The organism is Spirillospora sp. NPDC048819 (assembly GCF_040650055.1).
In the GTDB taxonomy this organism is placed as follows: domain Bacteria; phylum Actinomycetota; class Actinomycetes; order Streptosporangiales; family Streptosporangiaceae; genus Spirillospora.
In genome coordinates, this window is sequence record NZ_JBEZGN010000006.1 from 223822 (window position 1) to 280299 (window position 56478).

A 56478-nucleotide genomic window follows, 5' to 3' on the forward strand; every position below is an offset into this window, starting at 1 on the left:
GCCCGGATGAACGCGTAGATCAGGGCAGCGGACGAAGCGGTGACCAGCAGCGCACCCAGCACATCGAGCCCCGGACGCGGCGCCGCCGCCTCCTGGTGCGGGAGCATCCGGGCGAGCGCGACGACGATCACCAGCCCGATGGGCACGTTGACGTAGAACACCCACGGCCAGCCGGGGCCGGCGGTGAGCAGTCCGCCCAGGAGCACGCCCAGCGCCGCGCCGCCACCGCCGAGCGCCGACCAGACGCCGAGCGCCTTGTTCCGTTCCTCCCCGTCGAACAACTGCACCACGAGTGACAGGGCGGACGGAGACATCAGCGCCGCACCGATTCCCTGCGCGACGCGTCCGCCCAGCAGCAGGGCGGCGGTTCCGGCGAATCCGGTCACCAGCGAGGCCGCCGTGAAGATCAGCAGGCCGGCGAGGACGACGCGCTTGGCGCCGATCAGGTCCGCGGCCCGTCCGCCGAGGAGCATCAGGCCGCCGAACGTCAGGGTGTACGCGCTGACCGTCCAGGTGACGGCCTGGCGGCTCAGTTCCAGATCCGCCTCGATGTTCGGCAGCGCGATGGCCACGACGGTGACGTCGAGGATCAGCATGAGCTGCGCCACGCCGAGGAACCCCAGGATGCGCCACCGCAGCGGATGGGGCGAACCGTCCCGCGCGGCCTGGTCGTGGGTCTTGTACGTCATGGGAACCTCCTTAACTCGTACTACGGAATACGAGTTCTAGGGGGAGAGTAACACGTACATCGGCATACGAGTTAGGGTGCTGGCATGTCCACTTCCACTCCCGGCCGCCGTCGGCGCGCGGACGCCGAGCGCAGCATCGCCCGCATCGTCTCCGCGGCGCGCGAGAGCCTCAGCAAAGACCCGACCGCGAGCATCGACGACATCGCCAAGGCCGCCGGAGTGGGCCGGATGACGCTCTACGGCCACTTCCGCACCCGGGCGGACCTGGTCGAGGCCGCCCTGGCCGACGCGCTGCGCGCGGGTGAAGAGGTGCTCGGGGCCGTCGACCTCACCGGTGACGCACGAGGCGCCCTGACCCGGCTGCTCGACTCCAGCTGGTCCCTGGTGGCGGAGTCCACGGCGCTGTTGGCGGCGGCCCAGGGAACCCTCCCGGCCGGACGCATCCGCCAGCTGCACACCGCCCCCGCCGAGCGCGTCGAAGAACTCATCCGCCGGGGTCAGGAACAGGGCGCCTTCCGCACGGACCTGCCGATGACCTGGCTGGTCGGCGTCATCCAGCACGTCCTCCACGGTGCCGCCGAAGAGATTCGCACCGAACGCCTGAAACCAGACGAAACCGCCCGCGTCGTCATCGCGACGGTGCAGTCGATCCTGGCCGTCCCCCCACCCCCGGCCCCCAACTAGAAGCCACGGCGCACCCCCGGACGCCCTGCTCCGAACACGACCCCAAGTCCGCACGCAAGGTTGCGGGCCTAGGCGAGGCGCGCGCGCCCTATCCGCGGGCCTGGGCGAGGCGCGCGGGTCCTACCCGTGGGCCTGGGCGAGGCGCGCGCCCTACCCGTGGACCTGGGCAAGGCGCGCGCGGGGAGGACAGGCAGCCGGATGCGACCCGCCGCGCACGTACCCCAGCCGCTGCTTGTCACCCACGCCGGAGATCCGCAGCAGCCGCCCGCCGAGCGCCATGTCACGTCGTCCAGCGCCCGCTCCAGCCACCCGGTCAGGCGGGTGGGACGTGTTGAGCGGGCGGCGCAGCGTCAATGCCTGCCGGGGCACGCCGCGCAGGATGGAAGGCACCAGCCGAAGCTGCGCCAAGCACGGGCCCGGCGCCGGCAGGGCACGGCGTCGAGGCCGTGCGCGACGCGTTCGCCGTCACGCTGACCACATGGGGCTAAGCGAGGCGCGCGGGAGGACGGACAGCCGGATGCGGTCCGCCATCGAGCGCTACGTGTCGTCGTCCGGCGTCCGCTCCCGGGGCCCGGTCAGGCGGGTGGGACGTGTTTGAGCGGGCGGCGCAGTGTCCAGGCCTGGCGCGGCGCGCCGTGCAGGATGGACAGCAGGTGCCGGGCTCGGGCCCGGCGGGTGGGCAGCTCGGTGAGCAGGCTCAGCCATTCTTCGGCGTAGCGGCCCCGGTCACCGGCTGGCAGCAGCGTGCACCCGGCCGCCAGCAGCCGCCGCGTCAACCGTCCCGGCGGCCGCGCCGCACCGGAAATCGCGCGAGGGCGGGGTTGATCGCCGGCCGCCATCGTGAAAACCCGCTCGGCTTCCTGCAGCGCCCACGCCGCCGTATCCGCGGCCGCCCGCACCGCGTCCGCCGCGACCACCGCGGCCACCGCCGCGTCCGCCGCCACGCGAGCCGCCGCGCCCGCCGCGCTCATCGCCTCCGCTGTCGCGCCGGACACCGAGGACGCCGCCGACGCCACCACGCCCGCGGCGCCCGCTGCCGCGCGCGCCGCGGCCACCGCGTCCGCCTCCGCCGCGCATGCTGCGGCCACCGCGTCCGCCGCGTCCATCTCGGCCGCCGGGCCCGTCGTGCCCTCCGCCACGCGCCTCGCGGCCGCGTCCACCGCCGCGGACAACGTGCGTGCCGTAGCCGCCGCGTCCGCCGCCGCGCGCACCGCGGCCACCGCGTCCGTAGCTGCGGCCACCGCGCGTGCCGCATCCTCCGCGGACGCCGCCTGTGTCGCGTCCGCCGGGGCCGCTGTGCGCGCTGAGTCCGCCGCGTTCGCCGCCGCGTTGGCGGCGGGGATCACGAGCGCGGCGAGGTAGGCGCACGCGGCCTGCAGCGCGCCGCCATCTCGGCGCACCCCGTTGAGCTGCCCTCCGCAGGACTCGCAGAAGTAGCGATCGGCGCGGACCCGATGCCCGCAGTCGGGGCAGACCAGGTCGTCGCGGGGTGCAAGTCGGTTCATGGGGTCGCTCCGGGGGCGTGCGGGCGCAGGGTGTCCCAGGGCGTGGGGGCGGTGGCGCGGTTGGCGTGAGCCTTGGCCAGGGCGAGCCGGGCGTTCTCGGCGCCCTCCTGGGTGAGCTGGTAATAGCGGCGGCGCGGGCGGCCGAGGGCGCCGGCGTCACGCTGCTCACCGGGCTCTTCCCAGCGGGACGTGATCCATCCGGCCTGTTCCAGCCGGGCGATGATCGGGTACACAGTGCCGGTGGGCAACTCGGTGGCCTGCACCATCTCCAGCCCGTACCACTCCCGGCCCGGCTCCAGCAGCGCCTGGCGCAGCACCATCTGAGTCTGCATCGTCATCCGCGGGCCCCGGCTCAACGCGGTCCCCTTCCCCGCGTCCCGCTTCGCACGGCCAGCAGCAATCCGGCCACCGCCGCCCCCACCCCGACCGGCCTCGCCACCGCCGGCATCAGCACCGCGAGCACGGCTGCCGCGGTCGCGGCGAGCCCGATTCCCAGCCACGCCAGCAACTCCCAGGCGACGAACACCCCGGATCGCCCCGAACCACTCCCGCGTTGCTCGAACTCTACATAGCCCATGCTCGTACTCTACATACGCCTCCGGGTGATCGCTGCCGAATCACCGCGATGAGCCGCAGGCACATGCAGGCACAGGGATGCCCGTTCGCCGGGTTGGTGTCTCTCAGGTCGGTGTCTCTCAGGCTGGTGGGGTGGGATGTAGGGGGTGGTGGGGGTGTGCTGTCAGGGGGTGAGGGTTACGGGTAGGGCGGTGAGGCGCCAGGTGCCGGGGTCGGGGGCTCGTAGTTCCTCCGGCTCGGACGCCAGCGTCAGACGGGGGTAGCGGCGCAGAAGCGTGGTGAGCGCTACCTGGGTTTGGACGCGGGCGATCGAGGCTCCCAGGCAGAAGTGCGGCCCGTGGGCGAAACCCAGATGTGCGGCCTCGCCCTTGGGACGTGTGATGTCGAGCGACTCCGGGTCGCTGAAGGCGCGCGGGTCACGGTTGGCTGCGGCGATCGAGGCGACGACGGCCTCGCCCGCGCGTATCCGCGTGCCGCAGAGCTCGGTGTCCTCACGCGCGTAACGCGGAATCGACAAGAGCGTCGGGCCGCACCAGCGCATCAGTTCCTCGACGGCGCCGGGCATGAGGTCGGGGTCCTCCCGCAGCGTTTCCAGTTGGTCGGGGTGGGTGAGCACGGCGAGGACGGCGTTGGCGATGAGGTTGGCGGGTGTCTGGCCGGCCATGACGAGGTGCCAGACGAGGGTGACCATCTCCGCGTCGGTGAGGCGGTCGCCGTCCTCGGCTTGCGCGGCGATGAGGTCGGCGAGCAGGTCATCGCCGGGCTCTGTGCGGCGACGCGCGATCGCGGCCTTGGCGCCGTCCATGATGCCGGGGATGGCCTTGGCGAAATCGGGTCCGGCGCTCGCCGCGACGGTGGCGCCGTATGCACGCCATCGCGGGCGGTCCTCCTCGGGGACGCCGACCCATTCGCAGATGACGTCCATGGGCAGTGGACGGGTGAAGTTTGGAAGCAGGTCCACCGTCCCGTCGTCCGCGTGCGCTTCCACGGTGTCGAGGAGTCCCTCGACGATCGACTCGATTCGCGGTCGGAAGTCTGCGGCCCGGCGTGGTGTGAAGGCGGGCGCGACCAGCTTGCGCATGCGGGCGTGCTCAGGCCCGTTCATCTCGGACATCGTCCGCATGTAGGGGAGGCAGTCGTCCGGCACGTCGGGCCGCATGAAGCTGTCGGCCCGGATCTCGAAGCGCGGGTCGCTCAGCATCGCCCGCGCCTGTTCGTGGCGGGTCAAGACCCACCACGGGTCGAGGCCGGGGACCCGGAGCCGCGCCAGCGCGGTCTCCTCGCGGACGCGACCGTAGGCGGCGAAGGGGTTCCGGATGACGTCGGCATCGGTGAGGTCGATCTCCGGCATCTCAGATGCTCCAATCATATGGTCTTAACATCTGGATGGTGACGGTATCTTGGAGCGCCGCGGACGGCAAGGCAGAAGCGAGGGAACGATGACGCAGCGGCGCACCCGGGCGGAGATGCAGGAACACAACCGCGCACGCATCCTCGCCGCGGCCAAGGACGAGTTCGCTCACCGCGGTTTCCGCGAGGCCAAGATCGATGAAATCGCCGAGCGGGCGGGGCTGACCCGGGGCGCCGTCTACTCCAACTTCCCCGGCAAGCGCGCCCTGTATTTCGCGGTGCTGGCCGACCTCGCAGAACAGGCGTCCGCCCCGTCCCCCGGAGCCGGCCGGACGACGCCCGAAGCACTCGGCTCCTTCGCCCGCGCCTGGGTCGGCCGCCTCCCTCTCAGCACCGGCGGCCCGGCCCGAATCGACACGGACCTGATGCCGGAAATCCTCGCGGAGGAACGAATCCGCCAGGCGTTCGCCCAGTTGATGAAGCTCGACGCGATCCTGCTCGGGCTTGCCCTTGAACGGCTGGACCGCGGTGACCGTCTCGTGCGTGTCGCGGAGACGGCGCTCACCACCCTGCACGGCGCCACCCAGATGGCCGCCGTGGCGCCGGGTTTCTCCGACCCGTTCGACATCGTCGCAGTCTGCGAGCGGCTCGCCGTCCTCGACATGGACGGCGGCTGGCCGCCCGCCCACCTGCCCTGGGCGCCGCAGGCACGCCCCGTCGACGAGCCGTGGTCCCCGCCACCGGCGATCGACGTCGTCCGCGACGAGACCGTGCCGCTCACCGACGACGGCGTGGTGACCGTCCTCGGACTGCACCGGCTCGAAGCCGTGGAGGAGGCGGTACGAGCCGCGCCGTCCGACACCTGGGTCACGGCCATCCTGGTCACCGGCGACCCCGGAGAACTCGGGCCGCTGGCACGGCTCGTCGTCGCCGATGTGTGCACCTGCCTGCGGCAGGCGTTTCCGCGATCGGCGTGGCCGCGGCTGCGCGTGGTCATCGATGAGACGGGTGGCGTCGCCTCGGCCGCGGGCGTCCCATCCGTCGGCGACGCCACCGAGGTCGCCGTCCGGGTCCGGGACGCCAAGATCGTCGCCCGCGCCGAAGGCCGCGGCGCCTGCCACGCCGTTGCTCGGCCGCTGGGCTGAGCTCGGGGAGCAGGGTTGCCGCTTTGTGGTGGGTGGGTTGCTTGTCTGCTGAGCTTGGTGAGTCGCCGACCGGTGTCCGGGTGCTGGGGCAAGGTCGTTGCTCGTGCTGAAGTGTGGGGATGCGGCGCGGGGGCCTGCCGGTGGGTGGGGGGTCGGTCGGCGCGGGTCTGTTTCCGTGATGGCGATGGGCGTTGGGTGGTGATGGAGGGCGGGGGCGTGGGTGGTACGTGTCGGGGGACGGTGTCGGGTGGTTGGGCGGGCAGGATGGTCGGGTGAATGAACTCGAAGAAGGCACCCGGCTCGCTCTGGACTTCGACAAGCTCGCCGGGGTCGCGGCGACCGGGGCGCGGGTCGTCCCCGTGGTCCTGCAGGACGCGGGCAGTGGGGACGTCCTGTTCATCGGATACGCGAACGACCAGGCGCTCAAGGCGACGCTGGACGAGGGGATCGCCGTCCTGTGGTCGACGTCCCGCAACGAGCTGTGGCGCAAGGGCGCGACGTCGGGGGACGTCCTGGAGGTGGTGGACGTCCGCGTCAACTGTGAGCAGAATTCGCTGCTCTACCTGGTGAACCGGACGACCGGCGGCGCGTGTCACACGACGCTTCCGTCGGGAGAGGCCCGCCCCACCTGCTACTACCGCTCGGTGACCGACGCGACGCTCCGCCACGTCCTGCAATGAACCGCGCGGACGCCCACCCGGTCTAGTGACGCACGTCGACTGAGAGGTGTGCGGACAGCGCGTTGAGGAAGTCGGGCGCGTCGAAGATCTTCCCGGCGGAGGCGACCCCGGTCGTCCTGGTCTGGCCGGTGAGGATGCGGTGGACCGCCTCCACCGCGAGCGGCGCGGTGATGGCGTAGATGTCCCGGCCGCTCGCGGTGGCGCGACGTTCCGCGCCGCCGGAGCGGACGACGACGTCGACGAGGAACGTCTGGTCGGAGCGGCCGCGTTCGTCGGCCGCCGCCGGCGCCGGCGTGTCCGGGGCCGACAGGTCCTCGACCGCCTCGACCGTCATGTACGAGCGCAGCTCGGGGACGGTCAGGTGGCTGGGGATCGTGACGACGTCGGCCATGCTGAACTCCCCGATGACGGGCCGTACCCCCATCGGCTCGGGAAACGTCCACTTCAGGGACGGGAGAGCGTCCTGGTGGTACTCCAGCTTCCCGTTGGTGAAGCGGACCCGGCGGCCGTTCCGGCGTTCCCGGGAGACCGTGCCCGCGGCGCGTGTCCCGGCGGTGGGGTGCCAGCTGCTCAGCGCGTATGCGACGTGCGCCTCGTCGGCGGTCGTCCAGTCGCCCATCGCGGCGGTGGCCAGCAGGTCGCCGAGACCGCCGAAGAAGGCCATCGCGGGGACGATCACGGCCCCGGCGTCGCGGTCCGCGAAGTGGGCGAACGTGTCGGCGTTGGCCTCGATCTCCGCCGCCACGTCCACGTAAGGGATGCCGGCGCGCAGCGCCGCCTCGATCACCGGGGCGGCGGTCGCGGCGAAGGGGCCGGCGGTGTTGATGACCGCCGCCGTGCCGGTCAGCGCGCGGTCGAGCGACGCGGGATCGTCGGCCGACGCGGACCGGACGTCGAGCCCTGGGAAGGACGCCGCCAGCGCTTCCACCTTCCCGGCGTCGCGGCCGGACAGGACCGGGACGAACCCGCGATCCCGCAGCTCCGCCACCACGAAGCGCCCGGTGTGCCCGTACGCGCCGAACACCGCGACCGCCTGACCCGATCCCATGGTTTCTCCTGTTGTGCTCGGTTGATCCACTGCAGGGATCATGGCGGCGGCGGTCGTTCCGCACGAGTGTCTGGAACGCCATGCCTCGTACAATTCCGGACATGGGCACTGTCGCGGTCGCCGTCGCCGACGGGATGCTGAGCTTCGAGCTGTCGGTGGCCTTCGAGGTGTTCGGCACCGCTCCGGACGGCGTGGACGGTCCCTGGTACAGCCTCGTCGGCTGCGGGGCGGGCGTCGTCCGGGCCGGCATGTTCAGGCTGGAGCCCGACCACGGGCTCGACCGGCTGGCGAGCGCCGACACCGTGATCGTCCCGGCGTGGGCCGATGTCGACGTGGATCCGCCCGGCGACCTCATCGACGCGGTGCGCGCGGCCCACCGGGCGGGTGCGCGCGTGGCCGCCCTCTGCACGGGCGCATTCGTGCTGGCCGCCGCCGGGCTGCTGGACGGGCGGCGCGCGACCACGCACTGGGCGCACACCGAAGCGCTGGCCGCGCGCTATCCCCGGGTGGAGGTCGATCCGGACGTCCTCTACGTGGACAGCGGCAGCGTCCTCACTTCGGCGGGCAAGGCCGCCGCGATGGACCTGTGCCTGCACCTCGTCCGCCTCGACCGCGGTTCGGCGGTCGCGAACGCGGTCGCGCGCCGTCTGGTCGTGCCGCCGCACCGGGCCGGGGGCCAGGCCCAGTTCGTCACCGCGCCGGTGCCCGCACAGGACGACCATCCGCTCGCGGAGCTGTTCCCGTGGGCGATCGAACGGCTGGACCGTCCGCTGACCGTGGAGGATCTGGCCCGCCGGGCCGCGATGAGCTCGCGCAACCTGGGCCGCCATTTCAGGTCGGTGACCGGTACCACCCCGTTGCAGTGGCTGCTGACCCAGCGGATCCGCCGCGCCCAGGAACTGCTGGAGACCTCCGACGACAGTGTCGAGGCGATCGCGGCGGCGACCGGCATGGGCACCGGGGCGACGTTGCGCCGGCACTTCAACCGCACGGTCGGTGTGCCGCCCGACACCTACCGCCGCACCTTCCGCAGCTCACACGCCGGGCGCACTTCGCGTTTCGCTAAGGCTTAAAAAAAGTGGTGGGGAAACATTGACAGCGGGCTCACCGCAAGGTTTCCTTCCTGATACCGCCGCCGCGATGTCGGGCAGCGTCCGGCAGCGGTCCGAGCAATCGGCCGGTACGCGGTACGTCCGTGTGCCCGGACCCGTCGAGGACGGTGGCCCTCCTCTGGGGTGCGACCGGGGTCTGGCCATCGCGGTGTCCCCGGACGCCGCGACCACCCCGAGCGAGGAGATGCACCGATGCCCGCAGCAGGCAGCCCCCCACCTGTGCGGCCGGGCGCCGATCCGGCGTCCCGGCGCGACGACACCGGCAGCCCCCGCACACCGCGCGCCCGAGGCCGCAGGTCCGCGGTCGGCAGGCGCGGCCCGCGCGCCTGGTCCAGTCCGCGTGCCGGCCGGCGCAGCCCGGGTGGTGGGCGCCGGACGGTCCTGGCCGCCGCCGGGCTGGCGGCGGTGACGGCCGCCACCGGTGTCGCGGTGCCGCCGGCACTCGCCGCCGGCGAGACCGTGAACGTGTATCTGACGACCACGTCCGACTCCGGCGGACGGAACGTGACGCGCGGGCTTCAGCAGCAGGCCCCCGTCGCCTTCGAGGCGGGCAGCCCCGCCGCCCAGCACACCATCACGGTCAACGAGAACGTCCGCCACCAGCGGTTCGACGGAGCCGGCGCGTCCATCACGGACACGACCGCGTACCTGTTCCGGGGCGGGCCGATCAGCGCCGCCACCCGGGACGAGGTGATGCGGAAACTGTTCCACCCGGTCGACGGCATCGGGCTGTCGTTCGTGCGCAACCCGATCGGTGCCTCCGACCTGTCCCGGCCCGGCAACGTCTCACTGGACGACACCTGCTGCGACCTGAGCGACTTCGGCGCCAATGGATACGACGCCGATGTGCGGCAGCTCACCCAGCAGGCCAAGCGGCTCAACCCGCAGTTGCGGGTCAAGGGCGTCCCGTGGAGCGCGCCGGGCTGGATGAAGGACAACGGCCGGATGGACCAGATGGGCTGGCTGAAGTGGGAGTACTACCCCATGTACGCCCAGTACCTCGTCAAGTACATCCAGTCGTACGAGGCGGCCGGTGTGCCGGTGGACTACATCTCGGTACAGAACGAGCCGAACTGCTGCCAGGCGGGCAACCCGACCGCCATGAACTACCCCGGCATGTCATGGAATCCGTCCGGGCTGGTGGAGTTCACCAAGAACCACGTGTACCCGGCGTTCCGGGCCGCGGGGATCGACACCAAGGTGATCCATTTCGACTGGAACTACGGCGACTACGCGAGTTTCGGGTCGCAGATCGTGGCCGACTCCGCGCTGCGCACCGACCCGCTGTCGGCCGGCATCGGGTGGCACGACTACTTCGGGAGCCCGTCGGTGGGCACGCAGGTCCACGGCCAGTATCCGTCGATGACGCAGTTCAACACGGAGCATTCCGGCGGCACCTGGGTCTCGAACCAGCACAACGAGGACATGGGCGACATCATCGAACATGCCCGCAACTGGTCGAGTGCGGAGGTGAAGTGGAGTCTGGCGCTCAACCAGAACATGGGCCCGCACAACGGCGGCTGCGGCACCTGCACAGGCCTCGTCACCGTCCAGGAGGGCGGTAGCCGCGCAGGCCAGGTGGACTACACCGTCGAGTACTACACGATGGGCCACCTGACCAAGTTCGTGAAGCCGGGCGCCCACCGCATCGACTCGACCGGCAACAACACCGTGCAGAACGTCGCGTACGTCAACCCCGACGGCTCCAAGGCACTGATCGCCCACAACGGCGGCGCCGGCTCCCAGTCGGTCCGCGTCGTCTGGGGCGGCCAGTCCTTCACCTACACGCTGCCCGCCCGCACGTCGGCGACGTTCACCTGGTCGGGGACGCAGTCGGGCGGTGGAGCCGCCGGCCAGATCACCGGCCTGGCCGGCAAGTGCGTCGACGTCGCCGGCGCGGGGACGTCGAACGGCACGGCGGTCCAGCTGTACACGTGCAACGGCACCGCCGCCCAGCAGTGGACGCCCGCCGCCGACGGCTCCCTCCAGGCGCTGGGCAAGTGCCTGGACGTGGCAGGTCCCAGCACGGCGGACGGCGCGGTGACGCATCTGTGGGACTGCCACGGCGGCGCGTCCCAGCAGTGGACCCACACGGCCGCCGGTGACCTCGTGAACGCGTACGCCGGCAAATGCCTCGACGTGACCGGAAACAACCCGGCCGACGGAACCCGGCTGCAGATATGGACCTGCACCGGCGGCGCCAACCAGAAATGGACCGTCCCCGCCTAGCGCCCGCGCGATCACGGCCGGGAGGCCGGTGCCCGGCGCCGGCGCGGGAACGAGCGGGAGTGCCGCCGCATCCTCGGCGGCGGCGCCCCGGGGCCGGTGCCGACGAATCGGACCACGCCCCCCGGGGAGCCGGCACTGCTCGGCCGGCTCCCCGGTCACCCGCCCGCGATCAGGTGGGCGGCGAACGCCCGGCCGGGGTGAGTGCGGCGGCAGAGGTGCGGTCGACACGACGGGCGCGGCGGCGGATCAGCGGACTAGGGGACGGAGGCGATGCCGCCGTCGACGCGCAGGTCGATCCCGTTGATGTAGCCGGCGAGCGGGCTGGCCAGGAACGTGACCGTGGCGGCGATGTCGTCGGCGGTGCCTAGCCGGCCGGTCGGATTGGGGGCGTATTCGGCCGCCACCAGTGGCTCCAGTTCGTCCCAGGCCTGCGGCCAACCCCGGCGGGCGGCGCCGTCCTCGAACAGCTTGCGCATCCCCGCGGTGACGATCACGCCGGGGCTGACGGTGTTGGCGGTGATGCCGGTGCCGGTCAGGTGCCGGGCCAGGCTCGTCGTCATGTTGACCACCGCCGCCTTCGCCGCCGAGTACTCCACGAGGTTGGGCAGCGGGGTGGTCGCCGCACGGCTGCCCAGGTTGATCACGCGGCCCCAGCCGCGCTCGCGCATTCCCGGCAGCACAGCCTGGATCAGGCGGACGGCCGACAGGACGTTGCCGTTCATCGCGGCCAGCCACGCCTCGGGCTCGGCGTCCTCCCAGTCGTGTTCGGCAACCGGGCCGGCGTTGTTGACCAGCACGTCCACGTTCCACGCCGCGGCGTGCCGGGCCACCTCGGACGCGGCGCCCTCGTCGGTGAGGTCACCGAGGACGGTCTCGGCCGTGCCGCCCGCCGCCCGCAGCCGTTCCGCCACCGCCTCGGTGCGCGGCCCGTCGCGGCCATGGACCAGTACCGCGCACCCCTCGGCCGCCAGCCGTCCGGCGATCGCCGCGCCGATGCCGCCTCCGCTCGCCGTCACCAGGGCTCGCCGCCCCGCAAGCTCAAGCTCCACGTTCACGAACTTAGACGGAGGCACCGACAGTCCGGCGCCCCGGCGGGGCTGACCATGTTCCGTCCGGCCGGGCGAAAACGGGTGGACGCCGGTGACCCCCGGCGGGTGAGATCGGAGCGTCTCGATTCCGCGGGAGATTTCCGTTGATGTGCGTCGCGTGCCGCGGTGTGACCGGCGGACGCCTGCGATGGTGTGCGTTGCCCGCCCGGTGCCGGGCCGGTTGTGGTCAGGAGGGTGGAGGCATGATCGCCGGGCTGCGACTTTGTAGGCGGGTGCTCCCTGTTCGGTGGGACCAGGGCCGCGCTCCGGGAGTGGGGGATCCGCGGATGCGGCGACTGGTCGCTTCGGTCCTGGCCGGCTGTCTCGCCCTGACCGCATGCGGGGACGCCGGGAAGGCGTCGATCGTCGAGAAGACGACGCTGGTCGCCGGGGTGCGGCCGGATCTTCCGGGGATCGGGTTCCGGCGCACGGACGGCGTCTTCGAGGGCCTGGACGTGGACGTGTCGCGGTACCTCGCGAAGCGGATGGGGAAGAAGGTCCGGTTCGTCCCGGCGCTGGCGTCGGATCGCGAGGAACTGCTCCGGACCGGGAAGGTCGACATGGTGCTGACGTTCTGGCTGGAGCCGGAGTGGAAGCAGCGGCTGGCGTTCGCGGGGCCGTACCTCCTGTCGTACCAGGACATCCTCGTGCGGGGCGGCGAGCGCGACGTGCGCGACGTGCGGGATCTGGAGGGACGCAGGATCTGTGCCGTCACCGGGTCCGGGGCGGCGGAGGCGGTGACCGTGGAGCGGCAGGTCGCGGCGGTGCCGGTGGCGGCGAGGTCCTACCGGGAGTGCATGGCGATGCTGCGGGACGGCCGGATCGACGCCATCACGACGAACGACACGATCCTGGCCGGGTTGAAAACGCGGCAGGGCGCGGACTTCCGGTTGCTGAACTCCCGCTTCGGGGAGCGGCGGACGGGCATCGCGATCCGGAAGGGCGACCCGGACGGGTGCGAGGCGCTCAACACGGCGATCACCCAGATGTACCAGGACGGGACGATGGCCAGGTTCATGCACAAGTGGTTCGGCTCGTCGGGCCTGGACCTGTCGGACGTGGACGTTCCGCAGTTCGAAGGCTGCCTGTAGCGCCGTCGGGCCTCTAGCGCCGTCGGCCCTGTAGCGGCGGCGGGCGTCCGGCGGTGCGGGGGCCCGGTCAGTCCGTCGGGGCGCCGGCCGGGGCGCCGTTCTCGCCGTTGCCCGACTTGATGTCGGTCGGGGGGCGGCTGTCGCCGGTTCCGGTGCGGGGGGTCGTGCCCGTGTCGGGCGGGCGGCCGATGTCCGGTGGCGGCGAGCCGTTGCCGGGGCCGGGGCCGCGCGGGGGCGTCCTGGTGTTCTGCGGCGGAGTCGGCTTCGCCTTCTGCTGCCCCGGCGGTGTCGAGGCGCTGTTGCCCTTCTTGGACGCGCCCGGCGTGGGCGACGCGCCCGGCGGCGTCGAGGACCGTGGCCCTGTCGGCATCCCCGGTGCGAACTGGGTGGCCGGGGTCTCGTTCTGGCGTGTGCCCGTGCGGTCGCTCGGCGTCGTGCTCGGCGAGGGCGACGCCTCCCGCCCCGGGATGTTCCCGGTGATCGCGGCGGCGGCCCCTCCGGTCAGGATGAGCGAACCGCCGACCAGCACCAGGGCCTTGACCGTGAGGAGGCGGCGCAGGGCGGCCATGCGGGACTTCCGTGCGGGACGCGGGGCGGCTCGGAAGGCGGCGACGGCGGCGTCCTCACCCGCGAGTTCCTCTGGACGGGCGGGGCCGGCGGCCGCGGACAGAAGGCCGTGGAGCCGGGCGTGCGCGTCCGCGCCTTCGAGGTCGAGGAGGCCCTCAAGGGTGCGTTCGTCGAGCCGTCCGGCCCGCTGATGGTCGCTCATGACACCCCTTCAGCGCCGGTACCGCCGCTTTTGTCACCGCGGACGAAGGGCAGGGCTTTCGAGGACTCCGGCGGGGACGGTGCGTTCGCGTGCGACGGGCCCAGCAGTTCGGCGAGGCGGCGCAGACCGCGGTAGGAGGCGGTCCGCACGGCGCCGGCGCGCTTGCCGAGGACCCGGCCGGCCGTCTTGGCGTCCAGGCCCATGACGACGCGCAGGAGCACCGCCTCGGCCTGGTCGCGGGGGAGCCCGCTGATGAGCTTCAGCGCGTCCTGGGTGGCGACACCGGTGAGGGCGTCGAGTTCGGTGTCGCCGTCGGCGGCCATCGTGACCAGTTCCTCGACGGGAAGGTCGCCCATGGGACGGCGCGACTTGCGGCGCAGGTGGTCCAGCGCCCGGTGCCGGGTGATCGTCGCGGTCCAGCCGCGGAAGCCGTCGAGGTCGCCGCGGAACGAGGGCAGGTCCCGGGCGATCTGCAGCCATGCCTCGGAGGTCACGTCCTCGGCGTCCGCGCCGACGAGCGCGCCGGCGAAGCGGATCAGGCGGGGCTGGACGTCGCGGTAAAGCATGCGGAAGGACTCATCGTCGCCGTCCTGCGCCGCCCGCAGAGCACGGCCGAGTTCTTCCTCGTCCGCCCGTTCCATCCTGGCCATTGTGCAGGGAACCCGGCGGTCGTGTGACACGTACGCGGTTGTTCGCGCTGAAGCAGTGGGCGTTCACGCCGCCCCTCGCGCACGGGCGTTCCCCACCGGACGAAGTGATGGACGAAAATGACCGGCAATACCCCGCAAAACCGGGACGAATTGCTCATCACGGGCATCCCACCTGTTACTGATCCCCTACCGGCGGCCCCGCGTGGATCACCGCGTGCGACGCGGCCCGAGACACCGGTCCAGACGGAGGCGGTGTTCGTCGACGCGAGCGGTTGGCGGGCACGGCTCGGGAGGCGGCTGGGCCTGGGCGCCGGGGCGGTGCTCGTCGTGTTCCTCGGCGCGCTCGGCCTCGGCATGACGACCGGGCCGAGCGTTCCCCTGACGTCGTGGAGCGACCCGTCGCCCGACCCGGGCCCCGTCGTGCCACCGGCGGGCCCGGAGCGGAACGCGAGCCCCGTGCCCACAGGACCGGCCGCCGGAGGCCCGGGAGGCGGGCCGCGGACGGCCCCCTCCGCGTCGTCCGCACCGTCGGCGCCCGCCCCGCAGGCAGCGCCGACGCCCGGCTCGACCGCGAGCAACCCGGGGAAGGGGAGGTCGACCGCGGAGCCGCCCGCCTGGGGGCGTAAGAAGCAGGACCGTTGACGGGCCGGCGCAGTGAACCCAGGGGCCACTGGATCCTGCTGATGCTCGGCGGCCTCCTGCTGACCGTGCTCCTGCTGCTGGACGGCTTCTCCCGCGGCGTCGTCGGCGAGGCGCCGCGGGACGTGCCGGAACGTCCCGTCCCGGCGCCGTCGGAGATCACCTCCGGCGGACCGGTCGTGAACCTCACCGGCGACGCCCCGCAGAGCCGGCGCATGCCCCCGAAGACGATCGCGCTGACCTTCGACGACGGCCCCGACCCGACGTGGACGCCGCGGCTGCTGGACGTCATGCGGCGCCACGGCGCCCACGCCACGTTCTTCACGATCGGCGCCCACGTGGCCGAGAACCCCCGGCTGACCCGCCGCATCCTCCGCGAGGGCCACGAGATCGGCTCGCACACGTACACGCACGTCGACCTCGCGACCGCGCCGGCGTGGCGGCAGCAGCTCGAACTCGACCTCACGCAGCGGGCCCTGGCCGGGGCGGCGGGAGTCCATACGAGGCTGATGCGGATGCCGTACTCGTCCCGTCCGGACGGCCTGACCGCGCCGGAGTGGCGCGCGGCGCGGCGGGCGGGCGAGGACGGGTACGTCGTGGTCCTCACCGACCGCGACACCAAGGACTGGGCGCGCCCCGGCACCGCGAAGATCGTGCAGGCCGCGCTGACGGCCGGTGAGCGCGGCGAGGGCGCCGTGGTGATGCTGCACGACTCGGGCGGCGACCGGTCCGCCACCGTCGCGGCGGTCGAGCAGATCATCGAGCGGCTCCGGCCGAAGGGCTACCGCTTCACCACGCTCACTGACGCGCTGAACATGCCGTCCGCCGAGGTTCCGGTGCCCGCGCACGAGAGGGCCGCCGGCTGGACGCTCGTCGGCGCGCAGCACACCGCGTCCGCCCTCACCGGGACGATGGGCGTCCTGTTCGGGGCGGCCGGGATTCTGTACGTGCTGAGGCTCGTGCTGATGCTGCTGTTCGCGCACGTCCACGTGCGCCGGGTCCGGTCGCCGGCGCGCCGGCGACGGGGCGGCTCCAGGGCGGCCGGCACTCCGACGCTGTACGGATACAAGTTGCCCGGATACAAGCCGTCCGGATACGGCGAGCCGTCCGGATACGGCCGGCCAGCCGGGTACGGCGAGCCGCCAGGGTACGAAAGCATGCCGCCTGATCCGTTCCCGCCCGTCTCGGTGGTCGTCCCCGCCTACAACGAGGAGGCGAGCATCGGCGCGACGGTCGCCTCGCTGCTGGACACCGACTATCCGGGCACCGTCGAGGTCATCGTGGTGGACGACGGGTCCCTCGACCGCACCGCCGCGATCGTCGACTCGATCGGGCTGCCCTCCGTCCACCTGATCCGCAAGGCGAACGGCGGCAAGCCCAGCGCGCTGAACGCGGGGATCGCCGTCGCCCGCGCCGAGGTGCTGGTGCTCGTGGACGGCGACACCGTCTTCCAGCGCGACACGATCCGCCACCTCGTCGCGCCGCTCGCCGACCCGCGGGTGGGCGCGGTCAGCGGCAACACCAAGGTCGCCAACCGCGGCGGCATCCTCGGACGCTGGCAGCACATCGAGTACGTGATCGGCTTCAACCTCGACCGGCGGATGTTCGACGTCCTGCGCTGCATGCCGACCGTGCCCGGCGCGATCGGGGCGTTCCGGCGGTCGGTCCTGGCCGAGGTCGGCGGCGTCCCCGGCGACACCCTCGCCGAGGACACCGACCTCACCATGGCGATCTGCCGTACCGGCCTGCGCGTCGTCTACGAGGAGAAGGCGCTGGCGTGGACGGAGACGCCGTCGTCGCTGCGGCAGCTGTGGAGGCAGCGCTACCGCTGGTGCTACGGCACGATGCAGGCGATGTGGAAGCACCGCCGCTCCGTCGTCGAACGCGGCGGCTCGGGCAGGTTCGGACGCCGCTGCCTTCCGTACCTGACCGTGTTCCACGTGCTGCTGCCGCTGTTCGCGCCGGCCATCGACCTGTTCGCGCTGTTCGGCCTGCTCTTCCTCGATCCGGCCGTGCCCATCCTCACATGGACGGTCTTCGTCGCCGCCCAGAGCGCCGCCGGGGCCTACGCCCTGTGGCTGGACGGCGAGCGGATCCGTCCCCTGTGGACGCTGCCGCTCCAGCAGTTCGTCTACCGGCAGCTCATGTACCTGGTCGTCGTCCAGTCCGTCGTCACCGCGCTCCTGGGGGCGCGCCTGGGGTGGCACACCGTCCGGCGGACGGGGACCTTCACCGGTCTGACGGGCCGGGAACAATCCCGGGGGCCCGTCGGTTACACATGACAGCCGGTGTGCCTGGTGTCCCCGGGCCTCACCTTTTGCCTTCACGGAATACCGTCCGGCTGGAGCCGTGTTGTGCCTTTCGCCGAGAGGCGACCCACACACCGGCCGCAAGACCAGGGCCCCGCCGGGTCGTACGACTCGGCGGGGTCTGGTCGTTTCCGGGGCGGGGTCGAGGCGATGCGAGACTTGCGGGCATGAGTCTCGCGGCGCATCTGGAAGAACTCGGCCGTCCGCTGGTCGACGACCAGCTCAAGCACCCCACCGTCGTGGGCATCGCGCAAGGGAACCTGGACGAGGCGGTGTTCCGCTCCTGGCTGGAACAGGACTACCTCTTCCTGCACGACTACGTGCGCGTGTTCTCCAGGCTGGCCTGGCAGGCCCCAGCCGCCCATCTCGGTGATCTCGTCGATCTCGCCTATGCGACGTTCCATGACGAGCTCGACCTGCACAGGTCGCTGTCCGCGAGCTTCGCCGCCGATCTGGACGGTGCGAAGAAGGGCCCGGCCTGCGCCGCGTACACGTCGTTCCTTCTGGACAGTGCCGCCGCGTACGCCGACGGTCTCGCCGCCCTCTACCCCTGCATGTGGGGCTATTCCACGCTCGGTGCCCGCCTGGCGGAGAACCCGCCGTCCGAGCCGCGCTACCGCCGCTGGGTCGACACCTACGCCGATCCCGGTTTCGCCGAGCTGACCGGACGCATCGCCCAGATGATCGACGAGTCCGGGGCCGACCGCGAGACCGCGGAGCGTCTGTTCCTGGAGGGCATGCGTCACGAGATCGCCTTCTGGGACGTCCCGTGACGACCCGCGCGGCCTGACACCGGGGGCCCAGGGCCGGAGCCGGGGCCGGGCTAACGCTGGGGCGCCAGGGCCGGGTAGTCGACGTAGCCTTCGGCGCCTCCGCCGTAGACGAGTTCCGGGACGTGCGCGTTGAGCGGCGCGTCCCCCTCGAAGCGGGCGGGCAGGTCGGGGTTGGAAATGAACAGCCGTCCGAACGAGAAGAGGTCGGCCAGGCCCACGGCGACGGCCTGTTCGCCGGCCTCCCGCGAGGTGGGCTCGGGGCCGTTGAAGTTCCCGATCAGGGTGCCCGACCAGCGCGGACGCAGATCGGCCAGCGCCCCGTAGGCGCCGCGCTCGATGATGTGCAGGTAGGCGAGGCCGAGCGGGTCGAGGGTGTCGACGAGCGCCCGGTAGGTGCCCTGGGGGTCCTGCTCGGCGATCTCGTTCTCCGGGTTGTCCGGGGAGATGCGCAGCCCGACCCGTCCGGGCCCCACCTCGGCGGCCACGGCCTCCACCACGTCGAGCGCGAACCGCAGCCGCCCGGCACGGGAGCCGCCGAACCGGTCGGTGCGCCGGTTGGTGTTCTCGGCGAGGAACTGCTGGATGAGGTAGCCGTTCGCGCCGTGCACCTCGACGCCGTCGAACCCGGCCCTGACGGCGTTGCGGGCCGCGGCGGCGAAGCCGGCGACCGCGGCCTCCGCCTCGGCGGTCGTCATGGCGCGCGGCGTGACGTGGTCGACGTCGCCCTCGCACGTGTAGATCGGCTCGCCCTCGATCCGGACGGGCGAGGGGGCGACCGGCGTCGCGCCGCCGGGCAGGTTGAGTGGATGCGTCATCCGTCCGACGTGCCAGAGCTGGGCGAAGATCGTCCCGCCCGCCGCGTGGACGGCCTCGGTGACGGCGCGCCACCCGTCGACCTGCGCGTCGTCGACCAGGCCGGGGATGCCGGGCCCGCCCTTGCCGATGACGTCCGGCCAGATCCCCTCGGTGACGATCAGCCCGGCGGTGGCGCGCTGCGCGTAGTACTCCGCGGTCAGCGGACGGGGGACGCCGGTCGCGTCGTCGGCCCTGCCCCGCGTCATCGGCGCCATGGCGATCCGGTTGGGGAGCTTCAGGTGCGGCCCGTCGTACGGAAGGAGCAGCGGGCTGGTCATCATCGGCCTCCATCGGCTTCAGAGAAGTTGTATGTACATGCAGATATTCTCATTGCATGTAAGGTGGTGTCAACAGAAGAGGGGGCGCGAGATGAGCGCAGGCGCGAGCGGCACCACGACGGGCACGGCGGACGATCTGCTCTGGGACGGCGTCGTGACCCTGCACGGACGCGTCGAGCACCAGCTCACCAAGGCGATGCAGCGACAGCACGGAATCGGCCTGTCGGAGTACCGGGCCCTGTGCCGGCTGTCCCGCGCCGACGACGGTGAGCTGCGGATGCAGGAGCTCGCCGACCTCATCGGCCTCAACCAGAGCTCGGTCAGCCGCCTCGTCGCCCGGCTGGAGGCCGCCGGCCTGACCCGCCGCGCCATGTGCCCCAAGGACCGCCGCGGCGTCTACACCGTCATCACCGAGGAGGGCCGCGCCGTCCAGGCGAAGGCCGGCCCGACCTACACCGCGACCCTCACCGAGGCCCTGGACGCCACCGCCGCGGACCCCGCCCTGGCCGCCCTGGTGGCGGCCCTCCGCACCTGACGACCCCATGCACGAAGCGCGCGGCCCCTCTGCGGGACCGCGCGCTTCGTGCATCGGTCAACGGGCTGCCGACAGCTCCTCCCGGCTGGGCTCGACGGGCGGCGGGACGGGCTCGCCGCGGTCCGCGTTCAGCGCCTTGAAGCGGCGCAGCCGCAGGCTGTTGCTGACCACGAACACCGAGGAGAACGCCATCGCGCCACCCGCGATCATCGGGACGAGCAGCCCGGCCGCCGCCAGCGGGATGGCAGCCACGTTGTAGGCGAACGCCCAGAACAGGTTGCCCTTGATCGTGCCGAGCGTGCGGCGGGACAGCCGGATCGCGTCGGCGGCGGCCCGCAGGTCCCCGCGGACGAGGGTCAGGTCGGACGCCTCGATCGCGACGTCCGTGCCCGTCCCCATCGCGAGACCCAGGTCGGCCTGGGCGAGCGCGGCCGCGTCGTTGACGCCGTCGCCGACCATCGCGACCGTCCGGCCTTCCGACTGGAGGCGCTTGACGACGTCGACCTTGTCCTGCGGCAGGACCTCGGCGATCACCTCGTCGATCCCGACCGCGTCCGCGACCGTGCGGGCCACCGTCGCGTTGTCGCCGGTCAGCAGCACCGGGCGCAGCCCCAGCGACCTGAGCTGCTCGATCGCCTCCCGCGAGGTCGGCTTGACCTGGTCCGCGACGGTGATCACGGCGCGGGCCTCACCGTCCCAGCCGACCGCGACGGCGGTGTGGCCGAGCGCCTGGGCCTTCTCCATGGCGTCTTCCAGGGCGGGAGTGAGGTGCTGTGACCATTCGGCGAGGAGCTGCGGCCGGCCGGCGATGACACCGCGGCCGTCCACGACTCCCTGGACGCCGAGCCCCTCGATGTTGGCGAAGTCCTCGACCGTGCCGAGGTCACCGACCCGTTCGGTAGCGCCCTTGGCGATGGCCTGCGCGATGGGGTGCTCGGACGCGTTCTCCAGCGCCCCCGCCAGCCGCAGGACGTCGTCCTCCAACACGCCGTCGGCGGTGACGACGCCGACCAGGGCCATGCGTCCCGTCGTGACGGTGCCGGTCTTGTCCAGGACGATCGTGTCGACCTTCCGGGTGGACTCCAGCACCTCGGGGCCCTTGATCAGGATGCCGAGTTGGGCGCCGCGTCCCGTCCCGACCATGAGTGCGGTCGGGGTCGCGAGGCCGAGGGCGCACGGGCAGGCGATGATCAGCACGGCGACCGCGGCGGTGAACGCGGCGGTGAGGCCGGCGTCGGCCCCGATCCAGAAGCCGAGCGTGCCGAGCGCCAGCGCGATCACCACCGGGACGAAGATCCCGGAGATCCGGTCGGCGAGCCGCTGCGCCTGCGCCTTGCCCGTCTGCGCCTCCTCGACGAGCCGGGCCATCTGCGCGAGCTGGGTGTCGGAACCGACGCGGGTGGCCCTGACCAGCAGCCGCCCGCCCGCGTTCACGGTGGCGCCGACGACGCCGTCGCCCGGCGCGACCTCCACCGGGACCGACTCGCCGGTCAGCATGGACGCGTCCACGGCGGACGAGCCCTCCTCGACCGTCCCGTCGGTGGCGATCTTCTCGCCGGGGCGGACGACGAACACGTCGCCCACGGAGAGACTGTCGACCGGGATGCGCTCCTCGCGTCCGTCCCGGATGACCGCGACGTCCTTGGCGCCCATCTCCAGCAGGGCGCGGAGGGCGGCGCCGGCGCGGCGCTTGGACCGGGTCTCGAAGTACCGTCCGGCCAGGATGAACATGGTGACGCCGGCCGCGGCCTCCAGGTAGATGTTCATCGACCCGTCCGAGCGGGTCATCGAGAACTCGAAGCCGTGCTTGATGCCCAGCTCACCGGCCGTGCCGAAGAACAGCGCCCACAGCGACCAGCCGAACGCGGCGATCGTGCCGACCGAGATCAGCGTGTCCATGGTCGCCGCACCGTGCCGCAGGTTGATCGCCGCGGCCTTGTGGAACGGCCATCCCGCGTACACGACGACCGGGGCGGCCAGCGTCAGCGACAGCCACTGCCACGCCTCGAACTGCAGCGCCGGGATCATCGCCATCGCGATGACCGGGACCGACAGGAGGACCGAGGTGATCAGCCGCTGCCGCAGCGGGCGCAGCCCGTCGTCCGGCTCCGGCGCCTGGTCTCCCTCGGACCTCGGCGGGGCAGGGAGCTCGGCGGAGTACCCGGCCTTCGCGACCGTGGCGATCAGCTCGTCCGTCGACACCCCCGCGGGGAACTCGACGCTGGCCTTCTCGGTGGCGTAGTTGACCGTCGCGGTCACGCCGTCCAGCTTGTTGAGCTTCCGCTCGATGCGGTTGGCGCACGACGCGCACGTCATCCCGCCGATCGCCAGCTCGACACGCCCGGACTCGATGTCCGTGCTCATCGCTCCTCCTCTGCCTCGATCGTGCGGTCAGTGCGTGTGGGGCCGGTCATCGTGGCCGGGCTCGTCCCCGGTCTCCTGGACGGGCACCGCGGCGTCGCCGGCGTGCACGGTGAACTCGGCCGTCCGGACCTTGCCGTCGTGCTTGAAGTCCAGGTACAGACGGTATGCGCCGGTGCTGGGCGCCTCGGCGAAGAACGTGATGCCGGGCCCCGGCTTCGTCTCGCCGTCGCCGGGCTCGCCGTCCGGGTGGACGTGGAGGTAGGCGAGGTCGCCCTGGCGCAGCGCCACCAGGTGGCCGTACGCCTCCAGGTACGGCTGCAGGTCGGTGACCGGCTTGCCGTCCTTGCTCACCGAAAGGGTGAGTTCAGTGGACTTGCCGGGAGTGAGGCCACCGGACAGGCTCACCTCGTATCCGTCCACCTTCGCGATCCTCTCGGGCTTCGGCAGCGGCGCGGGCCGCAGGTCGCCCGGGGCGAAGATGTCGGTTCCCAGCGTCAGCTGGCGCGGCGCACCTTCCGGGTGGATGTCGGTGAAGAACCGGTACACGCCCGCCTTGGGCAGCGTGATCGGCACCGTCCAGACGCCGCCCCCGGCCTCGGTCGGGTGCAGGTGCTGGAACCCCGACAGGTCACGCCGCGCGACGATCAGGTGGAGGCGCTTGCCGTGCAGGGGCTTGAACCCGGTGACGGGCTTGCCGTCCGGCCCGTTGACGGTGAACCGGAAGTCGGTCCGCTTGCCGGGCGTCAGCGTCGTCTTGCGCGGGACGAGCGTGTAGCCGTCCTCGGAAACCTGCAGCCCGCCGGGCGCATGGGACGCCGCGGCGCCGTGCCCCCCGCCTTCGCCGCCGTGCCCCGCGCCTTCATGGGACGCCGTCTCGGCCGTGGCCCCGACGGGCCCGACGACCTTGCCGATCCCGGCGGCTCCCCCGAAGACCACGGCCAGGCCTACGGCGTAGGCTCCCACTTTGGTCGCGCTGTTCATGCCGATCCACTCCGCTCGATCCTCTGGGACGCACCCCGCCTGGACGCGGGATGCGCTCCGCTCATGACTTCAGTTCGTAACCGGCCTCTTCGACGGCGTCCTTGACCAGGGCGTCGTCGAGGGGCGCGTCGCTCGTCACGGTCACCCGGCCGGTCGGCAGGTCGACGTCGACGCCGGTCACGCCGGCGATCTGCTCGACCTCCTCGGTGACCGAGCTGACGCAGTGGCCGCAGGTCATCCCGGTGACGGTGTAGGTGGCGGTGCTCATCTGGCGTCTCCCTCGCTTATTACCCCTGGGGGGTATCTCGTGAACCTCATGCTGCCATAACCGATCGCCCGGATCAACCCCTACCCCCTAGGGGTTATTTCGAGATCCAGGTCACACCCCGTGAACCCGGCCGGCGAATCACCCGCGCAGGCTCCCCGAGGCGGTTACCCGGGGGTCGTTACAGCGAAGTTATCCACACCCTGGGTGACCGCCGCCCCGACCCCCCTCGTAGCGCTTTGCCCGGATTCATTGAGGTATCGACCCCGGAAAAGCCGTACATGCAAGCGGATCCGAAGTTGTGCACAAACTTTTCCACAGCCTTCCACAGCCCTGTGGACGACTTCATCGCCGATACTGAAGCCATGCCTGAGCTACCAGAGGTCGAGGCGCTGGCGGGCTTCCTGCGGGAGCGCGTGGTCGGCCATGCCGTCGCCCGGATCGATGTTCTCGCCATCTCCGCGCTGAAGACCTACGACCCGCCGGTGACCTCGCTGGGCGGGCTGACCGTCACCGGCGCGTCCCGGCACGGCAAGTTCCTCGACCTGGACGTCGACGGCCTGCACCTGGTGATCCACCTGGCCCGCGCCGGCTGGCTGCGCTGGCGGGACGAGATCCCGTCCAGGCCCGTCCGTCCCGGCGGCAAGAACCCCCTTGCTCTGCGCGTCCACCTGGACGACGGCTCCGGCTTCGACCTGACGGAGGCCGGCACGAAGAAGGGCCTCGCCGTCTACGTCGTCCGCGACCCCGCCGACGTGCCGGGCGTCGCCTCGCTCGGCCCCGACCCGCTGGTCGACGCGTTCACCCCCGAGGCCCTCGCCGCGATCGTCAACGGCAAACGCACCCAGATCAAGGGCCTGCTGCGCGATCAGAAGGTGATCGCCGGAATCGGCAACGCCTACTCCGACGAGGTCCTGCACGTCGCGAAGATGTCCCCGTTCAAGATCGCCGCGTCCCTGACCGAGGACGACGTCGCCACCCTGCACGAGGCGATCGTCGCCACCCTGCGGGACGCGGTGGAACGCTCACGCGGCCTCGAAGCCCAGGACCTCAAGGGCGAGAAGAAGACCGGCCTGCGCGTCCATGCCCGCACCGGCCAGAAATGCCCCGTCTGCGGCGACACCATCCGCGAGGTCTCGTTCGCCGACTCGTCCCTCCAGTACTGCCCCACCTGCCAGACGGGCGGCAAACCCCTCGCCGACCGCCGCATGTCCCGCCTCCTCAAATGAGGTCTAGAGGAAGTGCCAGAGGTGGTCGTTGGTGCCGTTGTCGTCCCAGATGACGATCTGAGCGCCGCGGGTGGGGGAGGCGCCGCTGACGCCCAGGACCCGGCCGCCGTTGGCGCACTGGATGCGGAAGTGGCCGCTCGTGGTGTGGCGCAGCCGCCAGCGGTGGTCGTCGGTGCCGTTGTCCGTCCACTGCAGGACGCGGGCGCCGTTGGCGTTCGCCATGTTCTCGACGCCCAGGACCTTGCCGCTGTGGGCATTGCGGAAGCGGACGTGACCGTCGGTGTCGAGGACGGCGGACCAGAGGTGATCGGGCGTTCCGTTGTCGTCCCACTGGACGACCAGGCCGCCGTCCGACGTTGACATGTCCTGCACGCCTAGGACGAGACCGGTGGCCAGGTTCTGGATGCGTCGGGTCCCGTTGGGCACGAACCACCATCGGTTGTCCGCGGTCCCGTTGTCGGAGTCCTGGACGGCCTGGGCGCCGGCGGCCGTCGAGCCGTCGAGGATCGCCAGCAGTTTGCCGCTGTTGGCGTTGCGGATCTTGTGGGTGCCGTCACCCGCGTCGATGACCGTCCAGCGATGGTCCGCCGTGCCGGTGTCGGACCACTGCAGGACGCGGGCGCCGTCCGCCGTCGACATGTTCTCGACGCCGAGGACCTTGCCGCTGTTGACGTTGCGGAACTTCACGGCGTCGCCGTCGACGGGCATTTCCCAGTCGTGGTCCGGGGTGCCGGTGTCGCCCCACTGCAGGGCCAGGGCACCGTCGGCCGAGGACATGTCCCTCACGCCGAGGACCAGGCCGCTGGCGGCGTTGAACAGCCGGTAGCTCGGGACGGCCTCACCTCCGCCGGAGGTTCGCCAGTACACGGTGTAGTTGTGGCCGTGCGCGTCAAAGAACGGGATGAGGCCCACCTGGGAGCCGTTGGCGGTGGCGGAGAAGGTCAGCGCGTTCGGGTCGGTGCGGGTGATCGACGCTGCGTCCAGTGCCGGGAGGGTGTTGAGCGCGGTGTTGCCGTAGTTGCCCGACAGGACCGCCGGGCCATAGATGATCGCGGCGACACCGGCGTCGTCGTTGGCGGCGCGCATGATCACCCGCATGGGCAAGCGGACGGTGACCCGGTCGCCGGACGTCCAGGACCGGGTCAGGGTGGCGTAGTGGCCCGGGGTCGTGGCGATGTTCTGTGCCGTGCCGTTGACGCTGATGGTCGCCCCGCTGGTCCAGGCCGGGATGCGGATGCGCATCGTCCACGTTCCGCCGACGTCGCCGGTGACGGTCAGGGTGGTGGTGTCGCTCGCCGGGTAGCTCGTGGTCTGGGTGACGGTGATCCCGCGCTGCGACCAGTTGAGCACCGACGGGGTGAACAGGTTCACCGTCAGCGTGGTGCCGTTGTGGAAGTAGATGGAGTCCATCAGTTTCGTGTTGGTCTCCAGGGCCGTCCCCTGACAGCACCAGAACGTGCCGTAGTCGGTGCTGAAGCTGCCCCCGCCGACCACCGGCCCGGTCTGGCCTCGGCGGCCGCCCGGGTTGAGGCCGGTGAAGTAGCAGACGTGGCCGTGGCCGCTGGCGGGGTTCTGCTGGCCGATGAGGTGGTTGAGCAGCGCGCCCTCGTAGAAGTCGAAGTACGCGGCCTGGTCCGGGTCCAGCAGCCACAGCTCCCGGGTCAGCTTGAGCATGTTGTAGGTGTTGCACGCCTCGGCCGTGTCGCTTTTCAGGTACGAGGCGATGGCGTGCGGCGCCCGGAAGTGCTCCGCCTGGCTGTTGCCGCCGATCGCGTAGGTGTGCGCGTCGACGGTGATGTTCCAGGCGTTGGTGGCGATGTCGCGGTAGCGGGTGGTGCCGGTGGCCTTGAACTCCCGGGCGGCCCCCACCCACTTGGGGACCTGCGTGTTGGCGTGCAGGCCGTTGAGCCGGTCCGTGCCGTCCGCCAGCGGATCGAAGACGGCGGCGTGGTCGAACCGCCGCGCCACCGTGAGCCAGCGGGCGTCGCCGGTCTGCTGGTACAGGTCGGTCAGGACGGCGTTCATGCCGCCGAACTCGATCCTCAGCGTGGTCTGCATCTGGTCGTACGTCAGCCGGCCGGTCCGCCAGTCGACCCACCCGGCGAACCGCAGCAGTACGTCCCGCGCCTGCGTGCTGCCGATGTACCGCCACACGTCCAGGAGGCCCGCCAGGGTCTTGTGGAGGCAGTAGTACGGCACGCCCTTGCGCGCGCCCGTTTCCACGGTGTCGAGGTCGGATTCGGGGAACCCGGACAGGTAACCGGTGTTGAACCCCGCGACGGCGTTGTTCGCCTGGCACTTGGCCAGCTCGGCGACCATGTGGTTCGCCTTGTCCCGGCAGGTGGTGTCCCCCAGTACCGCCCACGCCTGCGCCCAGGCGGTGAGGAAGTGACCCTGGCTGTGGCTCCGGAACTCGAAGTTGGGCCCCTCCCACCCTCCGCACGGCGTCGCCCCCTGCGTGGACAGCCGGTGGTTCGCGCGGAAGCTGAACAGCAACCGGTCGACGTCGACGAAACGCAGGTACGCCAGCGTGCGGTTCTGGTTGTCCAGCCAGCGGCCGGCGGTCAGGCGGACCTGACCGAACTCGAACGGATGGGCCGAGACGCCGATGTCGTCGCGGGCGGGCGGCACCGCGGCCACGGCGATGCCCCCGGCGGCGGCGGGCACGGCGGGCGCGACGACGGCGATGCCCGCGGCCTGCAGCAGGCGGCGGCGGCTCAGATGCGGGGACGGCATGACTTGACTCCAAGATCGTTCAGCTGGGGTGCGGGGAGGCCCGCCCGGCGCGGGGAGGGACCGCGCCGGGCGGGGTGGTCAGGGAGTGACCCGGAACGTCGCGTCCTGCCGGTCGGTGGCGCTCGACGAGGCGCTGACCGGGTCGATCCGCAGCACGAAACCGGAATGCCGGAGGTAGCGCGCCGGGTAGTTGTGGGAGCGGAACGACGACCAGCCGGCGTCGGCGAGACCCGCGGTGCGGTGGAAGGTGGCGTCGGCGCGGAACGTCGCCGTGCCGTCGTTCTGGTCGAGCCGGACCTCGAAGCCGCTGTGCCGCAGGTAATGGCCGGGACGGTTCACCGACTCGAACGACACGCCGGCCGGATCGGCCAGTCCGGGCGCCATCCGCCACATCTGGTCCTGGTACGGGTCGAACGGGTACGCGTCGAGCCGCCCGACGTAGTTCGCATGCCGGACGTAGCGGTCCGGGTAGTTGGACGACTTCAGCCGAACCCAGTCAGGTAGGCCCCAGCGGGCGACCAGGGCGTCGTACTCGGCGGCGGTGATTCCGGTGATCGAGCCGTGCTTGGAGTTCAGCGGCGGGGTGTAGTCGCGCTGGTTCATTGCCGTCCAGGCCCCGCTGCCGATGTCCGGGGCGGACCAGGCGTAGTAGTCGTTGTTGACGGGGCTGAACGAGTCGCCCCACAAGCGCCACCCGCCGTCGTTGCTCTTGACCAGCAACGGTGCCTCGATCGCGTTTCCCTGCCTCAGCCCGCCGGTGTAGGTGGTGAAACTGCCGGGCGCTCCGGTCGATGACCTCGCCCCGTAGAGAAGCCCATTGGACAGGTTCTTGTAGTACAGGTACGTCGTGCCCCCGTCCACCACGACGTCCCCGTCCAGAACGCCGGAGCCGGGGCTGAAGAAGACCTGGGGCGCGCTCACCGAGCGGAAGTCGGTCGTGTAGTTCACCATCAGCACGTCGCCGCCGTTGTTGGCGGAGTAGACGATGCCGTACTGCCCGCGGGAGGCGTCCCAGAACGCCGTCGGCGCCCAGGTATGGGTGCTCAACGAGTGCATCCTGATCCGGCGGTACCCGGTGAAACTCGTCAGGTCCGTGGAATCCCATGCGTGCAGGTACTGGTTGTCCTGCGAGAAGTCGGTGCCGTAGAGGTCGGTGGCCAGTACGACGAACGTGCCGTCCTGCTTGCGGTACACGAAGGGATCGCGAAGCCCCCGCGTGCCCGCCGTCGGCGTGGCCACCGGGGCATTGCCGTTCAGCGGCGTCCAGTTGAGACCGTCCCGGCTGACCGCGAGGTGCAATCCGTAGTTCGCTCCCGCCATCTGGGGCGTCTCGGTGAAGTACGCCATGACGTAGGCGCCGTAGGCCGCCGACGCGGCCGGCGGACCGCTGACCACGATGGCCGCGCCCGCGGTGGATGCGCTGATGAGCAGTGTCAAGGCTCTCCGGCGGGTGATCAAGGCGGCGATCCTTTCCGCAGACGACGAAGCCAGGGTCGTATCGTTGGATAATGTGAGCGATAACATAGGTCCTGTCAAGACCATGAACCACGGACTTTGAGGCGCGTGCCCTAGGAGGCCTGGCGTGCGAAGCGCTCCCTTCGAATGGGTGCCGGCAGGTCGCCAAGGGGAGAATGTTTGCGCAAACACATATCTGGCTTGGGCATTAACATGAGAACCCGATACCGCCGCGTGCCGGAAGTTCGCCCTACAGGTCGCCTGATTCGGTGGGATGGGCGGCGGAGCGGCTGCGGCGTCGGTACTCGGTGGGGGTCAGGCCGACCAGGGTTCGGAAGCGGCGGGCGAAGTAGGTCGGGTCGGCCCAGCCGACGGCGGCGCCGACCCGGGCCGCCGGCAGGGCCGAGTGGGCGAGCAGGGTGGCGGCGCGCTCGGCCCGCAGCCGGGCCAGGAAGGCCAGTGGCGTCAACCCGACGTGCCGGACGAACAGCCTGCCGAGATAGGCGGGATCCAGGTTGACCGCCTGCGCGAGGTCATCCAGCCGCCACGGATCGGCGGGTGCTTCCTCCAGCCGGGCGATGGTGGCGGCGACGGCGGGGTGGACGGCGGATTCCTCCCGTCCGGGGCCGCGGCCGTCGGCCAGGATGCCGAGCACCGTGACCAGCCGTCCCAGCACGCGGCCCGGCCCGCTCCGGCCGGCCCCGAGGCCGCGTTCGAGCAGGACGATCTCCGCGATGGCCTCCTCGGCGGCGGCCGGATCGACGGACGTGACCGCCACGCCGTGCGTGCCGGAGGCCACCGGGTCGGTCCACAGCATCCGGCGCAGCATCGGGATGTCGTACAGCGCCGCCAGTTCGGCTTGAAGCGCCTGGGCGGAAACGCAGCAGTTGGCCACGGTCAGGTCGGCGCAGTCCCGGAACCCGTGCCAGGCGCCGGGACGGAGCACGATGACCTGGCCGCGCTGCAACGCGTGCTCGCCCCGGCTGGTCATGTGCCGGCCGCGACCGGCTCCGATCACCGCGATCTCGAGGAAGTCATGCGCGTGCGGCTCGATGCCGGCGTCCAGGCGGTGGACGCCGCCCATGACCGGGCCCTCGGCGAACAGCGCGTGCTCGTGCAGGGTGGCGGCCATGTCGGGATCGTACGACTACCCGCCGGGATCGGCCTAGCCCGGAGCGGCGCGTCACGGCGACGCTGAGGTGCATCACAGCGGCGAGAACCTTGGAGGTCAGTGATGACAACGATGACGACCGGCTCGTCCCAGAGCGACATCGGCGCCGACGGCCGGGTGCCGGACGAGCTCGTCGCGGCCTACCGGGAATCCGGTTTCGTTCGAGTGCGCGGTGTCCTCGGGCCGGAGCAGGTCGAGCGTTTCCGGGGCGGCGCCGAGGGGTTCCTGGAGGCGCATCGCGCGGAGAGTCTGGAGCAGCAGGGCGTCTTCAGCCAGCTGGTCAACGTCTGGCGGCGGGATCGGACGCTGCGGGAGCTCACCTTCGACCGGCGGCTCGGCCGGATCGCCGAACAGCTCGCCGGGTTCCCGCTGCGGCTCTGGCACGACCAGATGCTGGTCAAGGAGCCGCACAACAACGCCGCCACGGAGTTTCACCAGGACCGCCCCTACTGGCCTCATGCAGGCGACCGGCTCCCGCTGTCGGCGTGGGTGGCGCTTGTCGACGTTCCGCCCGAACGAGGCTGCATGACCTTCCTGCCCGGAACCCAGGATCGCACCGGCCTGCGCCCGCAGGACCTCCACCACGAGGACGACCTGTTCGCGGTGGACCCGTCCTTGCGCTGGATCCCCCGCGTCACCGTGCCGCTCCGCGCCGGCGACTGCACCTTCCACAGCGGCTATACCGGTCACATGGCGCTGCCCAACCGCACCGACCGGGCCCGGCTCGCGCACGTCGTCATCTACATGGACGAGGCGACCCGTTACAGCGGAGCCGAGCACGTCGTGACCGACCCTCTCGGCCTTGCCGTGGGCGACCGGCTGGACGGCGACACCTTCCCCCGCCCCTGGGCTTGACGCCACGCAGACGTCAGGCCCCGGCGGGTCGCCGGGGCCTGACGACCGACCGCCGTGTTACCGGCCGTTCTGGTCGCACCACTGTGACCAGGTCAGCTCACCGTTCCGGAGCTGCTTGTGGAAGAAGGAGGTCCAGGACGTCTCGTTCGGGCCGGGTGCCTTGGGGCTGGTCTTATAAAGCGGGTAGTCCTCGCTGATGGTCTTCTTCAGCCAGGGCTCCAGGTCCTTGAACGAGTCCAGCGTCCAACTGCGGGCGTGGTACACGAGCTGGGCGTCGGTGTCCTTCTCGGCGACGCATGTCCACGGGACGAACGGGCCGGTGCGGGTCCAGGAGTTGGTGACCTCCATCGCGCCCTTGGGCAGGCCCTGGGAACGCCGGCGGGCCTCCTTGCCGTCCACGTAGAAGTCGAACATCTCCCAGGAGGCGTACATCCCGTCGCGGAGTCCGAAGTCGTCGCCGGTGATGTTCTTGATGCTGTAGCGCGGCGGGATGTCGGCCGTGGACACCAGGTTGTCGTGGACCTTGCCGCTCATGGGCATCCGGAAGCCGGGCGTGACGGTGAACGGGCCCTGGTTCACCGCGTCGTTGTTGACCGGGACGACGGGGTAGGTGCGGCCGTTCAGGGGGTTCTGCCACTGGTGCAGGATCTTCGTGGGGTCGTCCGGGTCGGTGTAGAAGACGATCTCGCGGGTGAGCAGGTGCAGCTTGTCGGTGCCCGGTTCGCGGTAGAGGCGGCGGATGTTGTAGCCCTCGATGCCGAACAGCTTCGTGCCGTGCCTCAACTCGGGGACGGTGTCGCCGGGGGCGTTGACGTACACGGAGCCCGAGATCCGGTACAGCATGTCCTTGCCGTCGGGGCGGCCCAGGGTTTGCAGGCTGATGCGCGTGTCCTGGTCCGTGATCCGAGTGTAGAGAGGGCCGGGATCGGTGGGGGCGAAGCGGGGATCGGCGGAGGCGGCTCCGGGAACCGCGTAGACCGCCAGGGCGAGAGCGGTCGCTCCCAGGGCCAGGAACGAGCGTCGGGACATTCGTGACTCCTCAGTGGGGCAGGGGGATGAGGGAGGCGGAGCGGGGAGCCGGTCCGGGGATCCGGACGTTCACGCCTCCGTTCCACGCATGGGAAAGTCGTTCCGATCGTAGCCAGGCCGCCGATTTTATGGAACGGCATTACTCCTATCGGAACAGAGTCCTGTGATCTGCGCGCTCGTTCGCCGCGCCGCCGTCCGAGAGCACATCAGGCCCCGGCGGGACGCCGGGGCCTGATGTGCCTGATGGATCGGGAACGGAGCCGGAACGGGGAGGGCTCGTTCAGCGGACCTTGGGGACGTTGCCGAAGAGCGGGGCCACTTGGGTCCAGCGGTGGAGCTGGCAGCCGTCCTTGCGGGTGAACGTGGTGTCGATCTCCTTGCCGTGCCAGGTGCCCTTGACCGTGGCGACCGCGGGGCCGCCGTAGATCTTGGTGCACATCTGGTCTTTGGGGACGGGTTTGAACGGGTCCTTGGTCTTGGCCAGGGCCGCGCAGGCTTCGGCGGCCTTGGGATGGCCGCCGCCCGGCGGTTCGCAGGTCAGGGTCCAGGTCTTGGCGGGGGCCTCCGCGGAGGCCTTGACCTCGATGGTGAGCGTGTCCGCCGGCGAGTCGGAGGGTTGCACGGACGTCGCGCCCGAAGGCTTGTCGGCGGGGTTTCCGTTGGCCTGTTCGTCGCCGCAGGCGGCCGAAGAGAGGAGCACGGCCAGCCCGGGCGCCACGAACAGGAGCGTCCGATACCGCATGCGTGATTCGACGCAGGGGCACTTCGCGCGGTTCCATGGGGGTGTGATGAATTTCGGGGACGACGTGCCGGCCGTGGTGGCCGCTGACGTTCCGCAGGACGGGTACCTGCTGGACGTGCGGGAACAGGACGAGTGGGACGCGGGTCACGCGCCGGAGGCGGTCCACATCCCCATGGGTCAGCTCGGTGACCGCGCCGGGGAGGTACCCCGTGATCAGGAGGTCTTCGTGATCTGCCGGTCCGGGGCCCGGTCCGCGCAGGTGACCGTGGCGCTCAACCAGGCGGGCTGGCTGGCCAAGAACGTCGACGGCGGGATGAAGGGCTGGGCGGAGGCGGGACGTCCGATGGAAGGCGGCGGCGACGGTCCCCCGTACGTGGCGTGATCTGTTCTTCTGAGGTGATCTGCACCCTATTGGTGGAAGCCGGGTCCTTGTACGATCTGGGCTGACCACCGGGTCGGCCGAACGTGTGCCGATCCATGTCCGCGGGAGCTCGGGCCAAAGCCGGGCTGAGAGGGCGGCCTTCGAGGCGTCGCCGACCGCATGAACCTGTCCGGGTAATGCCGGCGTAGGGAGTGTGCTCCGTGACGTCCGACGTCAAGCGTCCGAACGAAGTCCCCTTCACTCTCGAAGAACCCGCCCCCAAGGTTCTGGGGTTCTGGGACCAGGGCGCCTTCTGGGCGAACCTCGGGGTCAGCCTGCTGGCCTTCTCCGGCGCCTACACCGTCCTGGCGCCGGACACCGACGGCAATCCGACGCTGTCCATCATGGCGGGCATCGTTGCGATGTCGGTCGGCACGATCCTGGGCGGGCTGATGCTCGGCCTCGCCGCCGTCCCCGGCGCCCGCACCGGGCAGCCGGCGATGGTGCTGCTGCGCGGGCTGTTCGGCGCGAAGCTGTCGTACGCGCCCACCGTCCTGAACATCGCGCAGCTCGTCGGCTGGGGGACGTTCGAGCTGATCGTCATCGCGGACGCGGCGACCCAGCTGTGGGACGGGATACCCCGGTGGGGCTACGTGGTCGCCGCCGGGCTGATCACGACGGTGCTGACGATCTGGCCGCTGGGGTCGGTCCGCCTGCTGCGCCGGTACGTGACGGTCGCCGTGGCGATCGCGCTGGTGTACTTCTACGTCCAGATCCTCCGCGAGCCGCTGCCCGACCTGTCGCAGGGGTCGTGGGGCGGGTTCTGGATCGGCGCGGACGCGGCGCTCGCGGTGTCGATCTCGTGGGTGCCGGTCGCCGCCGACTACACCCGGCACTCGCGGACGGAGCGCGCGGCGTTCGGCGCCGCGGCGGTCGGCTACTCGGTCACGCAGATCGTCGCCTATGTTCTCGGCCTGCTGGCGCTGGCGCTGGTCGCGGGCAACACCGAGAACGTCTTCGACCCGTTCCTGGGCGCCACGCTCGGCGTGGTCTTCTTCGCGGTGTTCGTGCTGCGGGAGGCGGACCAGTCGTTCGCAGACACCTATTCGACCGCCGTGTCCATCCAGAACCTCGCGCCGCGCGCCGACCGCCGTGTGCTGAGCATCGGGCTCGGCATCACGATCACGGTTCTCGCGCTGGTCCTGGACATCGGCGACTACGCAGGGTTCCTGTCGCTGATCGGGTCGGTGTTCGTGCCGATGCTCGGCGTCCTGGCCGCCGACTTCTTCCTCGGGCAGCACCGCCGGGCCCGCGCGGCGGGGGGCGCCGGGCATCTCGACGGGTGGGACGTGTCGCGGACGGCGCCGTCCCGCTGGGGGATGATCGGCGCCTGGACGGCCGGGTTCGTCGTCTACCAGCTCATCAACCCCGGCACCGTGGACGCCTGGGCGGGCTTCTGGACGGACGTCCGGGACGCCGTGCATTTCGTCCCGCAGAGCTGGATGAGCGCCTCGCTGCTGTCGTTCCTGGTGTCCGGGTCGGCCGCGCTTCTCATCGGCCGGGTTACCAGGCGGTAGCCTTACTAAAAGGTAAGGGTGACGTGGGAAGTTTCGGTGCAAGTTACCCGGCGAGCGTGAGGGTCGGGTGGCACGATGACAGGCGTGCACCACCACGTCCACGACCCGATCGCGCGCGCCGTCATCGAGAGCGCCGCCGACGCGATCGTGGCCGTTGACCAGCGGCACCGCGTCACGGTGTGGAACCCGGCGGCCGAGCGCATGTTCGGCTGGAAGGCCGAGGAGATGGTCGGCCGGGTCCCGCCGATCGTGCCGGACGAGCTGAAGGCCGAGCACAACGCCGTCCAGGAACGGCTCCTCACGCGGCGGACGGGCGAGGGCGAGAGCGGGCAGATCTCGATCGCGACCCGCAGGTTCCACCGCGACGGCCGCCTCATCGACGTGCGGATCGACACGAGCCTGCTGAAGGACCCGTCCGGGAACCTGCTCGGCTGGGTCGGGGTGTACCACCCGGTGGACGAGGACGAGATCGTCCAGCACCACATGACCGAGCGGGCCCGGCTCGTCCGGCGGCTGAACGACATCGTCGCCGACCTGAACGCGGAGCTGAACCTGGCCGTCGTCCTCGACCGGATCACCGCGGCGCTGATCGAGCTGACCGGCGCCGACGCGGGCGGGTTCGTGCGGATCGAGGGCGAGCGGCTGCGGCTGGTCAGCATGTCCGGGCTGCCCGAGCACATGCGCGGGACGTCCGCCGAACTGCGGCCGAGCCTGGTCGGGGAGGTGCTGCGGTCGGGCAAGACCGTCCTGCTCGCGACGGGCGAGCGGCGCCTCGGCGACCTGATCTGGTCGGAGCTGTCCGGGCTGCACACGATCGCGCTCGGGCTGTCGTACCTGCAGAACCGGCCGTACGGCGCGCTCTACGCGCTGTTCTCCGGCCGCAAGGTCGGGCACACCGAGCTCGAACTGCTGGAACTGCTCGCCGGGCACGCCGGCGTCGCGGTCGGCAACGCCGTCGCCTACTCGGAGGTCGTCCGGCAGCGGGCGCACGAGCGCGCCGTCATCGACTCCAGCGCGGACGGCATCGCCGTGCTGGACCACGACCTCGTCGTCCGGCAGTGGAACCCCGCCGCGCACGCTCTCACCGGCATCCCTCCGGAGGACGCGATCGGGCGGCCGCTGCCGTTCGACATGCCCGCGCTCGGGGAGATGCTGACGTTCCGGCTGGAGTCGGGGACGTGGCTGAACGTGCTGGCCGCCGAGATCGAGGAGACCGGCGAGCTGGTCGTCGACTTCCGGGACGTGTCGGAGGCGAAGGCGCTCGAAGAGGCCAAGGACCTGTTCCTCGCGACGACCAGCCACGAGCTGCGCACCCCGATCACGGTCGTGCAGGGCTTCGCGTCCACGCTGGTCAACCGGTGGGACGAGATGGCCGACACCGACCGCCGCGGCGCCGTCGCCACGATCGCCGAGCGCGCCCAGTCGCTCGGCCGCCTCGTGGAGCATCTGCTGCTGGGGTCCCGCGCGGGCGCCGACGAGCTGACCGTGACGATCGAGTCGTTCGACCTGGCCCGGGTGCTGGAGGGCGTCGTCGCGGGGTTCCGGTCGCTGTCGCCGCTGCACCGGGTCGAGCTGGAGATCGCGCCGGATCTGCCGCCGTGCCAGGGGGACGCGATGGCGACCGACATCGTCCTCGGGCAGCTGCTGGAGAACGCGTTCAAGTACTCCCCGGACGGCGGGACGGTCAGCGTCCGGGCCGTCCGCGAGAAGTCCGACGTCGTGGTGACGGTCGCGGACGAGGGCATCGGCATCCCGCCCGGCGACCATGAGCGGATCTTCGAGCGGTTCGTCCAGGGGGAGGCGGGGGACCGCCGGCGCTTCGGCGGCATCGGGCTCGGCCTCTACATCGTCAAGCGCCTGACGGAGGCCCAGGGCGGAACGATCTCGGCACATCCGGGCGGAACCGGCAATCGTGAGGTATCTCACACGAACGCGTACGGGCGCGGAGGAAAGGGGTCGGCGGCCCCGGCGACGCTGCCGCCCCGGCGGCCGAACACCCTCCTGCGCGCGGCGGACGGGCGAGGACCCGCAGGTGGCGCGCATCCGGGCGACGGCACGTGCATGCGGCTCGTGCTCCGCGCCGCGGACTGAGCGTCCGCCCCGCCCCAACCCGGCGGTGGTTACTCACCGTGAGGACACTTCCTCGATGGTGCCGTGGTGAGAGCGTTGTGACCAGGGCAATCAGCGGTCTCGACAGGTGGCAGGGTTGGCCTGTGCGGGAAAGTACGGTGGCGCCAGGGTGTGATGGACGAAACGCGCGCGTGAGGAGTAAATCCGCCGTTGGCTGGATAGATCCTTTGATGGTTGCCGTTGGTGACGGGATTCCGATCCGGGGGTGATCACCGTGACCGGATGGGCGGTGACTCGTTGTGCAGGTGGCAGACTGAATCGTTCGGGTTTCCGGCCATGGCCATCAGGGCATTTCGGTCGTACTGGAAGCGCGATGACGGGAATCGTCCGGGTAAGCGGAACCACGGGGAGGTGAGGGCGTCGAGCGTCGTACTGCTGCCCCACGCGCCGTCCAGCGTCGCGGTCGCCCGTAAGCGCCTCAGCTCGGAGCTCGTCGACTCGGGCGTCTACGAGTCTATCGTCGACGACGCGGCCGTCATCGTCAGCGAACTCATCAGCAACGCCCTCCGGCACGCGCGGCCGCTGCCGTCCGGCCAGGTCAGGGTCTGCTGGCTGCGCCGCGGGGACCTCCTCGAAGTCGAGGTGAGCGACGGCGGCGCCATGACCGAGCCGCGCCGCGGCCCGGGCACGCTGTCCTCGCTCGGCGGACGCGGGCTCGGCATCGTCGAGGCCCTGTCCGAAGGCTGGGGCGTGCGCCACGATGAGAGCTCCACCACGGTGTGGGCCGTCCTGCGGGCCCCCAGGTCGTCAGGCGACGGCCGGGCGGGCGCCCCGACCGGGGCACAGGTCGCCGTGCCCGACCTTTCCGACTTTCCGGACCTCACGGACGAGCCGGATGACGAAATCCGCAACGGATCCAGATCGGCCCAGAGCAGCGCTTACCCCGCCTAGCCGGCCGGGCAGGCCACGCGACGGGCGCCTCAGACTTCGTCGCGGAGGATCGGGCAGGACATGCAGCGCGGGCCGCCCCGGCCGGTGCCCAGTTCGCTGCCGCTGATCCGGATGACCTCGATGCCGGCCGCCTCCAGCTGCGCGTTCGTCTCGATGTTGCGTTCGTAGGCGACGCACAGGCGCGGCGCGACCGCCAGGGTGTTGTTGCCGTCGTCCCACTGCTCGCGTTCCGCGGTGACCGGGTCGAGGCCCGTGTCGATCACCGTGAGCCGGTCCAGGCCCATCGCCTCGGCCGCCGCGTCCAGGAACGGGCGCGGTTCGGCGACCCTCAGGCCGCCGTCGTCGAGCGTCACCGTGTAGGCCGTCAGGGAGTGCGCGATCGGCGGGTACATCACGACGGTGTCGACGTCGACCATCGTGCACACCGTGTCCAGGTGCATCGTCGCCCGCTCCTGCGCGATCGGGACGGCCAGGACGGTGTGCGCCAGCCCCGCCCCGATCACCTGGCGGGCCAGCCGCTCGACACCCGCCGGGGTCGTCCGCTCGCCCGTCCCGACGGCGATCACTCCCGGGCGCAGGAGCAGCACGTCCCCGCCCTCGAGATGTTCGAGGGACGGCGAGTACACCGGTTCCACCCCGTCGAACCGGGGATGGTGCGCGTAGACGAGGCCGGTCAGCGCCGCCTCCCGCCGCCGGGCCTCCATGGCCAGGCTGGTGACCGCCACCCGGTCGCCGATCCAGGTGCTGTTGTCGCGGGTGAACAGCAGGCCGGGCAGCGGATCGACGATGAAGTCGAGCCGGTCCATCAGCCGGTAGACGAGGCCGTGCCCGGACTTCAGCTCCTCGTGCGCCAGCCCGGCGATCAGCGTGTGCGCCAGGTTCTCCGGGTCGAGATCGCGCAGATGGCCCTCGACGGCGCGGCGGAGCTGGTCACCGAGGCGCAGGTCGACGATCGCGTCCGCGATCGCCTGCTCCCGCGCCGCCCCGTACTCCAGCGCGTCCTGCAGCAGCTCCGTCACGTACAGGACCTCGACGCCGTGCGACCGCAGCGCCTCGGCGAACGCGTCGTGCTCCTCCTGCGCCCGGCCCACCCACGGGATCGCGTCGAACAGCAGCTTGTCGCTGTTGCGCGGCGTGAGCCGCTTCAGCTCCGCGCCGGGACGGTGCAGCAGGACGGTCCGCAGCCGCCCGACCTCACTGGTGACCCGATGTTCGTGTGCCGTGCCCAATGCCGTCACACTCCGCAGTCTAGGTGGGCGCCGGCGGGCCGGACCGGCCGGACCGTCGCCTGTGCCAGGATGCGAGCGTGCCCGGCAGGACGGCGGCGCTCCCGCTTCACCTCACGTCGGCGACGCTGCTGCGGGTGTCCGCCGAGGGTGTCGCGACGGCGCTGGTCCTGACCGTCCAGGCGCGCACCGGCGACGCCGCCACCGCCGGATACCTGCAGACCGCGATGACGCTCCCGTACATCCTGAGCGGCCCGCTGATCGGCAACGCGCTGGACCGGGTGGGACGTCCCCGCCGCATCGCGGTCGCCCTGGCCGCCGGGTACGCCGTCGCCACCGCGCTGCTCCTGACGACGGCGGGACGGTCGCCGCTGGCCCTCGCGCTGCTCGTCGCCGCCGTGATCGGCTGCACCGAGCCGGTCGTCGTGGCGCTGACGAGCCTGCTGCCCCGCTTCGTCCCCGCCGGGCGGCTGTCGCGCGCGTACGGCCTGGAGGCGTCCAGCTACAACCTCGCCGGCATCGCGGGCCCCGGCCTCGCCGCCGGGCTCGCCGCCCTGGCGGGCGGCCAGTACGCCGGCGTCGCCATCGTCGCCGCCGGCGTCCTCGGCCTCCTCAGCCTCCCCCTGCTCCCGTTCCCCGGCCCGCCCCCATCCCCATCCCCGTCCTCGTCCCCGGACGCGGGCTCGGCTTCGGAGGCGACCGCGGGCCCGGGCGGCGCGGCCGAGGGGGCGGGCGAAGGCGCTGTGTCAGCGGCCGCGGGGTGGTTCTCGATGATGACGGGCGGGCTGGCCGTCCTCTTCGAGGGACGGGTGCTGCGGGCGCTGACCGTGGCGACGACGCTCGCGTGGATGGGGTTCGGCGGCGTCGCGGTGACGGCGGTGCTGCTCGCCGGGCACATCGGCGCCGCGCCCAGCGCGGGCGGGCAGATGCTCGTGGCGCTGGCGATCGGTTCGCTGGCCGGCTCGCTCGCGTCCAGCCGGTGGCTGACGCCCAAGCACGGGGAACCCGTCATGATCGCCGGGCTCGTCGGGTTCGGGACGTCCCTCGCGTCCCTCGCGGTGGCGCCGTCCCTGCCGTGGGCGATGGCGGCGTGCGTCGCCGCGGGAATCTCCGAGGGGCCCGTGTTCGCGGCCACGCTGATGCTCCGCCAGCGGGAGGCGCCGCCGGAGCGGCTCGGGCAGGTCAACACGACGGCCGGCAGCCTCAAGATCGGCGCGTCCGCGGTCGGCGCCGCGCTGACCGCCGCGTCCGCCGCGGCGATCGGGCCGGTCGGGCTGGTGCTCGCGATCGCCGGGTTCCAGTTCGCGGGCGCGGCCGTCGGCGTGGTGCTCCTGCGCGTTCCCGCACGTGGAAAACCTGTCGACCCGGTCAAGCGCGGCCCGTAGCCTTCGGATCATGTTCTTCGCGGCCGGCACCCGGACGCTCGCGGGCCACGGCCTGCCGAGCGCGGTGCCGGCCGCCTGCCCGGCAGCCGCAGCGAACGCCGGCGCCGCCGACGACGGCGCGCGAAGCTGACCCCTCTCCGTCCCGCCCCTTCGGAGAACCAGCGGAGGGGGGTCGTCGAGGAATGCGCGTGCGCGCGCATGGGTTCTCACCGGATCCACCAGTGAGGACGAGACAATGGCCAAGCGCCTTTACGAGCGCGACAAGCCCCACCTGAACATCGGGACGATGGGGCACGTCGACCACGGCAAGACGACCCTGACCGCGGCGATCACCAAGGTGCTCGCCGACCGCGGGCTGGCGTCCGCCACGCCGTTCGAGCGCATCGACCGCGCCCCCGAGGAGCGCGACCGCGGCATCACCATCAACGTCGCGCACGTCCAGTACGCGACCGCGACCCGGCACTACGCCCACGTCGACATGCCCGGCCACGCCGACTACGTGAAGAACATGATCACGGGGGCGGCGCAGGTGGACGGGGCGGTGCTCGTCGTGTCCGCGCAGGACGGGGCGATGCCGCAGACCCGCGAGCACATCGTCCTGGCCCGCCAGGTCGGGGTCGGGCACATCGTGGTGGCCCTGAACAAGGCCGACATGGTCGAGGACGCCGAGCTGCTCGACCTCGTCGAGCTGGAGGTCCGGGAGCTGCTGTCGGAGTACGGGTTCCCCGGCGAGGAGATCCCGGTCGTCCGGGTGTCCGGCCTGCGGGCGCTGGAGGGCGACCCGTACTGGACGGCCCGCATCGGCGACCTGCTCGACGCGATCGACGCGTACGTGCCGGTGCCGCCGCGGGTGCTCGACGAGCCGTTCCTCATGCCGGTCGAGAGCGTGCTCACGATCACCGGGCGCGGCACCGTCGTGACCGGCGTCGTGGCGCAGGGCTCGATCCGCGTCGGCGACGCCGTCGAGGTCGTCGGGCTCGGCGACACGTTCGGCACGGTCGCGACCGGGCTGGAGACGTTCGGCCAGTCGATGGACCACGCCGAAGCGGGCGACAACACGGCGATGCTGCTGCGCGGCGTCAAGCGGGACCAGGTCCGGCGCGGCCAGGTCGTCAGCGTGCCGGGCGCGATCCGGCCGCACCTGCGGTTCCGGGCTCGGGTCCGGGTGCTGACCGCGGACGAGGGCGGTCGGAGCAGGCCGTTCTTCCACGGCTACCGGCCGCAGTTCCACTTCCGGACCACGGACGTGGTCGGCGCCATCGACCTCGGGGGCGAAGGCCGCATGGCGCTGCCCGGCGACTCGGTCGAGATGGCCGTCGAGCTGGGCAGGCCGGTCGCGATGGCCGAGGGCCTCGGCTTCGCCATCCGCGAGGGCGGCCGGACGGTCGGCGCCGGCACGGTCACCGGGCTGCCCGGGACGCGGGCGGACTGAGAGACGAAGGCCGCACGCCTACAGGCCGAGGGCCCGCAGGCGCGGAAGCAGGGCTAGCGGGACGGGGCCCGGCGGGAACACTCGCCGGGCCCCCTAGCCTTGGTCGCGGAAATCGCCGCATCCGGGTACCCGAATCGTGAATGACCGACTGGTCGCGAATCACTGGCAAAAGCGATCTTGATGTGGTGAGATTCCGCCATCATCCCCCGCTGACAGTCCCCTGGAGAACGTGTGCGATCCCCCCGCGCCCTGATCCCCCTCTTCTCGGTCTGCGCGGCCGCCGCGGTCGTGACCGCGGCCGCCACCGGTGCCGGCATCGAGGACCTACCGGGCGGCGGAGGCCCCGCCCACGCCGACGGAGCCGCCCCCCGCCCCGACGCCGTGACGATCAATGCGATGACCTGGAACGTCTGCGGCGACGCCGATCCCGGCTGCCCGCTCGGCACGGCCCCGGCCGCCCTCGGAAAGCAGATCGTCCAGCGGATGGGCGCCACCGAGGTCGGCGGACGCGAGGTCGCCACGAACGCGGTCCTCCTCCAGGAGGTCTGCGAGGGCCACATCCGCGACTTCAAGAAGGCCCTGGGCAAGTGGAGCTGGGCGTTCACGCCGCTCCCCAAGGGCCCGGAGTGCGCGCAGGGCCAGGGCCGCCTCGGCGTCGCCATCGGCGCCGACGCCCCGCTCGCCGACACCGGCGAGAGCAAGCTGCCCGCGCCTCCCGGCCAGGCCCACGTCGCCCTGTGCGGCGAGGTCCCGTCCTGGGCGACCCGGGTCTGCGTCACGCAGCTCAGCGCGACCGAGGACGGTGAATGGCGCCGCAAGCAGGCCCGCGCCCTCGTCGCCCTCGCCGGCACCGGACGCGTCCTCGTCGGCGGCGACCTCGCCGACACCCCCGGCAGCCCGGCCCTCGACCCGCTGTACGACGTCTACTCCGAATGCGACCAGTCCGGCTCGTCCCGCACCGGCGCCAAGACCCGCCAGAACTGGCAGGGCACCGCGGTCGCGAAGACCGACTACCTGTTCATCACCAAGTCGGCCGCCGTCTCCTGCAGCGTCCCCGACACCCGCACCAAGGCGTCCGACCACCGCCCGCTGTCCGCCGTGGTCCGCTACCTGTGACGCGAAGGCCCCCGGTGTCAGACGCCTGACACCGGGGGCTTCAGCGACGGTCTAATGGACGGCGCGGTCCTGGCCCTCCCAGTAGGGGTCGCGGAGTTCGCGCTTGAGGATCTTGCCCGTGGGGTTGCGGGGGATCTCGTCGCGCCGCTCCACGGAGCTGGGGCACTTGAAGTGCGCCAGGTGCTCCCGGCAGAAGTCGATGATGTCCTGCTCGGAGACGTCCGACGCCAGCACGACGAGGGCCTTGGGCGTCTCGCCCCACTTCTCCGACGGAACGCCGATCACCGCGCAGTCGGTGATCTCCGGGTGGCTCATCAGGACGTTCTCGATCTCGGCCGGGTAGATGTTCTCCCCGCCCGAGATGATCATGTCCTTGACCCGGTCGTGCATGTAGACGTAGCCGTCCTCGTCGAGGTAGCCGATGTCGCCGGTGCGGAACCAGTTGTCGTCGGAGAGGGCGGACGTGGTCGCATCGGGCAGGCCCCAGTAGCCCTTCATGTTCTGCGGGGTCTGGCAGACGATCTCCCCGACCTGGCCGGCGGGGACCTCCTCCTGCGTCGCCGGGTCCACGATCTTGATCTTGGTGTTGGCGTTGGGCAGGCCGGCGCTGCGCAGCCGGTGCGGGTTGGGGCCGTCCGGGTCATGGTCCTCGGCGGGCAGCATGGTGATCGCGCCGGTGACCTCCGTGAGCCCGTACACCTGCATGAACTCGGTGTTCGGCAGCATCCGCATGGCGCCGCGCAGCACGTCCTCGCTGATCGGGGACGCGCCGTACAGCAGCAGCTTGAGGCTGGACATGTCGGCCTCGGCGACCTCCGGGATCAGCTGCATGAACTGCAGCAGGACCGGGACGAGGAAGATGTGCGTGACCCGGTGCTTCTCGATCCCCTTCGCGATCAGCGTCGGGTCGGGCTCGCGCGCGATCACGCCGGTGAGGCCGTTGTAGAGGGAGGAGACGGTGAGGACGTTGCCCGCCACGTGGTACATCGGCATCGCGACCATCAGGACGGACGACTCTTCGATGTCCCACACGTCGTTGGTGACCGTCAGCGCCGCGAAGAAGTTGTCATGCGTGAGCATGACGCCCTTGGGCCGGCCCGTGGTGCCCGACGAGTAGAGCTGGACGAACACGTCCGAGGTGGGGGGCTCGTAGTCGGGCCGGGCGTCGGACGCGGAGTCGATCCAGGCGGCGTAGTCCTGGTAGGCGGTGTCGGTGCCGTTGATGACCACCTTGTGGGCGGTGTGCTCCAGCCTGTCGGCGATCGCGTCCAGGACGGGGACGAACTCGGGGCCGACGATGAAGACCTTCGCCTGCGCGTTGTTGACGATGTAGGCGACCTCGTCCGGCGCGAGCCGGTAGTTCACCGGCACCTGGACGGCGCCGATCCGCGCCGCGCCGAAGAGCTGCTCGGCGTACTCCAGGGAGTTCTTGTCGAGCACCGCGACACGGTCGCCGTGCCCGACGCCGGCGGCCGCCAGCGCGGAGGCGACCCGGTCTACGCGCCGGTCGAAGTCGCCGTACGTGATCTCCGTGTCGCCCGCGATGTACGCGACGCGATCGGGATGCGAGCTTGCGCGTTCGCGCAGCACCTCGGTAAGGCCTGGCACGATATGTCCCTTCGCCGATGACCGCCTGGTTATTCCGGCATCATGCGGTCACCGGCGATGCCCCGGCAAGAGGGGCGGCCCCTTTGGCTAGTCGCTTTTTGACATCTTGGAGACGGCGGTTACGGCAAGTACCACCACGACGGCGATGAGTCCGATGAAGAAGAAGAACTTCAGCATCGCGATCATCGACCCGATGACGGTCGTCACCAGGCATATCGCGAGGATGACACCGAGGACGGTCAGGAGTGTCTTACCCATGTCCTCACCGTAGGCGCTCCTCTCGCGGCAGTCATCACCCTTGGGGACGACCTGGGGCGAATCAGGCCCCACCGCTCGGTGGAGACCCACCCTGATACGGCCCTCCGGGTACGGCCGGCGGCGCATAGGGCTGCTGGCCTGGCTGCGCCGGCGGCTGGAACGGCTGCCCCGGAACCGGAGGCTGCCCGTGCATCGGCTGACCCGGCATGGGCTGACCCGGCATGGGCTGGCCCGGGGTCGGCGGGTAGGGCCGGCCGGACGATCCCCGCGGCGGGAGGCTCCCCGCGACCATCGCGACGCGCAGGCCCCCGATGATCCCCGCGACCAGCGGCGCCAGCAGGTCCTCCACATCGAAGCGGTACTTCATGACCTCGATGAGGAAGTCTCCGCCGGGGACGCCGCCGTGGGTGACCGCGTAGAGGATCACCCCGAGCCGGTTTCCCACGTAGAGGGCGACGATCGCGGAGATCACCGCGATGATCGGCGCGACCGGCCCGCGCGGGCGGGTGAGCATGAGCCCGATCGCGGTGAGGAAGCCGACGAGGACGCACGCGAGCGCGTAGTAGCCGGTCGAGTGCCGGACGGCCTCCAGCAGGTCGGACTGGTAGTGGCGGAAGTACAACATGAACGCGCCGGCGGCCGTGGCGACCGCGCCGCCGAGGAGGACGAGCGCGATGGTGCCGGCGGCGGGGGTGGCGGGGCGCGTCTGAGCCATCCGGTCATTAAAGCGATGTTCGTCCCCCGGCGCGATGCGTGGCCCGGATGTGGACGGTTCTTGCGATGAGGACGGTTCTTACAGGGTGATGACGGACGGCGTGATCCCGTTGTGCGCGCCGTAGCGTGTGAACGTGAACTCCGTGTCCCATGCCGGCCGCGTCCTGGTGGTCGACGACGATCCGACCGTGGCCGAGGTCGTCGCCCGCTACCTGGCCCGCGACGGGCACGAGGTGGTGTGCGTCGCGGACGGGCGGGCCGCGCTGCGCAGGGCCCTCGACCATCCGCCCGACCTCGTCGTCCTCGACCTGATGCTGCCCGGGATGGACGGCCTGGAGGTGTGCAGGCGGCTCCGCGAGACCTCGACCGTCCCGATCGTGATGCTGACGGCGCTCGGCACGGAGACCGACCGGCTCGTCGGGCTGGAGACCGGCGCCGACGACTATGTGACCAAGCCGTTCAGCCCGCGGGAGCTGGCGCTGCGCGTCCGGTCGGTGCTGCGGCGGGCGCGGGGCGCGCTGGTGCCCACCGGCCCGTCGGGTCCGTTGCGCGACGGCGACCTGGTCGTGGACGTCAGCGCCCACGAGGCCGGGCTGCGCGGCGAGCATCTGGCGCTCACGTCCCGCGAGTTCGACCTGCTGGCGTTCCTGCTCCGCCACCCCCGTCAGGCGTTCACCCGCGACGAACTGCTCGAACGCGTCTGGGACTGGACGTTCGGCGACTCGTCCACGGTCACCGTGCACGTCCGCCGGCTCCGCGAGAAGATCGAGGACGATCCGACCGCGCCGCGCCGCATCGTCACCGTCTGGGGCGTCGGCTACCGGTACGAGCCCGCAGACCCGGAGGCCCCGGAGACCCCGGGGGACGGCCGGTCATGATCCCGTTCGAGGACCTCCTCTGGGTCGTGTTCTACGCGGGCCTCGCCGCGCTCGTCGTCGCGGCCGTCGCGCTCGGTGTCCTGTACCTGCTGCGCGCCCGCTCGGTCGCGACCCAGCTGATCGTCGTGGGTGCGGCGACGGTGCTGGCGACCATCTCCGGCATCCTCGTGATCTCCTTCATGATGCTGCTGAACGACCATGACCGCGCGGTCGTGCTCGCCGTCGTGACGTCCGCCGGGCTGGTCGCGATGGCGGTGTCGGTCCTCCTCGGACGCCGCCTGGTGGCGGCGAACCGGACCCTCGTCGAGGCCGTCCGCGCCGACCACTTCCACCCGCCGTCGGCGCACCTCCCGGCGGAGCTGGCCGAGCTGTCACGCGAGCTGGAGGCCGCCTACGACCGGCTGGCCGCGTCCCATGAACGCGAGCAGGCCCTCGAAACCAGCCGCCGCGAACTCGTCGCCTGGGTGAGCCACGACCTGCGGACCCCGCTGGCGGGCCTCCGGGCGATGGCCGAGGCGCTGGAGGACGAGGTCGTCGCCGACCAGGGGACCGTCCAGCGCTACCACGGGCGCATCCGCGTCGAGGTGGAGCGGCTCACCGAGATGGTGGACGACCTGTTCGAGCTGTCCCGCATCCATGCCGGGGCGCTGCGCCTGTCCCGGCAGCGCGTCGGCCTCGCCGACCTGGTCGCCGAGGCCGTCGCCGGGGCGGAGGCCCTGGCCCGCGCCAAGGGCGTCCGGCTGCACGGCGACGTCCGGGAGGGCCTGCCCGTCCAGGTGGACACCGGCGAGCTGGGCCGGGCGCTGCGCAACCTCGTCGTCAACGCGATCCGGCACACGCCGAGCGACGGCACGGTCGAGATCATCGGTGAGGTCCGCGGCGGGGAGGCGCGGGTGACGGTCGCGGACGCATGCGGCGGCATCCCCGAGGACGACCTGCCGCGCGTGTTCGACGTCGCGTTCCGAGGCGAGGCGGCCCGGACGCCGGGCGGCGGCGCGGGTCTCGGGCTCGCCATCGCCCGCGGCATCGTGGAGGCCCACGCGGGCGAGATCGGCGTCGCGAACGAAGGCCCGGGCTGCCGTTTCGAGGTCCGCCTGCCGCTGACGACGTGACGCGGCGCTCACCGGCGGCGCTCACCGACGGTGATCAGGACGGCGCATGTTCACCGGCCGGCCGCGCGGACGTCATCCGGACGTCGCCCCGCCGGGTGAGGGGGACGGGTGTGACCCGTCCCACATGCGTGAGGAGTGCTCGTGCGCGTCTACCTTGCCCTTTCGGCCCGCCGGGCGCGGGAACGGCTCTCTCCGCTGCTGTTCGAAGCCGCGCGGCGTGCGATCCGCGAGGCGTTCCCCGTCCCGGCCGAGGTCGTGTCGTCGGACGCCTGGACGGCGCCCGGCGGCGGCGCGGCGCTCCTCGGGTGGTCGAACGAGCCGCGGCACGAACTGCTCCCCGGCATTTTCGCCGGCAGGCCGGGCCGCACGCTCGGGTACTGCGGCTACCTCACCGACCCGGAGCATGACGAGGACGTCCTGCTCGCCAAGGACGACCTCGGGGACGTCACCGCCGAGCTGGGCGGCGTCTTCAATGTCTTCCGTGCCGGTGACGACGGTGTCATGGCCGCGACCGCGATCGCCCGGGTCTGCCCCGTCTACCACGCGGAGACGCGGGGCGTCCGGATCGCCGGCAGCCGGGCGCTGCTCGTCCATCTGGTGGCGCGGGCGCTGGAGACGGGACGGGCGGAGCCGCCGGTCGACCTCGCGGTCGAGGCGCTGCACCCGATCATCCGGCACGGCTTCCTCACCAGCGACGACACTCCGTTCCGCGGGGTGCGGGCCCTGCCTGCGGCCGCGGTGCTGGAGGCCGTGCCGGGCGAGCCGACCGTGATCCGCCGGCTGCCGCTGCCGAGGGCGGACCCGGTGCCCCCCGAGGCGGCGGGACGCGCGGCCGCGGTGCGGCCGCTGGCGGAGTCGCTGGTGGCGTCGGCGGCGCCGCTGGGCAGGCATCGCGAGGCGGTGACGCTGTCGCTGTCGGGCGGCCGGGACAGCAGGCTGATGGCGGCGGCGCTGTCGGCGGCGGACGTGCCGTTCGGCGCGGCCACGCACGGGTTCGCCGACGATCCGGACGTGATCCTCGGCGGCCGGGTGGCGGCGGCGCTCGGCATCGGGCACCGGGTGGACCTGGAGGTCCCCGAGCCGACCCGCGACACGATCGCCGTCCAGCATCCGCTGGCCCGGGCCCATCACCTGGTCCGCATGTGCGAGGGGATGAACTCGGCCTACGAGAGGGTGAACTCCTACCGCCCGTACGACCTCGTGCCCAGGACGTCGGGATCGGGCGGGGAGACGTTCCGCGGCGGGTTCCTGTACGACCAGGACGATGTCAGCGCCGACGGGCTGCTCCGGCGGGTCCGGCTGATCTTCCGGGCGGCGGAGCCGATCATGACGCCGGAGGCGAACGCCCTCGCCGCCGCCGAGCACGCCCGCTGGGCCGACCGGGCGGAGCGGGACGGGTTCGACGCGCTGGACAAGCTGTACCTGTTCTACCGGACGGGACGCTGGATCGTCGGGTCGCACAGCGCGACGCTCATGAACTCGCCGTACTACCACCCGTTCTTCGACAACCGGGTGGTCCGCGACGTGCTCGCGCTGGCGCCGTCGTGGCGGCGGAGCGAGGAGCCGTTCTTCCTGCTGCTGCGGGAGCTGGCCCCGGAGCTGGCGAGGATCCCGCCGGAGGGGAAGCGCTGGAGGTTCGACCGGGAGCGGCGCCCGCGGTTCGCGGGCCGCCGGGCGTGGCGGGCGCGTGCGCCGCTCGTCCCGCGCGGGCGGACGGCGTCGTTCAACTGGCGGCTGTCCCACGGCGAGGAGTTCCGGCGGCTGCTGGCCGAGCAGATCATGGACGGGCCGCGGGAGCTGTTCGGGCTCGTGGACCGGCGGGCGATGGGCGAACTGCTGCGCGACATGTCCGGCCGCCGGTGGTCGAAGCAGATCTGGCACGCGTACACGCTCAGCGTGCTGCTGTCGGGGATGTGGCGCGAGCCGGCCCCGAAGCTCCCGCCGGTCGAGATACCGATCCCCGGCTGATCAGGTGTTGAGGGTCTCGTCGATCGCGCGGAACGTGGGGCAGGGCCAGCGGGACATGCAGGCGCGGCAGCGGCGGATGGGGCTGCCGGGGTCGCTGGTGATGCCGCCGGCCTCCTGCGGGCGGTGCAGGTCGAGGAGGCGCACGCCCAGTTCGGTGAACGTGATGACCTCCTCGCGGGCACCCGCGAGGAAGGCGAGGTCCTCACGGGACAGGCGCGCCTTGACCGGGATGAAACCGCTGGCGTTCACAAGGCGTGACAAATACTGGGTGGACGTCCGCCACGAACTGGACTTCGCGGAGCGCGCGCGGATCGTCTCCAGGCGTTCCCGCAGCCGGGTCTCTCTGGGGTCGGCCTCGTGTCCATGCCGCTGTTGCACCTGCTCAGCCTCTCCTACTCGGGTCGCCCGCGAGGCGGGAACCGGGAGAACGCCGGACCGGCCGCGAACATCACCAACGGTGAAATCATGACATTACGGTGCGTAGTTCTCAAAGCGTACGGGACTGCCCGCGCGGCGACACGCCCGTCCCGCAGGGGACTTGGCGAACTGTCTGGCCCGCGGGCCGTTCCCGAGATAGTGTGCCGGACGTGGAGCTAAACGTCTCGACCGCGTCTCAGGAGGGTCACGCCGTCGTTACAGCGATCGGTGAGCTTGACCTGTACACCGCGCCCAGGTTGCAGGCGGCCCTCGCGGGCCTGCTGCGCGACCAGGTCAACCGCATCGTGGTCGACCTGAGCGGTGTCGAGTTCTGCGACTCGACCGGCATGAACGTGCTGCTTGCGGCCATGAAGCGGCTCAAGGAGCAGGGCGGCTCGCTGGAACTCGCCGCCCCCCGCCCGGCCGTGAAGCGGATCCTGCAGGTCACCGGGCTCGACACCGTCTTCACCGTGACCGACGCCGCGCCGGCCATGGACGCGGGCTGAACCGTCCGGCCGTCCGTCCGACCCGTCCGATCGGCGGCTCGCCGAGGGAAACCCGGGGGCCGCCGCTTCAGCGTGCCCGCCGCCCGCCGCGGCGGGGGTGAAGAGCGCTCATCACGCGGGTGGCCCGCGGGCGACGGGCCGGGGCGTTCCCTCCGGCATTCCCCGCCGCGCGCCCGTCCCCGACTACGATCGCGGATATGCAGGACGTAGCGGTGATCATCCCGGCCAAGGACGAAGCCGACCGCATCGCGGCCACCGTCAAGGCCGCCCAGGAACTTCCCGGCGCCGACCTGGTCGTGGTGGTCGACGACGGCTCGTCCGACGGCACCGGGCGGGTCGCCCGCGACGCCGGGGCCCGGGTCGTCCGGCACAGCCGCAACCGGGGCAAGGGCGCCGCGATGGAAAGCGGCGCCGAGGCCGTCCGGCTGCTCGACGACGGACGCGACCAACCGCGCCACCTGCTGTTCCTGGACGCCGACCTCGCCGGCACCGCCCGGGAGGCAGCGCCGCTCACCGAGCCGGTGCGCGCCGGTGACGCCGACATGACGATCGCGGTGTTCACCACGACGGTGAAGCTCGGCGGGCACGGGTTCGTCGTCCGGCTGTCCCGCGACGGGATCCGCCGCGCCACCGGCTGGGAGGCCACCGCCCCCCTCAACGGGCAGCGCTGCCTGACCCGCGCCGCGTTCGACGCCGCGCTGCCGCTGGCCGCCGGGTTCGGGGTGGAGACCGCGCTCACCATCGACCTCCTCCGCAAGGGGTTCCGGGTGAAGGAAGTGGAGGTCCCGCTCGCGCACCGCGCCACCGGGACGGACTGGCGCGCCCAGTTGCACCGCGCCCGGCAGTTCCGGGACGTGGCCAGAGCCCTCGCCGTGCGCGAACCGGCCGTGGCCCGCCGCGTGGACCGCCTGCGCGGCAGCCGCCCATGACCCGTCTCGGGACGGGCGGGCTGTGCGGCATCGGAGTCGCCGTCGCGTGCTTCCTCGTCACCGCGCTGCTGGGCCCGTCCGTCTTCCAGCCCGCGCTGGAGGGCGCGCCGGGTGAGCCGCCGTACTCGCTGACCGCCCACCCGTCGCCGTACCTGGTGATCGGCCTCGTCGTCGCGGGCATCGTCGCGGGCGCCGCGGGGCTCGGGATGTGCTTCGCCGCCGTCCGGAGGGGCTGGCGCGTCCGGGCGCTGCCGCTGCTGCTGGCCGGGCTGCTCACGGCGGTCGCGTTCATGATGATGCCGCCGGTCGGGTCCACCGACCACCTGAACTACGCCTCCTACGGGCGGATGGCGGCGACGGGCCACGACCCGTACGCCACCAGCGCCGCCGAGCTGCCGCACGACCCGGTCGCCGGGGCGCCCGAGGAATGGCGCACGACACCGTCGGTGTACGGGCCGATCGCCACGGGGGAGCAGGCGCTCGCCGCGTGGATCGGCGGCGGGTCGGTGCGGCTGACCGTGTTCGTCCTGTCGGCGTTCAACGTGCTCGCGTTCGCGGCGACCGCGCTGATCCTGTACCGGACGGCCGGGAGCGAGGAACGGCGGCTCCGCACGGTGCTGCTGTGGACGTGCAACCCGCTGGTGCTGTTCCACCTGGTCGCGGGCGCGCACAACGACGTCCTCGCGATCGCGCCGATGGTCGCGGCGCTCGCCGTCCTCGGCGGCCGGGCACGCCGTGGACGGGCGCGCGGCGGATGGCTTCGCACGCTCGCCGCGGGCGCCCTGGCCGGGGCCGGCACGGCGGTCAAGCTGCCCGCCGCGCTCGTCGCCGGCGGGCCCGCCTGGGTCCTGCTCCGCGAGGCGTGGACGCGGCGTGCGTGGCGTCCGGCCGCCCGCCTCGCCGCGCTGGCCGGCGGCGCCGGAGCCGTCACGGCGGTCTCCTACCTGCTCGCCGGGCCGCACGCGCTCGACCAGGTCCGGGAGGCGAGCGACATGGTCTCGTTCGCCACCCCCTGGCATCTGCTGGACGAGTCGCTCGGACGCGGCTCGCAGCGCGACGTCATCAAGGCGGGCGCGCTGCTGCTCGGCCTCGTGCTGTTCGTGCTGCTGGCCCGCACGCTTCCGAAAGACCCGCTCTTGAAGGACGCGCCGCCCAAGGACGCGCTGTACGAAGACGCGGTCGCACCGGACGGCGAGAACCGCCGTATCGCGGCGGCGTTCGTCCTCGCCTGGCTCCTCGCCGCCCCCTACGCGCTGCCCTGGTACGACGGGTTCGGCTGGGCGCTGCTGGCCCTGCTCCCCTGGACGCGCGTCGACTGGATACTGCTCGCCCACACCGCCGCGCTCAGCCTCGCCTACCTCCCGGCCCGCGCCCCCGCCCGGATCATGCTGCCGGACGACCTGTCGTGGCTGTTCACCGTCGTTCGGCCGACGGTGATCCCGTGGACTCTGGTCGCGGTTCTGACGATTCTGGTGGTGCAGAGTCTTCGTTTCTCAGGTCGATCTCCAGCGACCGGACGCCCGCGGCGAGCATCAGCGGAGTCGACAGGCTGAACGCCACCGACAGGATCACCACGCCCGAGTCGTTCACCAGCATGCCGATGACGCCGACGGCCAGCGCGCAGATCAGCGCCGGGCGCATCGTCAGGCTGTGCTCGTAGGCGCGCTGCAGCAGCGACACGTGCCACCGCGTCGGGCGCGCCAGCACGAAGAACAGGAACACGACCGCCGCGGCGACCGCGAGCGTGTACGGCCAGTACCCGAGGCTGTTCACCATGGCGTCGAACTTGCGGGTGACGATGCCCCAGGCCTCGCCGTCCATGAGGTCCTGCCAGAACCGGCCGAGGTGCGTCGGGTTCTCGCTTCTGGAGTTCAGGAAGGAGATGAACAGCACGAGCACCGCGCCGCCCACGCCGAACACCGCGAGCTTGAGCACCGAGACGCGCCGCCCCGTCACCATCAGGCCGAGCATCGCGAACGCCGGCACCATCGCCAGCACGCCGCCGAAGTCGCTGCCCCACGCGGGGAGCCCGTCGACCGCGACCGCGAACGCCCCGATCACCACGACGATCCCGAGCGCCAGCTTCTTGCGGCCCGCGCGCAGCGGGTACTCCGCCAGCCACCCCGCCGTCAGGATCGAGGCGACGGCGAACAGTGAGAACGCCTGGTTGCCGAACCCGTAGAAGCGCCCCGCGACCAGCGCGGTGTACCCCATCAGCGTGTTGAGCTGGAGGTTCGACCCGGTCATGACGTCCAGCGCGAGGACGCCGGCGGTGATCCCGGTGATCACCAGCCCGGGCGCGAACGAGGACCGGCGCCACGGACCCGCGAGCGCCAGGCCGGTCAGCAGCCCGGCGAAGCCGAGCACCGTACAGATCAGCACCGGGGTCGGATGCGCGGCCCGCCACCACGGCAGCAGCCCGGCGAGGAACGACGCGGCCGGCGCCGCCCCGCCGAGCAGCGCTATCACGCGGGTACCGCCGAGTATCCGCGCCCGTGACCTGCGGTCGCCGCCGAGGCGCCGCAGCGCGAGCGCCGCGATCCCGTACAGGACGAGCTGCGTCGCGAACAGCACCCAGTAGAACGACGTCTGGACCGTCCGGATGCCCTGCGCCGCGACGTCGGAGTCCTCAAGCGACTCCACGCGTTCGGTCGTGGTCTCGTCGCCCGACGGCTGCGGCTGCCAGACCGACCCGACGGCCTGCTTCGGCTGCGGCAGCCCGAGGAGCTTCATCGTCGTCGCGGTGAGGTCGGTGAGCGTGACCAGGCCGTCCTGCCGGGTGGCGGTGGACGTCATGTACCCGGGGCCGTAGGTCAGGTCCTCGCCGCCCTCGCCCTTGGCGATGGCGACGCGCAGGTGCGGGTCGACACCGATGTCGGACAGCCCGGCGAGCAGGACCGTCGTCCCCGCGGGGAGGCCCTGCAAGACCTGCGAGACGCGCAGGTCGGCGGCGGCCGCGGCGTCGCCGCGCGCGCGGTCCGACAGGGGGATCTGCTCGCCGTCCGGGTCGACTCCCGCGTCGATGTAGGCGCGGAACAGGTCGTCCACGTCGACCGCGGTGAGGGGGCAGCGGGCCCAGTCGGCGGCGGTCGCCTTGCCGGGGGACGGGACGTAGTGGTCGACCCGCCCGCCGCCGTTGCCGAGCCCGAACACCGCCCCGGGCCCGACCGCCGTCGTGCAGCCGCCCGCCGCCTTCACCGCGTCGCCGAGCAGGCCGATCTGGGCGTGGTAGCTGGTGTCGGCGTTGTCGCTCTTGATCGCCGGCCAGCCGGGGGCGATGGCGCCGCCCTCGGGCGGCGGGCCCGTGGGGGAGTCCTGCCCGGACAGGATCGGGGCGGCCGGGAGCGCGCAGTCGCCGTGCGGCAGCCGGGACCGCTGCCCCGCCGACAGCGTCAGCCAGGCGTCCGTCGGGCACGTGTTGACCCGGGTCGTGCGGACGGACAGGCTCGCGGCGGAGCCCTGCGCGGTCAGCTCCCACAGCGCGGGCGTGTTCTCCCGGCCGACGTCGCTCCACAGCAGCCCCGGGATCCCGATGATCACGACCCTGCCGTTGATGGCCGACGCGGCCTGCGGAGACGCGGCCTGCGGGGACGCCGCCTGAGCGGCCGCGGTCTCGCCGTGGGCCGGAGACAACGCGGAGAACCCCGCCAGCGCCGTGACGAGGGTCGCGAGGAACATGGCGATCTTTGCTCCCCGCGAAGTCATGGCGCTCAGGTTACAAGAGCCATACCGCCCCCGAGGGGCCATATCCTGCGGGCTGTGGACGGTCCCAAGGCGCAGGTCGTGAGCGAAGCCCGTGACGGGGCCGAGCCCCAGCCCGTCCCCGCCGGGCGGCGGTGGGCGCGGGCCGATCTGCTGATCCTCCTGGCGGGCGTCGCCGTCGCCGTGGTGGCGGTCACACCGGTCGTCACCCGCTGGCTCGGCAACGAGCCCGACCAGCGGCTCGTCGACCTGGAGGTGTACCGGGACGGCGGACGCGCCATCCTGCGCGGTGCGCCGCTGTACGAGGTCCTGACGCAGCCGCCGCAGTTCCTCCCGTTCACGTATCCGCCGTTCGCCGCCGTCCTGGCCGTCCCGTTCACCCTGCTCCCCTGGCGCGCCGCGCAACTGGTGTGGACGGGCCTCGTCTACGCGGCGCTGGTGGTCGCGGTCTGCTTCGCGTTCCGCGACGTCATCCGCCGGTTCGGACGCTGGGCCCCGCTCGCCGCGGGCGTCCTGGTCGCCGCGATGACGTGGCTGGAACCCGTCCGGGACCAGTTCCGCTTCGGGCAGGTCGGGCTGTTCCTCCTCGCCATGTGCCTGGCCGACTGCTGTGCCCGCACGGCCCGCTGGCCGCGCGGGATGCTCGTCGGCCTCGCCGTCGCGATCAAGCTGGTGCCGGGCGTCTTCCTCATCTGGTTCCTGATCACCGGGCGGCGGGACGCGCTGGGCAACGCGCTGCTCACGGCCGCGGCGGCGACCCTCGGCGGGTTCGCGCTGCTGCCGTCCGACTCGTCCGACTACTGGTTCCGCGTGCTGCTGCAGGGCGGCGACCGGACGGGCGCGGTCGACGGCACGACGAACCAGGCCGTCCACGGCATCGTCGCGCGGATCCTGGACGAGGGACCCGCCCGCACGCTCGCGTGGCTCGCCCTCGCGCTGATCGTCGCTTACTACGGCTTCCTGTGGGCCCGCCGCACGTCCGAGGCCGCCGATCTCCGGACCGGGGCCGACTCCGCGAGCCTGCTCCTCGCCTCGGTCGCGATCGTCGGGCTCCTGTCCGTCGTGCTGTCCCCTGTGGGTTGGATCCACCATCTCGTCTGGATGATCGCCGTGATCGCCGCTTTGGTCGGTGATGGCCGAGACACGCGAAGATGTCTTTTCGCGTTCGCCCTGTGGCTGCTGTTCCTGTTCCCGGTCCCGTGGTGGGCGCGCGCCATGATCGGCCCGGATCACTCCGTGGTCTCGGTTTTCGTGGGCCAATTCCTCCGCGACTCGTTCGGGATCGCCGCCCTCGTCTCGATTCTCGCGCTCGGAACCTGGCTCGTGAAACGGCCCCCGCCGCAAGTCGATCACGAGGATTCTTCGCGACACGAGGTCAGGGTGGGTACGCTCGGCCCGTGATGCTTGTCGCGGTGGCCGTCGCCGGCCTGGTCGCG

Annotated in this window: 50 protein-coding genes, 1 pseudogene and 1 riboswitch (2 of these 52 cut by a window edge); of the genes and pseudogenes, 27 read left to right on the forward strand and 24 right to left on the reverse strand. The window is 71.8% G+C overall.

Annotated features, from left to right (window positions below):
* Window positions 1-689, reverse strand: partial view of an MFS transporter gene (locus AB0C35_RS11825; RefSeq protein ID WP_358453502.1) — the beginning only. 700 nt of this gene lie to the left of the window's left edge; the window shows 689 of its 1389 coding nt (coding positions 1-689); the start codon lies at window positions 687-689; its stop codon lies off the left edge, out of view.
* 84 nt (window positions 690-773) lie between these two features.
* Here AB0C35_RS11825 and AB0C35_RS11830 point away from each other — a divergent pair, with 84 nt between their 5' ends.
* Window positions 774-1373, forward strand: a complete 600-nt coding sequence (locus tag AB0C35_RS11830) for a TetR/AcrR family transcriptional regulator (RefSeq protein WP_358453505.1) — start codon at window positions 774-776, stop codon at window positions 1371-1373.
* 575 nt (window positions 1374-1948) lie between these two features.
* Here AB0C35_RS11830 and AB0C35_RS11835 read toward each other — a convergent pair.
* The 4 genes from AB0C35_RS11835 to AB0C35_RS11850 form a co-directional block, all read right to left on the reverse strand.
* Complete coding sequence (locus AB0C35_RS11835) at window positions 1949-2878, reverse strand: zinc ribbon domain-containing protein (RefSeq protein ID WP_358453507.1); 930 nt, start codon at window positions 2876-2878, stop codon at window positions 1949-1951.
* Window positions 2875-3216 (reverse strand): helix-turn-helix transcriptional regulator, encoded by a 342-nt coding sequence (locus AB0C35_RS11840; RefSeq protein WP_358453509.1) that lies wholly within the window; start codon window positions 3214-3216, stop codon window positions 2875-2877. The genes AB0C35_RS11835 and AB0C35_RS11840 overlap by 4 nt, the downstream gene beginning before the upstream one ends.
* 14 nt (window positions 3217-3230) lie before the next feature.
* Window positions 3231-3455, reverse strand: coding sequence for a hypothetical protein (locus AB0C35_RS11845; protein ID WP_358453511.1), 225 nt, complete (start codon window positions 3453-3455; stop codon window positions 3231-3233).
* A gap of 162 nt (window positions 3456-3617) precedes the next feature.
* Window positions 3618-4805, reverse strand: coding sequence for a cytochrome P450 (locus AB0C35_RS11850; protein ID WP_358453513.1), 1188 nt, complete (start codon window positions 4803-4805; stop codon window positions 3618-3620).
* Window positions 4806-4893: 88 nt separating this feature from the next.
* On the opposite strand from AB0C35_RS11850, the gene AB0C35_RS11855 reads away from it, so the two are divergent.
* Entirely contained in the window at window positions 4894-5949 is a 1056-nt protein-coding gene (locus AB0C35_RS11855; protein ID WP_358453515.1) for a TetR/AcrR family transcriptional regulator, read from the forward strand.
* Between the two features lie 272 nt (window positions 5950-6221).
* The gene (locus tag AB0C35_RS11860; RefSeq protein ID WP_358453518.1) at window positions 6222-6629 is read left to right on the forward strand and encodes a phosphoribosyl-AMP cyclohydrolase; all 408 of its coding nucleotides are present in this window, start codon (window positions 6222-6224) and stop codon (window positions 6627-6629) included.
* Window positions 6630-6651: 22 nt separating this feature from the next.
* Here AB0C35_RS11860 and AB0C35_RS11865 read toward each other — a convergent pair whose 3' ends face one another.
* Window positions 6652-7677, reverse strand: coding sequence for a saccharopine dehydrogenase NADP-binding domain-containing protein (locus AB0C35_RS11865; protein ID WP_358453520.1), 1026 nt, complete (start codon window positions 7675-7677; stop codon window positions 6652-6654).
* 101 nt (window positions 7678-7778) lie between these two features.
* Here AB0C35_RS11865 and AB0C35_RS11870 point away from each other — a divergent pair, with 101 nt between their 5' ends.
* A complete protein-coding gene (locus AB0C35_RS11870) occupies window positions 7779-8750 on the forward strand; it encodes a helix-turn-helix domain-containing protein (RefSeq protein WP_358453523.1) in 972 nt (323 codons plus the stop codon).
* 231 nt (window positions 8751-8981) lie between these two features.
* Window positions 8982-11018, forward strand: a complete 2037-nt coding sequence (locus AB0C35_RS11875; RefSeq protein WP_358453526.1) for a ricin-type beta-trefoil lectin domain protein — start codon at window positions 8982-8984, stop codon at window positions 11016-11018.
* A gap of 254 nt (window positions 11019-11272) precedes the next feature.
* Here the strand turns inward: AB0C35_RS11875 and AB0C35_RS11880 are convergent, their stop codons facing one another.
* Window positions 11273-12067 (reverse strand): SDR family oxidoreductase, encoded by a 795-nt coding sequence (locus AB0C35_RS11880; protein ID WP_358453529.1) that lies wholly within the window; start codon window positions 12065-12067, stop codon window positions 11273-11275.
* A gap of 326 nt (window positions 12068-12393) precedes the next feature.
* Between AB0C35_RS11880 and AB0C35_RS11885 the strand changes: the two genes are divergently transcribed.
* The gene (locus AB0C35_RS11885) at window positions 12394-13197 is read left to right on the forward strand and encodes a transporter substrate-binding domain-containing protein (RefSeq protein ID WP_358453531.1); all 804 of its coding nucleotides are present in this window, start codon (window positions 12394-12396) and stop codon (window positions 13195-13197) included.
* Between the two features lie 67 nt (window positions 13198-13264).
* Here the strand turns inward: AB0C35_RS11885 and AB0C35_RS11890 are convergent, their stop codons facing one another.
* Entirely contained in the window at window positions 13265-13966 is a 702-nt protein-coding gene (locus AB0C35_RS11890) for a hypothetical protein (RefSeq protein ID WP_358453534.1), read from the reverse strand.
* On the reverse strand, window positions 13963-14607 hold the full coding sequence (locus AB0C35_RS11895) for an RNA polymerase sigma factor (protein ID WP_358453537.1): 645 nt from the start codon (window positions 14605-14607) through the stop codon (window positions 13963-13965). Before AB0C35_RS11895 ends, AB0C35_RS11890 begins: the two co-directional genes overlap by 4 nt.
* Before the next feature lie 261 nt (window positions 14608-14868).
* Here AB0C35_RS11895 and AB0C35_RS11900 point away from each other — a divergent pair, with 261 nt between their 5' ends.
* From AB0C35_RS11900 to AB0C35_RS11910, 3 genes are all read left to right on the forward strand, one after another.
* Complete coding sequence (locus tag AB0C35_RS11900; protein ID WP_358453540.1) at window positions 14869-15258, forward strand: hypothetical protein; 390 nt, start codon at window positions 14869-14871, stop codon at window positions 15256-15258.
* The gene (locus AB0C35_RS11905) at window positions 15255-17537 is read left to right on the forward strand and encodes a glycosyltransferase (protein ID WP_358453543.1); all 2283 of its coding nucleotides are present in this window, start codon (window positions 15255-15257) and stop codon (window positions 17535-17537) included. Before AB0C35_RS11900 ends, AB0C35_RS11905 begins: the two co-directional genes overlap by 4 nt.
* A gap of 194 nt (window positions 17538-17731) precedes the next feature.
* On the forward strand, window positions 17732-18337 hold the full coding sequence (locus tag AB0C35_RS11910; RefSeq protein WP_358453546.1) for a transcriptional regulator: 606 nt from the start codon (window positions 17732-17734) through the stop codon (window positions 18335-18337).
* Window positions 18338-18387: 50 nt separating this feature from the next.
* Here AB0C35_RS11910 and AB0C35_RS11915 read toward each other — a convergent pair whose 3' ends face one another.
* A complete protein-coding gene (locus tag AB0C35_RS11915; protein WP_358453549.1) occupies window positions 18388-19470 on the reverse strand; it encodes an alkene reductase in 1083 nt (360 codons plus the stop codon).
* Between the two features lie 91 nt (window positions 19471-19561).
* On the opposite strand from AB0C35_RS11915, the gene AB0C35_RS11920 reads away from it, so the two are divergent.
* Window positions 19562-20005 carry a MarR family transcriptional regulator gene (locus AB0C35_RS11920; protein WP_358453552.1) on the forward strand — a complete coding sequence of 148 codons (444 nt, stop codon included), beginning with the start codon at window positions 19562-19564 and terminating at the stop codon, window positions 20003-20005.
* 57 nt (window positions 20006-20062) lie between these two features.
* On the opposite strand, the gene AB0C35_RS11925 is transcribed toward AB0C35_RS11920, so the two are convergent.
* From AB0C35_RS11925 to AB0C35_RS11935, 3 genes are all read right to left on the reverse strand, one after another.
* Window positions 20063-22369, reverse strand: a complete 2307-nt coding sequence (locus AB0C35_RS11925) for a heavy metal translocating P-type ATPase (RefSeq protein WP_358453555.1) — start codon at window positions 22367-22369, stop codon at window positions 20063-20065.
* Between the two features lie 27 nt (window positions 22370-22396).
* Window positions 22397-23350 (reverse strand): hypothetical protein, encoded by a 954-nt coding sequence (locus tag AB0C35_RS11930; protein WP_358453558.1) that lies wholly within the window; start codon window positions 23348-23350, stop codon window positions 22397-22399.
* Window positions 23351-23411: 61 nt separating this feature from the next.
* Entirely contained in the window at window positions 23412-23618 is a 207-nt protein-coding gene (locus AB0C35_RS11935) for a heavy-metal-associated domain-containing protein (protein WP_358453561.1), read from the reverse strand.
* Between the two features lie 362 nt (window positions 23619-23980).
* On the opposite strand from AB0C35_RS11935, the gene AB0C35_RS11940 reads away from it, so the two are divergent.
* Window positions 23981-24844, forward strand: coding sequence for a DNA-formamidopyrimidine glycosylase family protein (locus tag AB0C35_RS11940; RefSeq protein WP_358453563.1), 864 nt, complete (start codon window positions 23981-23983; stop codon window positions 24842-24844).
* A gap of 3 nt (window positions 24845-24847) precedes the next feature.
* Here AB0C35_RS11940 and AB0C35_RS11945 read toward each other — a convergent pair whose 3' ends face one another.
* The 3 genes from AB0C35_RS11945 to AB0C35_RS11955 form a co-directional block, all read right to left on the reverse strand.
* Window positions 24848-27580, reverse strand: a complete 2733-nt coding sequence (locus AB0C35_RS11945) for a beta-L-arabinofuranosidase domain-containing protein (RefSeq protein ID WP_358453566.1) — start codon at window positions 27578-27580, stop codon at window positions 24848-24850.
* Window positions 27581-27658: 78 nt separating this feature from the next.
* Complete coding sequence (locus tag AB0C35_RS11950) at window positions 27659-29017, reverse strand: glycoside hydrolase family 43 protein (protein WP_358453569.1); 1359 nt, start codon at window positions 29015-29017, stop codon at window positions 27659-27661.
* Between the two features lie 268 nt (window positions 29018-29285).
* The gene (locus AB0C35_RS11955; RefSeq protein ID WP_358453572.1) at window positions 29286-30167 is read right to left on the reverse strand and encodes an AraC family transcriptional regulator; all 882 of its coding nucleotides are present in this window, start codon (window positions 30165-30167) and stop codon (window positions 29286-29288) included.
* A 102-nt stretch (window positions 30168-30269) separates the two neighbouring features.
* Here AB0C35_RS11955 and AB0C35_RS11960 point away from each other — a divergent pair, with 102 nt between their 5' ends.
* A complete protein-coding gene (locus tag AB0C35_RS11960; protein ID WP_358453574.1) occupies window positions 30270-31061 on the forward strand; it encodes a phytanoyl-CoA dioxygenase family protein in 792 nt (263 codons plus the stop codon).
* A 57-nt stretch (window positions 31062-31118) separates the two neighbouring features.
* Here the strand turns inward: AB0C35_RS11960 and AB0C35_RS11965 are convergent, their stop codons facing one another.
* Window positions 31119-32090 carry a DUF1838 family protein gene (locus AB0C35_RS11965; protein ID WP_358453577.1) on the reverse strand — a complete coding sequence of 324 codons (972 nt, stop codon included), beginning with the start codon at window positions 32088-32090 and terminating at the stop codon, window positions 31119-31121.
* 280 nt (window positions 32091-32370) lie between these two features.
* Window positions 32371-32832, reverse strand: coding sequence for an SSI family serine proteinase inhibitor (locus tag AB0C35_RS11970; RefSeq protein ID WP_358453580.1), 462 nt, complete (start codon window positions 32830-32832; stop codon window positions 32371-32373).
* Between the two features lie 46 nt (window positions 32833-32878).
* On the opposite strand from AB0C35_RS11970, the gene AB0C35_RS11975 reads away from it, so the two are divergent.
* The 4 genes from AB0C35_RS11975 to AB0C35_RS11990 all read left to right on the forward strand — a co-directional run bounded on the left by AB0C35_RS11975 (window position 32879) and on the right by AB0C35_RS11990 (window position 37791).
* Entirely contained in the window at window positions 32879-33214 is a 336-nt protein-coding gene (locus AB0C35_RS11975; protein ID WP_358453583.1) for a rhodanese-like domain-containing protein, read from the forward strand.
* A 91-nt stretch (window positions 33215-33305) separates the two neighbouring features.
* Window positions 33306-33422, forward strand: a riboswitch (TPP riboswitch).
* Complete coding sequence (locus AB0C35_RS11980; RefSeq protein WP_358453586.1) at window positions 33415-34770, forward strand: cytosine permease; 1356 nt, start codon at window positions 33415-33417, stop codon at window positions 34768-34770. (Overlaps the previous riboswitch by 8 nt.)
* A 75-nt stretch (window positions 34771-34845) precedes the next feature.
* A complete protein-coding gene (locus AB0C35_RS11985) occupies window positions 34846-36861 on the forward strand; it encodes a PAS domain-containing protein (RefSeq protein ID WP_358453589.1) in 2016 nt (671 codons plus the stop codon).
* Between the two features lie 390 nt (window positions 36862-37251).
* On the forward strand, window positions 37252-37791 hold the full coding sequence (locus AB0C35_RS11990) for an ATP-binding protein (protein ID WP_358453593.1): 540 nt from the start codon (window positions 37252-37254) through the stop codon (window positions 37789-37791).
* Window positions 37792-37820: 29 nt separating this feature from the next.
* Here the strand turns inward: AB0C35_RS11990 and AB0C35_RS11995 are convergent, their stop codons facing one another.
* Window positions 37821-39029 (reverse strand): arginine deiminase, encoded by a 1209-nt coding sequence (locus AB0C35_RS11995; protein WP_358453596.1) that lies wholly within the window; start codon window positions 39027-39029, stop codon window positions 37821-37823.
* Between the two features lie 68 nt (window positions 39030-39097).
* Here AB0C35_RS11995 and AB0C35_RS12000 point away from each other — a divergent pair, with 68 nt between their 5' ends.
* The 3 genes from AB0C35_RS12000 (at window position 39098) to AB0C35_RS12010 (ending at window position 42950) form a co-directional block, all read left to right on the forward strand.
* On the forward strand, window positions 39098-40402 hold the full coding sequence (locus AB0C35_RS12000) for an MFS transporter (RefSeq protein WP_358453598.1): 1305 nt from the start codon (window positions 39098-39100) through the stop codon (window positions 40400-40402).
* A 235-nt stretch (window positions 40403-40637) separates the two neighbouring features.
* Window positions 40638-41834 (forward strand): elongation factor Tu, encoded by a 1197-nt coding sequence (gene tuf / locus AB0C35_RS12005; RefSeq protein WP_358453601.1) that lies wholly within the window; start codon window positions 40638-40640, stop codon window positions 41832-41834.
* A gap of 231 nt (window positions 41835-42065) precedes the next feature.
* The gene (locus AB0C35_RS12010) at window positions 42066-42950 is read left to right on the forward strand and encodes an endonuclease/exonuclease/phosphatase family protein (RefSeq protein ID WP_358453604.1); all 885 of its coding nucleotides are present in this window, start codon (window positions 42066-42068) and stop codon (window positions 42948-42950) included.
* 51 nt (window positions 42951-43001) lie between these two features.
* On the opposite strand, the gene AB0C35_RS12015 is transcribed toward AB0C35_RS12010, so the two are convergent.
* The 3 genes from AB0C35_RS12015 to AB0C35_RS12025 form a co-directional block, all read right to left on the reverse strand.
* On the reverse strand, window positions 43002-44558 hold the full coding sequence (locus AB0C35_RS12015) for a long-chain-fatty-acid--CoA ligase (protein WP_358453607.1): 1557 nt from the start codon (window positions 44556-44558) through the stop codon (window positions 43002-43004).
* Window positions 44559-44645: 87 nt separating this feature from the next.
* The gene (locus AB0C35_RS12020) at window positions 44646-44816 is read right to left on the reverse strand and encodes a hypothetical protein (RefSeq protein WP_358453610.1); all 171 of its coding nucleotides are present in this window, start codon (window positions 44814-44816) and stop codon (window positions 44646-44648) included.
* Window positions 44817-44877: 61 nt separating this feature from the next.
* Window positions 44878-45531 carry a hypothetical protein gene (locus tag AB0C35_RS12025; protein WP_358453612.1) on the reverse strand — a complete coding sequence of 218 codons (654 nt, stop codon included), beginning with the start codon at window positions 45529-45531 and terminating at the stop codon, window positions 44878-44880.
* Between the two features lie 142 nt (window positions 45532-45673).
* Here AB0C35_RS12025 and AB0C35_RS12030 point away from each other — a divergent pair, with 142 nt between their 5' ends.
* The 3 genes from AB0C35_RS12030 (at window position 45674) to AB0C35_RS12040 (ending at window position 49488) form a co-directional block, all read left to right on the forward strand.
* On the forward strand, window positions 45674-46408 hold the full coding sequence (locus AB0C35_RS12030; protein WP_358453716.1) for a response regulator transcription factor: 735 nt from the start codon (window positions 45674-45676) through the stop codon (window positions 46406-46408).
* A complete protein-coding gene (locus tag AB0C35_RS12035) occupies window positions 46405-47520 on the forward strand; it encodes a HAMP domain-containing sensor histidine kinase (RefSeq protein ID WP_358453614.1) in 1116 nt (371 codons plus the stop codon). Before AB0C35_RS12030 ends, AB0C35_RS12035 begins: the two co-directional genes overlap by 4 nt.
* Before the next feature lie 141 nt (window positions 47521-47661).
* Window positions 47662-49488 carry a hypothetical protein gene (locus AB0C35_RS12040; protein WP_358453617.1) on the forward strand — a complete coding sequence of 609 codons (1827 nt, stop codon included), beginning with the start codon at window positions 47662-47664 and terminating at the stop codon, window positions 49486-49488.
* On the opposite strand, the gene AB0C35_RS12045 is transcribed toward AB0C35_RS12040, so the two are convergent.
* Window positions 49489-49866: a hypothetical protein gene (locus tag AB0C35_RS12045; RefSeq protein WP_358453620.1), complete on the reverse strand. Its 378-nt coding sequence runs from the start codon at window positions 49864-49866 to the stop codon at window positions 49489-49491.
* 209 nt (window positions 49867-50075) lie between these two features.
* Here AB0C35_RS12045 and AB0C35_RS12050 point away from each other — a divergent pair, with 209 nt between their 5' ends.
* The 3 genes and pseudogenes from AB0C35_RS12050 to mptB all read left to right on the forward strand — a co-directional run.
* On the forward strand, window positions 50076-50411 hold the full coding sequence (locus AB0C35_RS12050) for an STAS domain-containing protein (protein WP_358453622.1): 336 nt from the start codon (window positions 50076-50078) through the stop codon (window positions 50409-50411).
* Between the two features lie 197 nt (window positions 50412-50608).
* Entirely contained in the window at window positions 50609-51340 is a 732-nt protein-coding gene (locus AB0C35_RS12055) for a glycosyltransferase family 2 protein (protein ID WP_358453625.1), read from the forward strand.
* Window positions 51341-51633: 293 nt separating this feature from the next.
* Window positions 51634-52227: pseudogene (gene mptB, locus AB0C35_RS12060) on the forward strand (polyprenol phosphomannose-dependent alpha 1,6 mannosyltransferase MptB); the annotation flags it as partial.
* Between the two features lie 526 nt (window positions 52228-52753).
* Here mptB and AB0C35_RS12065 read toward each other — a convergent pair.
* Window positions 52754-55045, reverse strand: coding sequence for a hypothetical protein (locus tag AB0C35_RS12065; protein ID WP_358453627.1), 2292 nt, complete (start codon window positions 55043-55045; stop codon window positions 52754-52756).
* A 54-nt stretch (window positions 55046-55099) separates the two neighbouring features.
* Between AB0C35_RS12065 and AB0C35_RS12070 the strand changes: the two genes are divergently transcribed.
* On the forward strand, window positions 55100-56443 hold the full coding sequence (locus tag AB0C35_RS12070) for a glycosyltransferase 87 family protein (protein WP_358453629.1): 1344 nt from the start codon (window positions 55100-55102) through the stop codon (window positions 56441-56443).
* Window positions 56443-56478, forward strand: partial view of a DUF4446 family protein gene (locus AB0C35_RS12075; RefSeq protein WP_358453718.1) — the 5' end (the start) only. The gene runs 420 nt beyond the window's last position; only the first 36 of its 456 coding nucleotides appear in the window; it begins with the start codon at window positions 56443-56445; the stop codon falls past the right edge of the window. Before AB0C35_RS12070 ends, AB0C35_RS12075 begins: the two co-directional genes overlap by 1 nt.

Bases quoted from the DNA above. Each gene is read 5' to 3' on its own strand.
- AB0C35_RS11830 (WP_358453505.1), top strand. From the start codon at position 774: ATGTCCACTTCCACTCCCGGCCGCCGTCGGCGCGCGGACGCCGAGCGC.
- AB0C35_RS11835 (WP_358453507.1), bottom strand. From the start codon at position 2,878: ATGAACCGACTTGCACCCCGCGACGACCTGGTCTGCCCCGACTGCGGG.
- AB0C35_RS11840 (WP_358453509.1), bottom strand. From the start codon at position 3,216: ATGACGATGCAGACTCAGATGGTGCTGCGCCAGGCGCTGCTGGAGCCG.
- AB0C35_RS11845 (WP_358453511.1), bottom strand. From the start codon at position 3,455: ATGGGCTATGTAGAGTTCGAGCAACGCGGGAGTGGTTCGGGGCGATCC.
- AB0C35_RS11850 (WP_358453513.1), bottom strand. From the start codon at position 4,805: ATGCCGGAGATCGACCTCACCGATGCCGACGTCATCCGGAACCCCTTC.
- AB0C35_RS11855 (WP_358453515.1), top strand. From the start codon at position 4,894: ATGACGCAGCGGCGCACCCGGGCGGAGATGCAGGAACACAACCGCGCA.
- AB0C35_RS11865 (WP_358453520.1), bottom strand. From the start codon at position 7,677: ATGGGATCGGGTCAGGCGGTCGCGGTGTTCGGCGCGTACGGGCACACC.
- AB0C35_RS11870 (WP_358453523.1), top strand. From the start codon at position 7,779: ATGGGCACTGTCGCGGTCGCCGTCGCCGACGGGATGCTGAGCTTCGAG.
- AB0C35_RS11875 (WP_358453526.1), top strand. From the start codon at position 8,982: ATGCCCGCAGCAGGCAGCCCCCCACCTGTGCGGCCGGGCGCCGATCCG.
- AB0C35_RS11885 (WP_358453531.1), top strand. From the start codon at position 12,394: ATGCGGCGACTGGTCGCTTCGGTCCTGGCCGGCTGTCTCGCCCTGACC.
- AB0C35_RS11890 (WP_358453534.1), bottom strand. From the start codon at position 13,966: ATGAGCGACCATCAGCGGGCCGGACGGCTCGACGAACGCACCCTTGAG.
- AB0C35_RS11895 (WP_358453537.1), bottom strand. From the start codon at position 14,607: ATGGAACGGGCGGACGAGGAAGAACTCGGCCGTGCTCTGCGGGCGGCG.
- AB0C35_RS11910 (WP_358453546.1), top strand. From the start codon at position 17,732: ATGAGTCTCGCGGCGCATCTGGAAGAACTCGGCCGTCCGCTGGTCGAC.
- AB0C35_RS11915 (WP_358453549.1), bottom strand. From the start codon at position 19,470: ATGACCAGCCCGCTGCTCCTTCCGTACGACGGGCCGCACCTGAAGCTC.
- AB0C35_RS11920 (WP_358453552.1), top strand. From the start codon at position 19,562: ATGAGCGCAGGCGCGAGCGGCACCACGACGGGCACGGCGGACGATCTG.
- AB0C35_RS11925 (WP_358453555.1), bottom strand. From the start codon at position 22,369: ATGAGCACGGACATCGAGTCCGGGCGTGTCGAGCTGGCGATCGGCGGG.
- AB0C35_RS11930 (WP_358453558.1), bottom strand. From the start codon at position 23,350: ATGAACAGCGCGACCAAAGTGGGAGCCTACGCCGTAGGCCTGGCCGTG.
- AB0C35_RS11935 (WP_358453561.1), bottom strand. From the start codon at position 23,618: ATGAGCACCGCCACCTACACCGTCACCGGGATGACCTGCGGCCACTGC.
- AB0C35_RS11940 (WP_358453563.1), top strand. From the start codon at position 23,981: ATGCCTGAGCTACCAGAGGTCGAGGCGCTGGCGGGCTTCCTGCGGGAG.
- AB0C35_RS11945 (WP_358453566.1), bottom strand. From the start codon at position 27,580: ATGCCGTCCCCGCATCTGAGCCGCCGCCGCCTGCTGCAGGCCGCGGGC.
- AB0C35_RS11955 (WP_358453572.1), bottom strand. From the start codon at position 30,167: ATGGCCGCCACCCTGCACGAGCACGCGCTGTTCGCCGAGGGCCCGGTC.
- AB0C35_RS11960 (WP_358453574.1), top strand. From the start codon at position 30,270: ATGACAACGATGACGACCGGCTCGTCCCAGAGCGACATCGGCGCCGAC.
- AB0C35_RS11965 (WP_358453577.1), bottom strand. From the start codon at position 32,090: ATGTCCCGACGCTCGTTCCTGGCCCTGGGAGCGACCGCTCTCGCCCTG.
- AB0C35_RS11970 (WP_358453580.1), bottom strand. From the start codon at position 32,832: ATGCGGTATCGGACGCTCCTGTTCGTGGCGCCCGGGCTGGCCGTGCTC.
- AB0C35_RS11975 (WP_358453583.1), top strand. From the start codon at position 32,879: ATGAATTTCGGGGACGACGTGCCGGCCGTGGTGGCCGCTGACGTTCCG.
- AB0C35_RS11985 (WP_358453589.1), top strand. From the start codon at position 34,846: ATGACAGGCGTGCACCACCACGTCCACGACCCGATCGCGCGCGCCGTC.
- tuf (WP_358453601.1), top strand. From the start codon at position 40,638: ATGGCCAAGCGCCTTTACGAGCGCGACAAGCCCCACCTGAACATCGGG.
- AB0C35_RS12020 (WP_358453610.1), bottom strand. From the start codon at position 44,816: ATGGGTAAGACACTCCTGACCGTCCTCGGTGTCATCCTCGCGATATGC.
- AB0C35_RS12025 (WP_358453612.1), bottom strand. From the start codon at position 45,531: ATGGCTCAGACGCGCCCCGCCACCCCCGCCGCCGGCACCATCGCGCTC.
- AB0C35_RS12035 (WP_358453614.1), top strand. From the start codon at position 46,405: ATGATCCCGTTCGAGGACCTCCTCTGGGTCGTGTTCTACGCGGGCCTC.
- AB0C35_RS12055 (WP_358453625.1), top strand. From the start codon at position 50,609: ATGCAGGACGTAGCGGTGATCATCCCGGCCAAGGACGAAGCCGACCGC.
- AB0C35_RS12065 (WP_358453627.1), bottom strand. From the start codon at position 55,045: ATGACTTCGCGGGGAGCAAAGATCGCCATGTTCCTCGCGACCCTCGTC.